This window comes from Variovorax sp. 10N420 (assembly GCF_056394705.1).
Map to the genome: position 1 here is coordinate 1 of NZ_JBFTIJ010000021.1, position 56715 is coordinate 56715.

52 protein-coding genes and 2 tRNA genes (1 of these 54 only partly in view) are annotated in these 56715 nt (G+C 63.1%); 29 read left to right on the forward strand and 25 right to left on the reverse strand.

Annotated elements, in window-relative coordinates:
- The 17 genes from AC1DEK_RS28635 to AC1DEK_RS28715 form a co-directional block, all read left to right on the forward strand.
- Positions 1-148: EF-Tu C-terminal domain-related protein (locus tag AC1DEK_RS28635; protein WP_478099174.1), on the forward strand; the 148-nt coding region annotated here is incomplete at its 5' end.
- A 14-nt stretch (positions 149-162) separates the two neighbouring features.
- Positions 163-238: transfer RNA gene (locus AC1DEK_RS28640), tRNA-Trp, on the forward strand.
- 100 nt (positions 239-338) lie between these two features.
- A complete protein-coding gene (secE, locus tag AC1DEK_RS28645) occupies positions 339-722 on the forward strand; it encodes a preprotein translocase subunit SecE (protein ID WP_478128712.1) in 384 nt (127 codons plus the stop codon).
- Positions 723-1319 carry a transcription termination/antitermination protein NusG gene (gene nusG / locus AC1DEK_RS28650; RefSeq protein WP_478128713.1) on the forward strand — a complete coding sequence of 199 codons (597 nt, stop codon included), beginning with the start codon at positions 723-725 and terminating at the stop codon, positions 1317-1319. It begins immediately after the preceding gene.
- Between the two features lie 147 nt (positions 1320-1466).
- On the forward strand, positions 1467-1898 hold the full coding sequence (rplK, locus tag AC1DEK_RS28655; protein WP_478128714.1) for a 50S ribosomal protein L11: 432 nt from the start codon (positions 1467-1469) through the stop codon (positions 1896-1898).
- Positions 1899-2597, forward strand: coding sequence for a 50S ribosomal protein L1 (rplA, locus tag AC1DEK_RS28660; RefSeq protein ID WP_478128715.1), 699 nt, complete (start codon positions 1899-1901; stop codon positions 2595-2597).
- Positions 2598-2845: 248 nt separating this feature from the next.
- Positions 2846-3376, forward strand: a complete 531-nt coding sequence (rplJ, locus tag AC1DEK_RS28665) for a 50S ribosomal protein L10 (RefSeq protein WP_478128716.1) — start codon at positions 2846-2848, stop codon at positions 3374-3376.
- Positions 3377-3419: 43 nt separating this feature from the next.
- Positions 3420-3794 (forward strand): 50S ribosomal protein L7/L12, encoded by a 375-nt coding sequence (gene rplL / locus AC1DEK_RS28670; RefSeq protein ID WP_478128717.1) that lies wholly within the window; start codon positions 3420-3422, stop codon positions 3792-3794.
- Between the two features lie 249 nt (positions 3795-4043).
- Positions 4044-8168 carry a DNA-directed RNA polymerase subunit beta gene (gene rpoB, locus AC1DEK_RS28675; RefSeq protein ID WP_478128718.1) on the forward strand — a complete coding sequence of 1375 codons (4125 nt, stop codon included), beginning with the start codon at positions 4044-4046 and terminating at the stop codon, positions 8166-8168.
- 20 nt (positions 8169-8188) lie between these two features.
- A complete protein-coding gene (gene rpoC, locus AC1DEK_RS28680; RefSeq protein WP_478128719.1) occupies positions 8189-12427 on the forward strand; it encodes a DNA-directed RNA polymerase subunit beta' in 4239 nt (1412 codons plus the stop codon).
- 95 nt (positions 12428-12522) lie between these two features.
- Positions 12523-13113: a LemA family protein gene (locus AC1DEK_RS28685; protein ID WP_478128720.1), complete on the forward strand. Its 591-nt coding sequence runs from the start codon at positions 12523-12525 to the stop codon at positions 13111-13113.
- Positions 13114-13166: 53 nt separating this feature from the next.
- Entirely contained in the window at positions 13167-14516 is a 1350-nt protein-coding gene (rsmB, locus tag AC1DEK_RS28690) for a 16S rRNA (cytosine(967)-C(5))-methyltransferase RsmB (RefSeq protein ID WP_478128721.1), read from the forward strand.
- Positions 14517-14613: 97 nt separating this feature from the next.
- Positions 14614-15126: a DUF4390 domain-containing protein gene (locus AC1DEK_RS28695; protein ID WP_478128722.1), complete on the forward strand. Its 513-nt coding sequence runs from the start codon at positions 14614-14616 to the stop codon at positions 15124-15126.
- A complete protein-coding gene (locus AC1DEK_RS28700) occupies positions 15123-17447 on the forward strand; it encodes a sensor histidine kinase (RefSeq protein ID WP_478128723.1) in 2325 nt (774 codons plus the stop codon). The genes AC1DEK_RS28695 and AC1DEK_RS28700 overlap by 4 nt, the downstream gene beginning before the upstream one ends.
- Positions 17448-17527: 80 nt before the next feature.
- Positions 17528-18223: a response regulator gene (locus AC1DEK_RS28705; RefSeq protein WP_478105071.1), complete on the forward strand. Its 696-nt coding sequence runs from the start codon at positions 17528-17530 to the stop codon at positions 18221-18223.
- A gap of 18 nt (positions 18224-18241) precedes the next feature.
- A tRNA-Phe gene (locus AC1DEK_RS28710) sits at positions 18242-18317 on the forward strand.
- A 312-nt stretch (positions 18318-18629) separates the two neighbouring features.
- Positions 18630-19421 carry a GntR family transcriptional regulator gene (locus AC1DEK_RS28715; protein ID WP_478128724.1) on the forward strand — a complete coding sequence of 264 codons (792 nt, stop codon included), beginning with the start codon at positions 18630-18632 and terminating at the stop codon, positions 19419-19421.
- Here AC1DEK_RS28715 and AC1DEK_RS28720 read toward each other — a convergent pair.
- The 4 genes from AC1DEK_RS28720 to AC1DEK_RS28735 are packed head-to-tail and all read right to left on the reverse strand — an operon-like array spanning position 19418 to position 24364.
- Positions 19418-21094: an FAD-dependent oxidoreductase gene (locus AC1DEK_RS28720; RefSeq protein WP_478128725.1), complete on the reverse strand. Its 1677-nt coding sequence runs from the start codon at positions 21092-21094 to the stop codon at positions 19418-19420. The genes AC1DEK_RS28715 and AC1DEK_RS28720 overlap by 4 nt on opposite strands.
- Entirely contained in the window at positions 21094-22491 is a 1398-nt protein-coding gene (locus AC1DEK_RS28725; protein WP_478128726.1) for an FAD-dependent oxidoreductase, read from the reverse strand. Before AC1DEK_RS28725 ends, AC1DEK_RS28720 begins: the two co-directional genes overlap by 1 nt.
- 7 nt (positions 22492-22498) lie before the next feature.
- Positions 22499-23506 carry a tripartite tricarboxylate transporter substrate binding protein gene (locus tag AC1DEK_RS28730; RefSeq protein WP_478128727.1) on the reverse strand — a complete coding sequence of 336 codons (1008 nt, stop codon included), beginning with the start codon at positions 23504-23506 and terminating at the stop codon, positions 22499-22501.
- A gap of 39 nt (positions 23507-23545) precedes the next feature.
- Complete coding sequence (locus AC1DEK_RS28735; RefSeq protein WP_478128728.1) at positions 23546-24364, reverse strand: shikimate dehydrogenase family protein; 819 nt, start codon at positions 24362-24364, stop codon at positions 23546-23548.
- Between the two features lie 338 nt (positions 24365-24702).
- Here AC1DEK_RS28735 and AC1DEK_RS28740 point away from each other — a divergent pair, with 338 nt between their 5' ends.
- From AC1DEK_RS28740 to AC1DEK_RS28755, 4 genes are all read left to right on the forward strand, one after another.
- Complete coding sequence (locus tag AC1DEK_RS28740) at positions 24703-25773, forward strand: glycosyltransferase (protein ID WP_478128729.1); 1071 nt, start codon at positions 24703-24705, stop codon at positions 25771-25773.
- A 165-nt stretch (positions 25774-25938) separates the two neighbouring features.
- The gene (locus AC1DEK_RS28745; RefSeq protein WP_478128730.1) at positions 25939-27141 is read left to right on the forward strand and encodes an ammonium transporter; all 1203 of its coding nucleotides are present in this window, start codon (positions 25939-25941) and stop codon (positions 27139-27141) included.
- 70 nt (positions 27142-27211) lie between these two features.
- A complete protein-coding gene (locus tag AC1DEK_RS28750) occupies positions 27212-27679 on the forward strand; it encodes a MarR family winged helix-turn-helix transcriptional regulator (protein WP_478128731.1) in 468 nt (155 codons plus the stop codon).
- Positions 27676-29211, forward strand: a complete 1536-nt coding sequence (locus AC1DEK_RS28755; RefSeq protein ID WP_478128732.1) for a DHA2 family efflux MFS transporter permease subunit — start codon at positions 27676-27678, stop codon at positions 29209-29211. Before AC1DEK_RS28750 ends, AC1DEK_RS28755 begins: the two co-directional genes overlap by 4 nt.
- 2 nt (positions 29212-29213) lie before the next feature.
- Here AC1DEK_RS28755 and AC1DEK_RS28760 read toward each other — a convergent pair whose 3' ends face one another.
- From AC1DEK_RS28760 to AC1DEK_RS28770, 3 genes are read right to left on the reverse strand one after another with little or no spacing between them, the layout of a single operon-like run.
- Positions 29214-30356: a phospholipase A gene (locus tag AC1DEK_RS28760; protein ID WP_478128733.1), complete on the reverse strand. Its 1143-nt coding sequence runs from the start codon at positions 30354-30356 to the stop codon at positions 29214-29216.
- On the reverse strand, positions 30353-30847 hold the full coding sequence (locus tag AC1DEK_RS28765) for a hypothetical protein (protein WP_478128734.1): 495 nt from the start codon (positions 30845-30847) through the stop codon (positions 30353-30355). Before AC1DEK_RS28765 ends, AC1DEK_RS28760 begins: the two co-directional genes overlap by 4 nt.
- Positions 30844-32943, reverse strand: coding sequence for an ATP-dependent helicase (locus tag AC1DEK_RS28770; RefSeq protein ID WP_478128735.1), 2100 nt, complete (start codon positions 32941-32943; stop codon positions 30844-30846). Before AC1DEK_RS28770 ends, AC1DEK_RS28765 begins: the two co-directional genes overlap by 4 nt.
- 124 nt (positions 32944-33067) lie before the next feature.
- Here AC1DEK_RS28770 and AC1DEK_RS28775 point away from each other — a divergent pair, with 124 nt between their 5' ends.
- On the forward strand, positions 33068-34078 hold the full coding sequence (locus AC1DEK_RS28775) for an AEC family transporter (protein WP_478128736.1): 1011 nt from the start codon (positions 33068-33070) through the stop codon (positions 34076-34078).
- A gap of 12 nt (positions 34079-34090) precedes the next feature.
- Here the strand turns inward: AC1DEK_RS28775 and AC1DEK_RS28780 are convergent, their stop codons facing one another.
- Complete coding sequence (locus AC1DEK_RS28780; RefSeq protein ID WP_478128737.1) at positions 34091-34816, reverse strand: hypothetical protein; 726 nt, start codon at positions 34814-34816, stop codon at positions 34091-34093.
- A 202-nt stretch (positions 34817-35018) separates the two neighbouring features.
- On the opposite strand from AC1DEK_RS28780, the gene AC1DEK_RS28785 reads away from it, so the two are divergent.
- Complete coding sequence (locus tag AC1DEK_RS28785) at positions 35019-35228, forward strand: hypothetical protein (protein ID WP_478128738.1); 210 nt, start codon at positions 35019-35021, stop codon at positions 35226-35228.
- Positions 35229-35252: 24 nt separating this feature from the next.
- Here AC1DEK_RS28785 and priA read toward each other — a convergent pair whose 3' ends face one another.
- From priA to AC1DEK_RS28810, 5 genes are all read right to left on the reverse strand, one after another.
- On the reverse strand, positions 35253-37376 hold the full coding sequence (gene priA / locus AC1DEK_RS28790; RefSeq protein ID WP_478128739.1) for a replication restart helicase PriA: 2124 nt from the start codon (positions 37374-37376) through the stop codon (positions 35253-35255).
- Between the two features lie 371 nt (positions 37377-37747).
- Positions 37748-38851 carry a uroporphyrinogen decarboxylase gene (hemE, locus tag AC1DEK_RS28795; RefSeq protein ID WP_478128740.1) on the reverse strand — a complete coding sequence of 368 codons (1104 nt, stop codon included), beginning with the start codon at positions 38849-38851 and terminating at the stop codon, positions 37748-37750.
- A 55-nt stretch (positions 38852-38906) separates the two neighbouring features.
- Positions 38907-39599: a thioredoxin family protein gene (locus AC1DEK_RS28800; RefSeq protein ID WP_478128741.1), complete on the reverse strand. Its 693-nt coding sequence runs from the start codon at positions 39597-39599 to the stop codon at positions 38907-38909.
- Between the two features lie 94 nt (positions 39600-39693).
- Positions 39694-41832 (reverse strand): protein-disulfide reductase DsbD family protein, encoded by a 2139-nt coding sequence (locus AC1DEK_RS28805; RefSeq protein WP_478128761.1) that lies wholly within the window; start codon positions 41830-41832, stop codon positions 39694-39696.
- A gap of 114 nt (positions 41833-41946) precedes the next feature.
- Entirely contained in the window at positions 41947-42690 is a 744-nt protein-coding gene (locus AC1DEK_RS28810) for an alanyl-tRNA editing protein (protein WP_478128742.1), read from the reverse strand.
- Positions 42691-42827: 137 nt separating this feature from the next.
- Here AC1DEK_RS28810 and AC1DEK_RS28815 point away from each other — a divergent pair, with 137 nt between their 5' ends.
- Both AC1DEK_RS28815 and AC1DEK_RS28820 read left to right on the forward strand, forming a co-directional pair.
- A complete protein-coding gene (locus AC1DEK_RS28815; RefSeq protein ID WP_478128762.1) occupies positions 42828-44183 on the forward strand; it encodes a PQQ-dependent sugar dehydrogenase in 1356 nt (451 codons plus the stop codon).
- A gap of 54 nt (positions 44184-44237) precedes the next feature.
- Positions 44238-45056, forward strand: coding sequence for a creatininase family protein (locus AC1DEK_RS28820; RefSeq protein ID WP_478128743.1), 819 nt, complete (start codon positions 44238-44240; stop codon positions 45054-45056).
- 36 nt (positions 45057-45092) lie between these two features.
- Here AC1DEK_RS28820 and AC1DEK_RS28825 read toward each other — a convergent pair whose 3' ends face one another.
- Positions 45093-45722, reverse strand: a complete 630-nt coding sequence (locus tag AC1DEK_RS28825; protein ID WP_478128744.1) for a YbhB/YbcL family Raf kinase inhibitor-like protein — start codon at positions 45720-45722, stop codon at positions 45093-45095.
- 101 nt (positions 45723-45823) lie between these two features.
- On the opposite strand from AC1DEK_RS28825, the gene AC1DEK_RS28830 reads away from it, so the two are divergent.
- From AC1DEK_RS28830 to cutA, 3 genes are read left to right on the forward strand one after another with little or no spacing between them, the layout of a single operon-like run.
- Positions 45824-46069 (forward strand): GlsB/YeaQ/YmgE family stress response membrane protein, encoded by a 246-nt coding sequence (locus AC1DEK_RS28830; protein ID WP_286571615.1) that lies wholly within the window; start codon positions 45824-45826, stop codon positions 46067-46069.
- 37 nt (positions 46070-46106) lie between these two features.
- Entirely contained in the window at positions 46107-46448 is a 342-nt protein-coding gene (locus AC1DEK_RS28835) for a hypothetical protein (protein ID WP_478128745.1), read from the forward strand.
- A gap of 37 nt (positions 46449-46485) precedes the next feature.
- Positions 46486-46818 carry a divalent-cation tolerance protein CutA gene (gene cutA, locus AC1DEK_RS28840; protein ID WP_478128746.1) on the forward strand — a complete coding sequence of 111 codons (333 nt, stop codon included), beginning with the start codon at positions 46486-46488 and terminating at the stop codon, positions 46816-46818.
- On the opposite strand, the gene AC1DEK_RS28845 is transcribed toward cutA, so the two are convergent.
- The 10 genes from AC1DEK_RS28845 to AC1DEK_RS28890 all read right to left on the reverse strand — a co-directional run bounded on the left by AC1DEK_RS28845 (position 46809) and on the right by AC1DEK_RS28890 (position 54928).
- Positions 46809-47483, reverse strand: a complete 675-nt coding sequence (locus tag AC1DEK_RS28845) for a histidine phosphatase family protein (RefSeq protein ID WP_478128747.1) — start codon at positions 47481-47483, stop codon at positions 46809-46811. The two genes, cutA and AC1DEK_RS28845, sit on opposite strands and share 10 nt — an antisense overlap.
- Positions 47484-47546: 63 nt before the next feature.
- The gene (locus AC1DEK_RS28850) at positions 47547-48188 is read right to left on the reverse strand and encodes a response regulator (RefSeq protein WP_478128748.1); all 642 of its coding nucleotides are present in this window, start codon (positions 48186-48188) and stop codon (positions 47547-47549) included.
- A 98-nt stretch (positions 48189-48286) separates the two neighbouring features.
- Positions 48287-49252: a threonine dehydratase gene (locus AC1DEK_RS28855; RefSeq protein WP_478128749.1), complete on the reverse strand. Its 966-nt coding sequence runs from the start codon at positions 49250-49252 to the stop codon at positions 48287-48289.
- Positions 49252-49884, reverse strand: coding sequence for a LysE family translocator (locus AC1DEK_RS28860; protein ID WP_478128750.1), 633 nt, complete (start codon positions 49882-49884; stop codon positions 49252-49254). The genes AC1DEK_RS28855 and AC1DEK_RS28860 overlap by 1 nt, the downstream gene beginning before the upstream one ends.
- 2 nt (positions 49885-49886) lie before the next feature.
- On the reverse strand, positions 49887-50573 hold the full coding sequence (locus tag AC1DEK_RS28865; protein WP_478128751.1) for a VOC family protein: 687 nt from the start codon (positions 50571-50573) through the stop codon (positions 49887-49889).
- 9 nt (positions 50574-50582) lie between these two features.
- The gene (locus AC1DEK_RS28870) at positions 50583-51485 is read right to left on the reverse strand and encodes a PhzF family phenazine biosynthesis protein (protein WP_478128753.1); all 903 of its coding nucleotides are present in this window, start codon (positions 51483-51485) and stop codon (positions 50583-50585) included.
- A gap of 5 nt (positions 51486-51490) precedes the next feature.
- Positions 51491-52132: a glutathione S-transferase family protein gene (locus AC1DEK_RS28875; RefSeq protein WP_478128754.1), complete on the reverse strand. Its 642-nt coding sequence runs from the start codon at positions 52130-52132 to the stop codon at positions 51491-51493.
- 22 nt (positions 52133-52154) lie between these two features.
- On the reverse strand, positions 52155-53369 hold the full coding sequence (locus AC1DEK_RS28880) for an aminotransferase-like domain-containing protein (RefSeq protein ID WP_478128755.1): 1215 nt from the start codon (positions 53367-53369) through the stop codon (positions 52155-52157).
- A gap of 27 nt (positions 53370-53396) precedes the next feature.
- Entirely contained in the window at positions 53397-54326 is a 930-nt protein-coding gene (locus AC1DEK_RS28885; protein ID WP_478128756.1) for a DMT family transporter, read from the reverse strand.
- On the reverse strand, positions 54323-54928 hold the full coding sequence (locus tag AC1DEK_RS28890) for a LysE family translocator (RefSeq protein ID WP_478128757.1): 606 nt from the start codon (positions 54926-54928) through the stop codon (positions 54323-54325). Before AC1DEK_RS28890 ends, AC1DEK_RS28885 begins: the two co-directional genes overlap by 4 nt.
- 101 nt (positions 54929-55029) lie before the next feature.
- Between AC1DEK_RS28890 and AC1DEK_RS28895 the strand changes: the two genes are divergently transcribed.
- On the forward strand, positions 55030-56454 hold the full coding sequence (locus AC1DEK_RS28895) for an aminotransferase-like domain-containing protein (protein ID WP_478128758.1): 1425 nt from the start codon (positions 55030-55032) through the stop codon (positions 56452-56454).
- Positions 56455-56471: 17 nt separating this feature from the next.
- On the opposite strand, the gene AC1DEK_RS28900 is transcribed toward AC1DEK_RS28895, so the two are convergent.
- Positions 56472-56715 carry the final stretch of a phospholipase D family protein gene (locus AC1DEK_RS28900; protein ID WP_478128759.1) on the reverse strand. It continues 1463 nt past the right edge of the window, so the window shows 244 of its 1707 coding nt (coding positions 1464-1707); the start codon falls outside the window, past its right edge — the gene reads right to left on this strand; the stop codon is at positions 56472-56474.

Sequence of the window (56715 nt, forward strand, 5' to 3'; positions counted from 1 at the left end):
CAAGGAAATGGTCATGCCGGGCGACAACGTGTCGATCACAGTGAAGCTGATCAACCCGATTGCCATGGAAGAGGGCCTGCGCTTCGCAATTCGCGAAGGTGGCCGCACCGTCGGCTCGGGCGTCGTGGCAAAGATCCTCGACATCTGATTTAAGGATCGCGAAGGGGTATAGCTCAATTGGCAGAGCGTCGGTCTCCAAAACCGAAGGTTGTAGGTTCGATTCCTACTGCCCCTGCCACCTGAGGGTGGCCTCTAAAAGCCCGTCATGCCCTGACGGGCTTCGGCGTCTCAGATGGCGCTTTGAATGAAGGCTGAAAGGCCCAGGAATATTGCCCAAGATGGCTTCTTCTCAAATCGAAACGGTTAGCACCAATGCGGACAAAGCCAAGCTGGCTATGGCCGTTGTCCTGGCCGTGGGCGCCATCGTGGCGTTCTACTTGCTGGCTCGACAGGGCGCGGTGGTGCAGTGGGTGGCTTTGCTCATCGGTCTTGCTGCCGCTGTGGGGGCTTTTGCGAGTTCCGAAAGCGGCCGCCAGCTGTGGGCCTTCGGTCGTGATGCGTGGCGAGAGGTCAAGAAGGTGGTCTGGCCGACGCGTAAGGAAGCGATCCAGATGACCGCCTATGTGTTTGCCTTTGTCGCAATCATGTCCATCTTCCTGTGGCTCACCGATAAGACTCTTGAATGGGTATTTTTCGATCTCATTCTGGGTTGGAGAAAATAAATGACTGACGATGTGGTCGAAGCTGCGCCGGAAGGTGTGCCTGTGCTGGCTCCAGCCGCCAATCCCGACTTCCGCTGGTATGTGGTTCATGCGTATTCAGGCATGGAGAAGGCGGTTGAGCGCAACATCACCGAGCGCATTGCGCGCGCCGGCATGCAGGACAAGTTCGGCCGAATCCTGGTTCCGACTGAGGAAGTAGTCGAAATCAAGAACGGTCAGAAGCGCACGACGGAACGACGCTTCTTTCCAGGCTACGTCTTGGTCGAAATGATCATGGACGATGAAAGTTGGCATCTGGTGAAGCACACCAACAAGGTCACCGGATTCGTTGGCGGCGCAAAGAATAGGCCTGCTCCGATTTCGCAGAAAGAAGTCGAAGACATCGTCAGCCAAATGCAGCAGGGCACTGAAAAGCCGCGTCACAAGGTTGAGTTCGTGGTGGGCGAATTCGTGCGCGTTAAGGAAGGCCCATTCACTGACTTCAATGGCACTGTCGAGGAAGTCAACTACGAGAAGAGCAAGGTACGCGTCTCGGTCATGATTTTTGGCCGTGCCACGCCAGTCGAGCTCGAGTTTGCGCAGGTCGAAAAAACCTAAGTGAAACAAGCGCGATCCGCACCGTGTGGCCGCGAGATTTTTGTTTCTTGCTTCTCCGGCTCGGCAAGAAACTTGGACAAAGAGTCGTTAACCCCGGGGAGCCAAGGCTAAAGAAGCCTAGGCGTTATCACCCGCAAGGAGAAAAGCATGGCGAAAAAAATCGTCGGCTTCATCAAGCTGCAAGTGCCAGCTGGTAAGGCCAATCCATCGCCGCCAATCGGACCCGCCTTGGGTCAGCGCGGCTTGAACATCATGGAGTTCTGCAAAGCATTCAATGCGCAGACCCAAAGTGTCGAGCCAGGCTTGCCGTTGCCCGTGGTCATCACGGCATTCGCGGACAAGAGCTTCACCTTCATCATCAAGACGCCTCCGGCCGTCACTTTGATCAAGAAGGCGATCAAGCTTGATAAGGGTTCTGCACGTCCTCATACCGACAAGGTCGGAAAAATCACTCGGGCACAGCTCGAAGAAATCGCCAAGACCAAGATGAAGGATCTGACTGCTGCCGATCTCGACGCCGCGGTTCGTACCATCGCCGGTTCGGCTCGCTCGATGGGCGTGAATGTGGAGGGCGTGTAAATGGCAAAGATCACCAAGAAGCAAAAGGCCCTCGAGGGTAAGGTCGATAGCGGCAAGCTGTATCCGCTCGCTGATGCGCTCGGTCTCGTGAAGGAAGCCGCCACGGCGAAGTTCGACGAGTCCATCGACGTTGCGGTGCAGCTCGGCATCGATGCGAAGAAGTCTGATCAAGTTGTGCGTGGCGCCGTGGTGATGCCCAACGGTACCGGCAAGACCAAGCGCGTGGCCGTGTTCGCCCAGGGCGCCAAAGCTGAAGAAGCCAAGGCCGCTGGCGCCGACATCGTCGGCATGGACGACCTGGCCGCGATGGTGAAGGCTGGCGACATGCCTTTCGACGTCGTGATCGCCGCGCCGGACGCGATGCGCGTGGTCGGCACGCTGGGCCAGATCCTCGGCCCGCGCGGCCTGATGCCGAACCCGAAGGTCGGCACGGTGACGCCCGACGTCGCGACCGCCGTCAAGAACGCCAAGGCTGGCCAGGTCCAGTTCCGCGTGGACAAGGCTGGGATCGTGCACGGCACGATCGGCCGCCGTTCGTTCGACAACGACAAGCTGCAGGGCAACTTGGCTGCGCTGATCGACGCCCTGGTCAAGGCCAAGCCGGCGACCAGCAAGGGTGTTTACCTGCGCAAGGTGGCGGTGTCTTCGACGATGGGTGTGGGTGTCCGGGTGGACACGCAGACTATCGCCCAGGGCTGATGTATTTGTTCGGCTGCCGATCTGCGGTGGCCGGACGATGTGGTGGGTCGGAGTCGCGTCAATCGCAACCCCGGGCCATCCAAGACCGCTGGCGTGCAGGGATGCCTGTACTTAATCGCTCCACTTCGTGTGGCGGCCAGCGCAGATGGCGATCCCGCTGCAATGGAGTTCATTTCCGGAACAGTTGGTCGCTGCGTGAAGCGCGTTCTGAGGCTCCAGCCGAGGGGCGCATTTAAAAGGAGTAGACCTTGAGTCTGAATCGCAGTGAGAAAGAAGCGGTCATCAGTGATGTGACCAGCCTCGCCGCAAAAGCTCAAACGCTCGTGATGGCGGAATACCGTGGAATCACGGTTGCCGATATGACCAAACTGCGCACCGACGCGCGCAGCAAGGGCGTGAGCCTCAGCGTGTTGAAAAACACTCTGGCACGCCGTGCTGTCGCCGGTAGCTCATTTGAGATCATCGGCGACCAGATGACCGGTCCGCTGATCTATGGCTTCTCCGAAGACGCTGTGGCCGCCGCGAAGGTGGTGGCCGATTTCGCGAAGACCAACGACAAGTTGGTCATTCGCGGCGGCGCCTTCGGCGGCAAGGCCTTGGACGTCGACGGCGTGAAGCAACTGGCAAACATTCCTTCGAAGGAAGTGTTGTTGGCGCAGTTGCTGGGCTTGATGCAATCCCCAATCTCGCGCACGGCCCGTGTTTTGGCCGCTCTCGCAGAGAAGCGCAGTGGTGGCGAAGCACAAGCCGAAGCACCGGCGGAGGCGCAGGCCGCTTGAGCCTTGCGTTTTGATAATTCAACCCAATTGTTAGGAAACAAAAATGGCATTCGATAAAGACGCATTTCTGACCGCGCTCGACGGCATGACGGTCTTGGAACTCAACGACCTGGTTAAGGCCATCGAAGAGAAGTTCGGCGTGAGCGCCGCGGCAATGTCCGCTCCTGCCGCTGGTGGCGGCGCCGCTGCTCCCGTTGCAGAAGAAAAGACCGAGTTCAACGTCATGCTCATGGAAGCAGGCGCGAATAAGGTTTCGGCGATCAAGGCAGTTCGCGAAATCACCGGCCTGGGCCTCAAGGAAGCCAAGGACCTGGTGGAGGCGGCTCCCAAGGCTGTCAAGGAAGGTCTGTCCAAGGCTGACGCCGAAGCCGCCAAGAAGAAGCTGGAAGACGCTGGTGCGAAGGTGGAACTGAAGTAATTCAGCTTCCCTTGAGGGCTGGAGTGTGCCGGAAGGCCCTCCAGCCTTTGCCGCTTTCAGAGCGCACCCAAAAGCCGCTGCGGTTGCACGGTTTTTGAGTGTTTTCTGACCCCGACTGCAGAAGACCCCTTGGTTCGGGTGATGTGCAACGCATCACTGTCCGCCAACGGCTGGTAGTGGCCAGCCGCCAAGCAGTGATGCGAAAGCATTGCTGACAAGTCGCTGAAGATCTCAAGCTCCGGAGCTCTCATGGCCCAAACGTCCACTTACAGTTACACCGAACGCAAGCGCATCCGAAAGAATTTCGGTAACCGCGACAGCGTCGTCGAAATCCCCTACTTGCTGCAGATGCAGAAAGACGCGTACACCGCTTTTCTGCAAGCCGGAGTGCCGCCCCAGAAACGCACTGTCGAAGGTTTGCAGGCTGCGTTCGACGCAGCGTTTCCAATCGTCTCGCACAACGGTTTCGTCGAGATGAAGTTCCTCGAGTACAACCTCGCGAAGCCTGCGTTTGATGTGCGCGAATGCCAAACCCGCGGCCTCACGTTTGCTTCGGCCGTTCGTGCCAAGGTCCAACTGATCATTTATGACCGTGAGTCGTCGACCTCACAGTCGAAGGTGGTCAAGGAAGTCAAGGAACAAGAGGTCTACATGGGCGAAGTGCCGCTCATGACGGACAAGGGCTCGTTCATCATCAACGGCACCGAGCGCGTCATCGTCTCTCAGTTGCACCGCTCTCCAGGCGTGTTCTTCGAGCACGACAAAGGCAAGACGCACAGTTCGGGCAAGCTGCTGTTCTCGGCTCGGGTGATTCCGTACCGTGGCTCCTGGCTCGACTTCGAGTTTGATCCGAAGGACATGCTGTACTTCCGCGTCGATCGTCGCCGCAAGATGCCAGTCACGATCCTCCTGAAGGCGATCGGCCTGAACCCGGAGTCGATCCTCGCGAACTTCTTCGTGAACGACAATTTCCGTCTGATGGACAGCGGCGCGCAGATGGAGTTCGTCTCCGAACGTCTCCGCGGCGAAGTCGCGCGCTTCGACATCACTGACAAGTCGGGCAAGGTCGTGGTCGCCAAGGACAAGCGGGTCACTGCTCGCCACACGCGTGAACTCGAGCAATCGGGCACCACGCACATCAGCGTGCCGGAAGACTTCCTGGTCGGTCGCGTCGTGGCCCGCAACATTGTGGACCCCGATTCTGGCGAAATCCTGGCGAAGGCCAACGACGAGTTGACCGAAGCGCTGCTCAAGAAGCTGCGCGCCGCCGGCGTGCAGGACGTGCAGGCGATCTACACGAACGAACTCGACCAAGGTGCCTACATTTCGCAAACGCTTCGTATCGACGAAACCGTCGATGAGTTCGCTGCGCGTGTGGCCATCTATCGCATGATGCGTCCCGGCGAACCGCCGACGGAAGATGCGGTGCAAGCCCTCTTCCAGCGCCTGTTCTACAACCCGGACACGTACGACCTGTCGCGCGTCGGCCGCATGAAATTCAATGCCAAGGTCGGCCGCGACGAATCGACGGGCCCGATGGTCCTGACCAACGAGGACATCCTCGCGGTCGTCAAGATCCTGGTGGACCTGCGCAACGGCCGTGGGGAAGTCGACGACATCGACCACCTTGGCAACCGCCGTGTTCGTTGCGTCGGCGAACTGGCCGAGAACCAGTACCGTACCGGCCTCGCCCGTATCGAGAAGGCTGTGAAAGAGCGTCTCGGCCAAGCGGAACAAGAACCGTTGATGCCGCACGACTTGATCAACAGCAAGCCGATTTCGGCAGCGCTGAAGGAATTCTTCGGTGCGTCCCAGCTGTCGCAATTCATGGACCAGACCAATCCGCTGTCCGAGATCACGCACAAGCGTCGCGTCTCGGCCCTCGGCCCGGGCGGTCTGACTCGTGAGCGCGCTGGCTTCGAAGTGCGCGACGTGCACGTGACGCACTATGGCCGCGTGTGCCCGATCGAAACGCCTGAGGGGCCGAACATCGGTCTGATCAACTCGCTGGCTCTTTACGCTCGCCTGAATGAGTACGGCTTCATCGAGACCCCGTATCGCCGCGTGGTGGATGGAAAGGTCACGAACGAGATCGACTACCTGTCCGCCATCGAAGAAGGCAAGTACGTCATCGCTCAGGCCAATGCCGCGCTCGACAAGGATGGCAAGCTGACGGGCGACCTGGTTTCAGCTCGCGAGACTGGCGAGTCGATCCTGGTGAGCGCCGAACGCGTCCAGTACATGGACGTGTCGCCCGCCCAGATCGTTTCGGTGGCTGCTTCGCTCGTGCCATTCCTCGAGCACGATGATGCGAATCGCGCGCTAATGGGCGCCAACATGCAGCGTCAGGCTGTGCCTGTGCTGCGCCCCGAAAAGCCTTTCGTCGGTACGGGCATCGAGCGCGTCTCGGCAGTCGATTCGGGCACCGTGGTGACCGCCACCCGCGGCGGAACCGTCGACTACGTCGACGCGACCCGCATCGTAGTGCGTGTGAACGACGCTGAAGCGGCGGCCGGCGAAGTCGGGGTGGACATCTACAACCTGATCAAGTACCAGCGCTCCAACCAGAACACCAACATCCATCAGCGGCCCATCGTCAAGCGCGGCGACAAGATCGCCAAGGGCGACGTCGTGGCTGACGGCGCGTCGACTGATCTTGGCGAACTGGCGCTTGGCCAGAACATGCTGATCGCCTTCATGCCCTGGAACGGCTACAACTTCGAGGACTCGATCCTGATCAGCGAGCGTGTGGTTGCCGAAGACCGCTACACCTCAATCCATATCGAGGAACTGGTGGTGATGGCCCGCGACACCAAATTGGGTGCAGAGGAAATCACGCGTGACATTCCGAACCTCGCCGAGCAGCAGCTCAATCGGCTGGACGAATCCGGGATCATTTACGTCGGCGCCGAGGTGCAGCCAGGTGACACGCTCGTCGGCAAGGTCACCCCCAAGGGTGAGACCACCCTCACGCCTGAGGAGAAGCTGCTCCGCGCGATCTTCGGCGAGAAGGCTTCCGACGTGAAGGACACCTCGCTGCGCGTTGACCAAGGCTCGCAGGGCACCGTCATCGACGTGCAAGTGTTCACGCGCGAAGGCATTACCCGCGACAAGCGCGCGCAGCAGATCATCGACGACGAGCTGAAGCGTTTCCGCCTCGACCTGAACGATCAACTGCGCATTGTTGAGGCCGACGCATTCGACCGCATCGAGAAGCTCCTGACGGGCAGGGTCGCCAACGGTGGCCCCAACAAGCTGGCCAAGGGCACAAAGCTCGACAAGGCCTATCTGTCGTCAATCGAAAGGTTCCACTGGTTCGACATTCGCCCGGCGGAAGACGAAGTCGCTGCGCAACTCGAGTCGATCAAGAACTCGCTCGAGCAGACGCGCCATAGCTTCGACCTCGCGTTCGAAGAAAAGCGCAAGAAGCTGACGCAAGGCGACGAATTGCCCGCGGGCGTGCTGAAGATGGTCAAGGTCTACTTGGCGGTCAAGCGCCGGCTGCAACCTGGCGACAAGATGGCTGGCCGTCACGGCAACAAGGGCGTCGTCTCGAAGATCGTTCCGGTCGAAGACATGCCCCACATGGCCGACGGTACGCCATGCGACATCTGCCTGAACCCGTTGGGCGTGCCTTCGCGCATGAACGTGGGTCAAGTGCTGGAAGTGCATCTGGGTTGGGCCGGCAAGGGCATCGGACAGCGTATCGGCGACATGCTGCAGGCTGAGGCCAAGGTGGCTGAACTGCGCAAGTTCATGGACCAGCTCTACAACGGTTCCGGTCGCAAGGAAGACCTCGGCAAGCTGAGCGATTCCGACGTGCTCGAAATGGCAGAAAACCTGTCGCAGGGCGTGCCTTTTGCGACGCCGGTGTTCGACGGTGCTTCGGAAGAAGAAATCCGCGGCATGTTGAAGCTTGCCTATCCCGAGGACATCGCCAAGCTCAAGGGCCTGACAGAGACCCGTACCCAAGCCTACCTGTACGACGGGCGTACCGGCGACCAGTTCGAGCGCCCTGTCACTGTTGGGTACATGCACTTCCTGAAGCTCCACCATTTGGTGGACGACAAGATGCACGCTCGCTCGACCGGCCCGTACTCGCTCGTCACGCAACAGCCGCTGGGCGGCAAGGCGCAGTTCGGCGGCCAGCGTTTCGGCGAAATGGAAGTGTGGGCGCTGGAAGCTTACGGCGCTGCCTACGTCCTGCAGGAAATGCTGACCGTGAAGTCCGATGACGTGCAAGGCCGTACGAAGGTGTACGAAAGCATCGTCAAGGGCGAGCACTCGATCGAAGCCGGCATGCCGGAGTCTTTCAACGTGCTGGTCAAGGAAATCCGTTCACTGGGGCTCGACATCGAGCTCGAGCGTTCTTAATTGAAAAGGGAAAGAGTCTTATGAAATCGCTACTCGACCTGTTCAAGCAATTCACTCCGGATGAGCATTTTGATGCCATCAAGATCGGCATGGCCTCGCCCGAGAAGATCCGCTCGTGGTCTTTCGGCGAAGTGAAGAAGCCCGAGACGATCAATTACCGGACCTTCAAGCCTGAGCGCGATGGCCTTTTTTGCGCGAAGATCTTCGGTCCGATCAAGGATTACGAGTGCCTGTGCGGCAAGTACAAGCGCCTGAAGCACCGCGGCGTGATCTGCGAGAAGTGCGGCGTTGAAGTCACCCAGACCAAGGTGCGGCGCGAGCGCATGGGTCACATCGACCTGGCCGCTCCCTGTGCTCACATCTGGTTCCTGAAGTCGTTGCCGTCGCGTCTGGGCTTGGTGCTGGACATGACCCTGCGCGACATCGAACGCGTGCTGTACTTCGAAGCTTACGTGATCACCGATCCTGGCATGACCCCGCTCAAGAAGTTCGGGATCATGTCCGAGGACGACTATGACGCGAAGCGCAAGGAATACGGCGACGAATTCATCGCCAAGATGGGCGCAGAAGGCATCAAGGATCTGCTGATGGGCATCGAACTCGACAGCGAGATCGAGAAGCTGCGCGGCGACCTGACGGGTTCCGAAGTCAAGGTCAAGAAGAACTCCAAGCGCCTCAAGGTGCTGGAAGCCTTCCGCAAGTCGGGCATCAAGCCCGAGTGGATGGTTCTCGACGTGCTGCCAGTGCTGCCTCCGGACCTGCGTCCGCTGGTGCCGCTGGACGGCGGCCGTTTTGCGACCTCCGACCTGAATGACCTCTATCGCCGGGTCATCAATCGCAACAGCCGCCTTCGCCGCCTTCTCGAACTGAAGGCGCCGGAGATCATCGCGCGCAACGAAAAGCGGATGCTCCAGGAAGCAGTTGATTCGCTTCTGGACAACGGCCGCCGCGGCAAGGCCATGACCGGTGCCAACAAGCGTGCACTCAAGTCGCTGGCCGACATGATCAAGGGCAAGAGCGGTCGCTTCCGCCAGAACTTGCTGGGCAAGCGCGTCGACTACTCGGGACGTTCGGTCATCGTGGTGGGGCCGACGCTCAAGCTGCATCAGTGCGGCTTGCCGAAGCTGATGGCGCTTGAGCTGTTCAAGCCCTTCATCTTCTCGCGCCTCGAAGCCATGGGCATTGCAACCACCATCAAGGCGGCGAAGAAGGAAGTGGAAAGCGGCACGCCAGTCGTGTGGGACATCCTTGAAGAAGTGATCAAGGAACACCCGGTGATGCTGAACCGCGCACCGACGCTGCACCGCCTGGGCATTCAAGCCTTCGAACCGATCCTGATCGAAGGCAAGGCAATCCAGCTGCATCCGCTGGTTTGCGCGGCCTTCAACGCCGACTTCGACGGTGACCAGATGGCCGTCCACGTCCCGCTGTCGGTGGAAGCGCAGATGGAAGCCCGCACGCTCATGCTGGCATCCAATAACGTGCTGTTCCCCGCCAACGGCGAACCGTCGATTGTGCCATCGCAAGACGTGGTGCTGGGTCTGTACTACACCACCCGCGATCGCATCAACGGCAAGGGCGAAGGCCTGATGTTCTCGGACATCGGCGAAGTCCAGCGCGCGCTCGACGCCAATGTGGTCGAGCTCACCGCGAAGGTCAGCGTGCGAATCACGGAATACACGAAGGACAAGGACACGGGCGAATTCACTCCATCGACCTCCCTCGTCGACACGACGGTCGGCCGCGCGTTGCTGTCCGAGATCCTGCCGAAGGGCTTGGCGTTCTCGAACATCAACAAGGCACTGAAGAAGAAGGAAATCTCCAAGCTCATCAATGCTTCGTTCCGGAAGTGCGGCCTGAAGGAGACCGTCGTGTTCGCCGACAAGCTGTTGCAGAACGGCTTCCGCTTGGCGACCAAGGCAGGCATCTCGATTGCAATCGACGACATGCTGGTGCCCGCCGAGAAGCACGGCATCATCGACCGCTCCGCCAAGGAAGTGAAGGAGATCGAGCAGCAATACGTGTCCGGTCTCGTCACGTCGGGTGAACGCTACAACAAGGTGGTCGACATTTGGGGCAAGGCCGGCGACGAGGTGTCGAAGGTCATGATGGCCAAGCTGTCGAAGGAGAAGGTCCTCGATCGCCATGGCAAGGAAGTGGAGCAGGAGTCCTTCAACTCCATCTACATGATGGCCGACTCGGGCGCGCGCGGTTCCGCAGCGCAAATTCGCCAGGTCGCAGGTATGCGGGGTCTGATGGCCAAGCCGGATGGCTCGATCATCGAAACGCCAATCACGGCCAACTTCCGTGAAGGCCTGAACGTGTTGGAGTACTTCATCTCCACTCACGGTGCCCGTAAGGGCCTGGCTGACACTGCGCTGAAGACCGCGAACTCCGGCTACCTGACACGTCGCCTGGTCGACGTCACCCAGGATCTGGTGGTCATCGAACAGGACTGCGGCACGCAAGACGGCGCAGTGATGCGCGCGATCGTCGAAGGGGGTGAGGTCATCGAATCCCTGCGCGAGCGCATCCTGGGTCGCACTGCAGCCGAGGACATCTTGCACCCGGAAACGCGTGCAGTGCTGGCGAAAGCAGGCGACATGCTCGACGAAGATGTGATCGAGGCGCTCGAAGCCGAAGGCGTTGACGAAGTCAAGGTTCGCACGGCGCTGACCTGCGCGACACGCTTCGGCTTGTGCGCAAAGTGCTATGGCCGCGACCTGGGCCGCGGTGGCCTGGTGAACAACGGCGAAGCGGTCGGCGTGATTGCTGCCCAGTCGATCGGCGAGCCCGGCACTCAGCTGACCATGCGCACCTTCCATATCGGTGGTGCGGCATCGCGTGCGGCTGTTGCCTCGAGTGTCGAAGCGAAGTCCAACGGCGTGATCGGCTTCAATGCCACCATGCGCTACGTGACCAACAGCAAGAGCGAGCTGGTCGTGATTGCGCGTTCGGGCGAGATCGTCATCCATGACGAGCATGGCCGTGAGCGCGAGCGTCACAAGGTGCCGTACGGTGCCACGCTGGCCGTGAAGGCCGATCAGCAGATCAAGGCGGGCCACGTACTGGCCAACTGGGATCCGCTGACGCGCCCCATCATCACGGAATTCGCCGGTACGTCGAAGTTCGAGAACGTCGAGGAAGGACTCACGGTCGCCAAGCAGGTGGACGAAGTCACCGGCCTGTCGACACTGGTGGTGATCGATCCGAAGCGTCGCGGTGCGGCCAAGGTCGTGCGCCCGCAGGTGAAGTTGATCGATGCGTCCGGCGCCGAGGTCAAGATCCCCGGCACCGATCACTCGGTGACCATCGGCTTCCCGATTGGCGCCCTGGTGCAGGTGCGCGACGGCCAGGACGTGGGCCCCGGCGAAGTGCTGGCGCGTATTCCGGTCGAAGGCCAGAAAACTCGTGACATCACCGGCGGTCTGCCGCGGGTGGCCGAGCTGTTCGAGGCGCGTTCGCCGAAGGACAAGGGCATGCTGGCGGAGATGACTGGTACGGTGTCGTTCGGCAAGGAGACCAAGGGCAAGGTACGCCTGCAGATCACCGACCCGGAAGGCAAGGTCTGGGAAGAACTCGTGCCGAAGGAAAAGAACATCCTCGTGCACGAAGGCCAAGTCGTGAACAAGGGCGAGTCCATCGTCGATGGCCCGGCAGACCCGCAGGACATCCTGCGCCTGCTAGGCTCCGAAGAGCTGGCGCGCTACATCGTCGACGAGGTGCAGGACGTGTATCGCTTGCAGGGCGTGAAGATCAACGACAAGCACATTGAGGTGATCGTTCGCCAGATGCTGCGTCGCGTCGTGGTCGAGAACCCCGGCGATACCAACTACATCGCCGGTGAACAGGTCGAACGTAGCGAGATGCTCAACACCAACGACGCCCTGCGCGCCGACGGCAAGATCCCCGCGACGTTCACCAACCTGCTGCTCGGTATCACGAAGGCATCGCTCTCGACCGACAGCTTCATCAGCGCGGCATCGTTCCAGGAAACAACGCGCGTGCTGACGGAAGCCGCGATCATGGGCAAGCGCGACGAACTGCGCGGTCTGAAAGAAAACGTCATCGTTGGCCGCCTGATCCCCGCAGGCACCGGCATGGCTTACCACCAGGCACGCAAGGTGAAGGACGCGATGGACGAAGCCGAACGTCGCGCGATCGCTGAGGCCGAAGCAGCCGAGTTGTCCGGTTCGGCAGCCGCCGCGGACGAAGCCACCACGACGGCCGACGCCAGCGAAGGCGCCGCAACCGAATAGTTGGTTAGCATCGCCGGACATGACCGGTAGCAAACGCCCCCTTTCCGCTCGCGGATCGGGGGCTTTTCTTTTTCTTCAACGCCATGCTTGACTAGATGAACGGCCTGCCCGACTCTCTGCCGTACTGGATTGGCGGCGCCCTCGCGCTGTTCTGGTTCGTCGGCGCCTACAACCGGCTCATGCGGCTACGCTCAGCGGCATTGAATGCATACGCGATTCTTGACGCGGCGCTGGCTCGTCAGCTCGAGTTCGTCCTCGCCCGCTCCGCCCAGGATGAAGAGCCCTCCGCAGTGCAGGCGGCTCCGGGTGCGTCGCTGCAAGCTGCCGCCAATCAGCTCTCGACCCTTATGACGACCACTCGCCTTCGTCCTTTGGACCCGGCAAGTGTTGCCGCAATGAGCACCGCGATGCACGTGATGGTCAGCGCATGGCAGCGCTTGTATCCGGACGCCGTGGTCAGTTTCGAAGCCGACGGCACGTTGTCGCGACCGGCCACACTGGAGGGCAAAGATGAGTCTTCCGAAGGCTCCGTCCCCATTGCTTGGCCGGAACCCTCGGCGGCTGCCGAAATGGCTCGCAGCCAGTTCAATCTTGCGGTCGGCAGGTACAACGCCGCCATTACCCAGTTTCCAGCTCTCCTGGTGGCGTGGATCATGCAGCTCAAAGCCGCAGCCCCGCTGCGCTGATCACCTGCTGCGGCTGACGCATTGCCCATTAGCCCAATTACCATTGACCTCATTTGCCAGATCTTTCAGATTCCAACTTCGCATCGCCGCCGCTCTGGCGCCAGCTCCAGCTTGCCTCGTCGGCCTTGGCTTCGATCCGCGCCGGCGTTTCCGGCTCTGCCGCCTTTGAAGGAGTAGAGCCCGCCCTGCGGCCAGGCGTGCAGGCGCTCGGATTTCAGGTGCTGCGGTGGCTCGGCCGTGCCGAAGCGCTACGCCGGCACCTGGCGAAGCGAACGCCTCCGCCGGCCGCGGACGCGCTGCTTTGCACCGCGCTCGCGCTGGCGTGGGATCCCGAGCGGTCACCCTATGAACCCTTCACGCTGGTTGACCAGGCGGTCGAGGCCGCCAAGCGCAATCCAGGCACCAGGGCCCAGGCAAGCTTCATCAATGCCTGTCTTCGACGGTTCTTGCGCGAGCGCGAAGAATTGGTGGCGGCTACCGAACACGAGCCCGTGGCGCAATGGAATCATCCGCGCTGGTGGATCGAGCGGCTGAAGCGAGATCACCCCCGCGAATGGCAACGCGTCTTGGCCGCGGACAACGCGCAAGCGCCCATGACACTGCGCGTCAACTTGCTGAAGACGGATGTGGCGACATATCTGCACGCGCTGGAGGCAGCAGACCTGCCCGGGATGCCTGTTGGTGCCAGCGGTATCCAGCTGGTACGCGCCCGACCGGTCCAGCAGCTGCCCGGCTTTCTCGACGGCGCGTGCTCAGTACAGGATGCCGCAGCGCAGATCGCTGCGCCACTTCTTCTGGACGGCCTCGAGAAAGGGTCGGCGCCATTGCGCGTGCTGGACGCGTGTGCCGCGCCCGGCGGCAAGACTGCGCATCTGCTTGAGCTGGGCGCGTCGGCCAGGATTGACGTCACCGCGCTCGAGGTGGACGCGGGCCGCAGCCGCCGAATCGACCAAACCCTCTCGCGTCTGGGAATGAGCGCGAAAGTTGTCATTGCTGACGCCTCTCGTCCTGCGGAATGGTGGGACGGTTTACCGTTCGATGCCGTTCTGCTCGATGCGCCGTGCACTGCTTCAGGCATCGTCCGGCGGCACCCTGACGTGCGCTGGCTGCGGCGGGAAAGCGATATTGGCCAGCTCGCGCTCCAGCAGGCGATGCTGTTGGCCGCCCTTTGGCCGCTGGTGCGGGCGGGAGGCCGATTGCTGTATTGCACCTGTTCGGTGTTTCGCGAAGAAGGCTCGCACCAAATTGAGGCGTTCCTTGCGCACAACACCGACGCCCGTTTACTGCCTTCGCCCGGGCATTTGCTCCCCCAAAGCGGGGTGAATGCGCGTGGCGTCCCGGACAATCCGTTGGGTGATCACGACGGTTTCTTCTACGCCCTGCTCGAGAGGCTGCAGCGCTGACAAACATTCCGCGACCTGGCTGGCCGTGCTGCTGGCGTTCGTCTGGGTGTTGGCCTGGTTTCCGGGAGCGGTCGCAGCAGAGACACATGGCGCCTCCGTGACCCAGATGCGGCTCGAGGAGGCCGATGACGGCGTGTATCTCACCGCTCAAGTGCAGTTTGAACTGTCACCTCTGGTCGAAGAGGTCCTGGACAAGGGTATCGCGATCTATTTCGTGGCAGAGGCGGAACTCTACCGGGAACGCTGGTACTGGACGGATCTCAAAGTGGCACAAGCTTCCCGATACATGCGGCTGGCCTATCAGCCGCTCAGCCGTCGATGGCGCCTCAACGTGTCACCCGTACCTATCACCAACGCAGGTTTCGGCGTTTCGTTGAACCAGAACTTCGAGACTCTCGCGGAAGCCCTCGAGGGCGTGCGCCGAGTCGGCCGCATGCGCTTGGGCGACATTTCCGAGATCGGTGACGGGCCGAGTCATCCGGTCATGTTCCGATTTCGCCTGGACACTTCGCAGCTGCCGCGTCCATTCCAGATTGGCGCTTTCGGCCAGTCGGACTGGGATATCTCCGTTGAAAAGACCACGCGGCTCCCGCTGGAGAAGGCCCGGTGAGCACCGAACCGCGCAGCGGCTCCCGGTCTCCGGCGGCACGTCGCTCTCGCGCTGTCCGATGGGCCATCGGCGTCGGTGCCGCGATGGTGACCGCCATCGGCCTCGTGTTGATGTTCCTGCTGGCGCAAGCCACCAACAACCGCGCGTTCTACGAGCGCAATTACGCGCGGCTTTTCTACATCAACGTGGTTGTGGCGGTGGTGTTGATCCTCGTCATCGGCTGGGTGGCGTTCAGGCTTCTCAGCCGTTTGCGGCAGGGCAAGTTCGGCAGTCGGCTGCTGATCAAGCTCGCCGCCATCTTTGCGCTGGTCGGCGTCGTGCCGGGCATGCTCGTCTACGTGGTGTCCTATCAGTTCGTCGCGCGCTCGATCGAGAGCTGGTTCGACGTCAAGGTGGAGGGCGCTCTTGATGCAGGCCTGAACCTCGGCCGCGCCACCCTGGACTCGCTGTCAGACGACCTGATGAGCAAGACAAAGACGGCCAGCGCGCAGCTCGCCAACGTCTCGGACGCAGGCGCCGGGCTGGTGCTCGAACGCATCCGCGACCAGCTGGGAGCCACCGACGTTGTGCTCTGGACCGGCAATGGCCAATTGGTCGCTGGTGCAGGCGCGTCGCGCTTTCAGCTGAATCCCGAGCGGCCTACGCAGCAGCAATTGCGGCAGGTGCGCGCCGATCGCGCCGTCGCGCACATCGAAGGGCTTGACGAAGCACCGGCGCCAGGCGCGGCAGCGCCACCGCCTGCGAGCGTGCGGGCCATTGCTCTGGTGCAAAGACAGGGCTTCGAATTCAACACGGAGCCACGCTTCCTGCAGGTCACGCAGCCTCTTCCCCCGGCAGTCGTCGCGAACGCTTTGGCGGTGCAAGAGGCCAACCGTGAGTACCAGGAACGGGCGCTCGCCCGTGAAGGCCTGCGCCGGATGTACATCGGCACGCTCACGCTCACGCTCTTTCTCGCGGTGTTCGGCGCGGTGCTGTTGGCCGTGCTCTTTGGCAATCAGCTTGCGCGGCCCCTTCTCGTCTTGGCCGACGGCGTGCGCCAAGTGGCCGGGGGGGATCTTCGTCCCACTGCCGTACTGCAGGGCAAGGATGAACTCGGGGGGCTGACTCGTTCGTTCGCCGTCATGACCCAGCAACTGGCCGATGCGAGGGGGGCGGTCGAAAAAACGATGGGCGAACTGGATGCCGCCCGCTCGAATCTGCAAACAATTCTGGATAACCTGACGTCGGGTGTGATCGTGCTTCATGCCGACGGAGTCATCGTCTCCACCAATCCGGGCGCCACGCGCGTGCTGCGGGTGCCACTGGCAGCTTACGAAGGCCAGCACTTGTCCGAAGTGCCGGGCTTGTCCGAATTCGCTCAAAGCGTGCAGCAGCAGTTCGACGACTTCGACGTGGAACGGCTTCAGCATGGTCTCGATCATTGGCAGCACGCGTTCGAGCTTCACGCGCAAGGCGATGCGATGTCGGAAGACGCCATCAACATTGTGGCGCGCGGAGCGGAATTGCCAGAGGCAACGAGGTTGCTGGTGTTCGACGACATCTCGGAAATCGTGTCGGCACAACGTGCGCAAGCCTGGGGCGAGGTGGCGCGACGACTGGCGCACGAGATCAAGAATCCGCTCACCCCCATCCAACTTTCGGCGGAGCGCCTCGAGATGAAGCTCTCCGGCAAGGTCGCGGCTCCTGAGCAGGCGATTCTCACAAAGTCGGTCAAGACCATCGTCGACCAGGTCGATGCGATGAAGCGGCTGGTCAACGAGTTCCGGGACTACGCGCGCCTTCCGGCAGCCGACCTGAAGGCAGTCGACCTCAATGCACTGGTGGCGGACGTACTGCATCTCTATCCGTCCGAGAGCTCTTCGGTCCCCCTGCACCCTGAACTGGATGATCGTTGTCCGCCCATTCGTGCGGACGCACAGCAGATCCGGCAGGTCATTCACAACCTGTTGCAAAACGCCCAGGATGCTGCCGAGGTCAACGCCGCGCGGACGGGGCACAAGGGCGAGGTCGTCGTCCGCACTCGGCTTAGCGAATCCGGCCAGAGAGTACGCTTGACCGTACAGGACAACGGCGCGGGTTTTGCCGAGCACATCCTCAAGCGCGCCTTCGAGCCCTACGTCACGACCAAGTCCAAGGGCACGGGCCTCGGTCTGGCAGTCGTCAAGAAAATCGCCGACGAACACGGAGCGCGCATCGAACTTTCCAATCGTATGGTCGATGGGGCTGTGGTTGGCGCGCAAGTCTCGTTATCATTCGCGCTTGCGGGAGGACCGCAGGGAGCGGTTGCTCACACCGAGGACTTGAAGTCATCCGTCACCTGAGCGCACATGACGGCTCGGTCGGAAGGGCAGCGAGACGACTCCCCTAACTACACAAACATCGGCGCACATCTCAAGCACACATGGCAAACATCCTCGTGGTCGACGACGAGCTGGGTATCCGAGACCTGCTCTTCGAAATTCTCAATGACGAAGGCCACAACGTGGAACTCGCGGAGAACGCAGCCGAGGCGCGTGCAGCGCGTCAGCGCGCGCGTCCCGATCTCGTTCTCCTCGACATCTGGATGCCTGACACCGACGGCGTGACGCTGTTGAAGGAGTGGTCCGCCGCCGGCCTTCTGAGCATGCCTGTCGTCATGATGAGCGGGCACGCCACGATCGATACGGCAGTCGATGCCACTCGGATCGGCGCATTCGCGTTCCTCGAGAAGCCCATCACTCTGCAGAAACTGCTCAAGGCAGTGGAGCAGGGCTTGGCCCGTGAAAACGCCCGCCGCGCGGCTGCCAGCGTCGTGCCGCCGGCGAGCAGTTTCTCTGCCGTCGTCACAACCATAGGTGACAGCGCTCTGGTACCCGCCGCACCTCAGTTGTCACCGGCCGAATTGGGCCCGCAAGCCACGCAGAGCTTCGATCTCGATCGACCGCTGCGCGACGCACGTGACGGTTTCGAAAAGGCCTACTTCGAGTTCCATCTCGCGATGGAGAACGGCTCTATGACTCGCGTGGCAGAAAAGACAGGTCTTGAGCGAACCCATCTATACAGAAAGCTGAAGCAACTCGGTGTCGACCTGTCGAGAGGCCGCCGCAGCACTGTATAATCGCCGGCTGCACACCATGGCCCGGTAGCTCAGTTGGTAGAGCAGCGGATTGAAAATCCGCGTGTCGGTGGTTCGATTCCGCCCCAGGCCACCAGTCATCGTCCCTTGCAACTCAACAGGTTAGCAAGAGGCACACAGAAAACGGCCTCCCAAAAGAGGCCGCTTTTTTTTGGCAATTTTTTTTTCAATTGCCAACAAAGCACCTGCCAAAGGCAGCACAGGCTATCGAACAGGACTGTATGGCTAACGCTAAGTCCATCGCGCCTCGGTGAGGCAGGAGAAACTGCTACCCGCCGGTTGCGTCGCGGCGCGGGACTTCCTCGCGTCTGCCGTAGCGGACGGGGCCGTCAGCCGGAGCGCGAAGTCCTGATCCGGCATCCATGACTGCCGGCCTATGATCGCCACCATGGCATCCATCGAGAAGCGTTCTACCAACACATCGGCCCAGGCAGCGGGCCAACCCTCGCTCGTGGATCCGCCCGTGCGGACGATCGTGGAAGGGGAATCGGAAGACTTGTTGTCCGATCGGTTGGCCCGACAGATCCGTATCGGCATCCTTCGAGGAGACAACCCCGCTGGCTCGCGTCTGAACCTCGATGAGATGAAAGGCAGATACGACGTGAGCTTGAGCCCCCTGCGGGAGGCGCTCTCCCGGCTCACGGCGGAAGGCTTCGTGCGCTTCGAGGCCAAGCGTGGGTTCCGCGTCAGCGAAATGTCGCGCGCCAACCTCGGGGAGATAGTCACCATCAGAAAGCTCTGCGAGCCTGTCGCGATTCGGGAATCGGTCTTGCATGGCGACGACGACTGGGAAGAGCGCGTGGCGGCGGCTGCGCACATGCTCGGCAAGCGCGTTGCGGCAAAACCTGGGCCGACTTCGGCGGCCGAATGGGAAAGCGCCCATCGCAAATTCCATCTGGCTGTGCTCTCCGGCTGCGGCATGCCCATGCTCATGCACTTTTGCAGCACGCTCATGGACTTGCAAGACCGCTATCGCCTGCAGCTCACGAAGGATGGGGCCTATTCGCGCCGTGCCGAGGGCGAGCATCTGGCCCTGCTGGACGCGTGCCTGGGTCGCAACGCCAAGCTGGCGGAGAAGCTTGCGCTCGAACACATCGACCGCACGCATCAGCAACTGATCGCCGTGATGGGCGGCGCGCCTGCGCCGGCGGCAAAGACGCGGACCCGGGCGAGGCCCTAGCGGTTCGCCATGTGGCGCGCGGCGCGCCACGCGAAGGTCATTCCGGGACCCAGCGTCGCTCCCGGACCTGGATAGGCTCCTCGCATCATGGACGCCATGTCGTTGCCGCAGGCATAGAGGCCCGGCACCGGTTGCCCTCCAGCGTCCAGGACGCGTGCGTCTTCGTCTGCTCGGAGGCCCACGCTCGTGCCCAAATCGGCGACATGAATCTCGACCGCATGCAACGAGCGCGTGTCGAGCACGCGCATGCACGGATTCGGCCCGTGGAGCGGATCGCCGTTGTGCCGGTTGAGCGCCGACTCGCCACGATGAAAGTCAAGATCCACGCCGCGCGCGGCGAGTTCGTTGTATCTGGTCAGCGTGCGCTCGAGGGCGCCGGCTTCGAGATGGAGGCGCTCTGCGAGTTGGGCTGGCGAATCGGCCTGCGTAAGGTAGCCGGCCTGCACAAACCGCCGCAGCGACTTCAGGCCTGGGCGAGCCATGCCGATGCCATAGCTGCTGACAAATGCGGCGTCAGCAATCAGGAAAAATCGCTTGCTGCCCGTGCGGCGATTCGATTCGAGCATCCCTTCGCAGAAGTGGTGGTAGGCGTCGGCTTCATTGGCGAAGCGGTTGCCGGTCGCGTCCACTGCGAGAAGCCCGGGCTTGGCCCGGTCCAGCATGATGTGCGGGAACGTCGCCACGCTGCCATCCGCGCGCTTCATCGTCGAGACGGGCATCCAGAACGCGGGCGGTACATGATCGTCCTCCACCGCGCCGCCGAGTGAAAGTCCCAGGTCGATGCCCCCGCCGGCGTCGCCTGCGTGTGCGACGCTGTGGTCGCGGGCAAGGGCGGGCAACCAGCGCTGCCGCATCGCTACGTTGCCCGAGAAGCCTCCGGTCGCCAGCACCACGGCTTTTCCGATCCGAACCCGCTGTTCACCCTGCGGGCCGGCCATTACGCAGTCGAATCCCGATGCTGTCCGCGCCATGCGCGCGACCCGAGTGTCGAATGCGATCTTGACGTTGGAGTGCAGCAGGCTGCTGAAGAGTTGGGCGACAAGCGCATTGCCCATGACCAGCCGGGTGCCGCGAGGCCGCGTGAGCCGGTCCCTCGCATGGCGCGCGACCAGTTGCGCGGCGCCGAGAAAAGCGCGCGGCTCTCGCATGGCGTTCAGAAGGATCGGGATGTCGGCCTTGGCGACCATCATTCCACCCAGCACCATGAACTCCGGCAGGGGCGGGCGCACACGTGCAAAGTCGCGACCGAGACGCCGCCCGTCGAACGTGGACGGCGCGAACGCCCGACCGCCGAGCGTGGCGCCGGGCAAAGCCTGAAGATAGTCTGGATGCCGTGCCACGGGATCAAGGCGCACCGCTGTCTCTTCGCGCAGGAACCGCAGAAGCTCGGGCGCCGACTCGAGCAACGCTTCGATCTTCGCGCTGTCGGCCCCCGGCCCGATGCTGGCCTCCAGGTAGGCACGCGCCGTTCCGCGGCAATTGTCATCGGCGTCTTGGGGCGAGGCGCAGGGAATCCACAGCGTGCCCGCCGAGGTCGCGCTCGTGCCGCCCACCTGGTTGGTCGATTCGACCAGCAGCACGCTGAGGCCGCGGGACGAGGCAGACAGCGCGGCCGTCATGCCGGCTGCGCCTGCGCCGACAACCAGGACGTCGAAGTCTGGCGCCTGAGCCATCAGGCTTCGCTCTGGAGGATGGCGCCTTGCTCGCGCAGGCGGCGTTGCAACTCGGGAATGGAGACCTCGCGGACGTCGCCGCCCCAGTGCCCATCGGCCGAACACATCGCGGCAGCAGCCCCTGCCGCCTGGCCCATCGCCATGCAGGTCCCCATCACACGCGCCGAGCTTTGCGCCTCGCGCGTGGCGGACAGGCAGCGGCCGACCACGAAGAGGTTGCGCACACCCTTCGCAATGGCGACGGACAGGGGCAGGTCGTAGGAGCCGCCGTCCTTGATGGTCTGGCGGCGATGAGACGACACCGCGAACAGGTCGATCTCATGGCCGCCCTTGGCCACCACGTCATCGCGCTTGCGTGCGCCCAGCACGTCTTCCTCGTCGAGGATGTAGTCCCCCACAATGCGACGCGTCTCGCGCACACCGATCTTGCCAGCGACGCCCGAGAAGTGCGCGTCCTCGAAGCCGGGCACGCGCTCCTTGAGGAAGCGCATCGATTGCTGGATCTGGCCGAAGAAGGTGGGCACTGCTGCACTCAGGTGGCGCGTGTCGGTGGCGTCCACATTGCCGATCTGCGTGCAGTTGATGCTGACTTCCCGGCGCGCCGTGGAGACCGGCACGACGGCGACGATCGATGTGGGAAACATCTCTCCGGCTTCCACTGCGCGCTTGAGAATGCCGCGCTCCCCGAGAAGGACCACTTTCGGCTGGCCCTGCTTCCAGAGTCCTTCGGCGCATTGTTCGCGCGACATCCCCATGCCGGGAAACTCCGCGAGTCCGTATTCTTCGGGATGGGTCCGGACATTCTCCAGCAGGCGAGGCGTGTCCACGCCGGTCATGCGAAAGATCAGGGAGGGCGGCTGAAAGAAGCGGCCATCCTTGCCGAGTTCGGTCTTGCCGCCGGCGGCGTCCACCAGATCCGCGTCGCCACTGGCGTCGATGATGACCTTGGCACGCACCAGGTGGCGACCGGATTTGTTCTGGACGAAGACACCACGCACATCCCCGCCGGCCGATAGAACGCCTGTCGCCAGCGTGTAGAGCATGACTTCGACACCAGCCTTGCCCAAGAGGCCGACCACCGCGAACTTCATCAGTTCCGGGTCGAAGCACACCAGATGCAGCGAGCGGTAGTCGAACACCGGGCCGATGTAGCCGCCAAGCTCCTCGACTTCGCGCAGCAGATCGCGCGCAATGCCGCCCACGATCCACTCACCGCGCGTGGAAATCATCCCCAGCATGGAAATGCCGCTGACGAGTTCTCCACCGACCATGGGCGATGCCTCGACGAGCAGTGTCTTCGCGCCATTGCGTGCGGCGCTGATCGCCGCCGCGATGCCCGCGCTGCCGCCGCCGATGACCAGAACGTCGCATTCGATTTCACGGGTGATATCAAGCATGGGCATCTCAGACGGTAATCTTCTTGGCGATGACGATGTCGCCCCATCGCTTGACCTCGGAGCGCAGCAGCGTCATGAATGCATCTCGCGAGCCCGCAATGGGTGTTGAGCCCAGGCCGGTCATGCGCGCGACGACGGCCGGATCGCCGAGCGCCTTGTTGAGCGCGGCGTTGAGCTTGTCCAGTATCGCTACGGGCGTGCCCGCCGGGGCGAGCAGCCCATACCATCCCTGGGCGTCGAGGCCGGGCATCGCCGTCTCTGCCAAGGTGGGCACGTCGGGCAATTGCGGCGAGCGCTGCCGGCTGCTGACCGCGAGGGCGCGCAGCTTCCCGCTCTGGACTTGCGGGAGCGCCGTCTGCACCAGGTCCATGACGAACTCGATCTGACCCCCCATCAGGTCGATGATGGCGGGACCCGTGCCGCGATAGGGCACATGGGTGAAGTTTGCGCCGGTGTTCGATGCGACGAGCTCCGGCAACAGATGCGTCAACGTGCCTGCGCCGCCCGATCCGTACGGGATGGGTTTGGACTTGGCTGCGGCGATGACGTCGGCGAACGTCTTATAGGGGGAATCCGAGCGCACGACCGCGACAAGCGGCGTCGCCGCGACGCCGCCGACTGCGGCGAAATCCGCGATCGCGTCAAAGGGCAAGGGCTTCATCATCGTGGCGTTGATGGCGTGCCCGTTGGAGGCCATGAGCAATGTGTACCCGTCTTTGGGCGCCCTCGCGACCAACGCTGCGGCGATGGTGCCGCCGGCACCTGCCCGGTTGTCGATGATGACGCTCTGCTTGAGCTGCGCCGCAAGCAGCGGGGCCGAGATCCGGGCGAGCGAATCGGCGATGCCGCCGGCCGCGAATCCCACGACGATCGTGACGGGTCGCGAAGGATAGGCCTGTTCGGCGCCGGCGAGCGGGGCGAGGCCGGCAAGGCCCGCGGCAGCCAGGAACGCCCGCCTTCGCGGAAACCATTCGCGCTCGGACGTGTTGGAAAGTTCAGGGGCGATGGTTGTCATGCGATGTCTCCAATATGCTTGAGATGGGGCGGTTCCGCATCAGCGAAAGAAATCGAGCAGCTTCTGAAGCTGGCCCTCCAGCACCTGCTTGCCCGGATGGATTTCGCAGCCCAAGCTGCGCGCGGCAAGCAGGAGCGGCGTGAGTTCCGGGGTCATGACGACCTCGGCGACAACATGCGAGCTACGCAGCAACCCGGGGTCGATAGGAAGACGCGGGTCGCCGGCCATTCCGACAGGGCTGGCGTTGACGACCAGCTGAAACCCAGAGGTCGATGTAGCCCTTCCGGCATCGAAGCGCGTGCCCGCTGGGCCGAGTTCGCAGAGACGCGATGCAAGCCGTTGCGCGCGCGAGACATCGATGTCGGAGACGGACACGCGTGCGGCGCCCGCTTCCGAGAGCGCGAGCGCAATGGCAGAGCCGACGCCACCTGCGCCCAGTACCAGTGCCGAGCAACCGGCAATCTCGAAGCCCCGCGCACCGAGACCGGACACGAAGCCGTAGCCATCGAAGAGATCGCCACAGGCCTTGCCGTTGCGAAAGCGAATGGCGTTCACGGCGCCGGCGACGCGCGCGGCCACCGAAAGCTCGTCCATCCAGGACGCCAGCGCAATCTTGTGCGGAACCGTGACGATCCATCCGCGCAGATTGCCGAGCTGTTGGGCGCCTTCGAAGACTTTCCGGAGGTCATCGGGCCTGACTCGAGCTGGCAAAACGAGGACGTTGTCGCCCGCTGCCATGTAGTGCGGATTCATAAGTTGAGGCGCCTTCACCTGATCGATGGGGTGCCCGACGATCCATACGAACTGGGTCTGTGCGTCGACAGGGCAGACCTCATGGTGATTCTGTTGATTCGCCATAATTAATCGATGCTATCACTATCATCGATGATTCGCAAAGCATCGGTGGATTCATTGATGCGGAGCCTCGTGCATGGCGCGTATCAGGGTGCCTGGCGCTGGGAGCGCGTCACGCCCGAACTTCGCAAGGCCGGATACCCCAGCCTTTGGCATTGAAAGACCTGAGGGAATCGCCTGGGTCCAGGCCGCGCCCGGTGTTCCAGGCCGTTTCTACATGTATCGAATCATGGCTCGCCGATGAATTGGCTGACACGGCACCGCCTTGGTGTCCGACGTTTGCCTTACGTCCCGCACCCTAGGTTAGCGGGCGATGAACCGCATGCGGGTCACCTACATCTATGGAAATTCTCGTTGTCGTCGGTACCCTGTCAGGCTTGGGGGGCATCGAAGTGTGTGTCCGGTCCCTGGCGGAGGAAGCGCAGGCGCACGGCGACCGCGTTCGCGTGCTCGCGTTGTGTCCCAGTGTTCGAGATCCCAAATGGCATGAAGGGATCGCCTATACGGAAGTCGAAAACGGTTCGACCTCGTTGAAGACCCAGATGCTGCGGGGCCTGCCGGCCTTTGTTCGTACCTGCAAGACGCAGCTGCCGGACGCTGTCGTCGTCATCTACAGCTCCACGCTTCTGCTCGTCAAATTGGGGCTGTGGCTTGCGCGCCTCAAACGTCCGGTTTTGGCGTGGCTGCATTTTTCAACGGTCCATCGGCAGCGAACCGACCTTCTCAGGTTTGCAGACGGGCACCTCTGCATCAGTCCGCAAATCGCCGATGCAACCAAGCTTGTGCCAGGTGTTCGACCCGAAGCTGTGCACCTCGTCTACAACGGCACGCGTATGGAATCGGTTGTGCCGATTCCCCGGTCAGAGCAGGGTCCGTTGCGCCTGCTGCACGTCGGGCGGCTCATGCGCGGCGACCAAAAGTGCACTGACGACCTCTTGCGCGCGCTCGCTCGGGTGCAAGCGGACTGGCGACTGGACCTGATCGGCTCGGGCAGTCCGGAAACGGAGTTGGCGGAGCTTCAATCCCTGGCTGAGGAGTTGGGCATCGCGGATCGACTGAATTGGCTCGGCCGCCAAGAGGAGCCCTGGCATTCCATCCAAGAGGCGGATGCCCTCGTCCTCTGCTCGTCCTATGAAGGCTTTCCGTTGGTCTTGATCGAGGCGATGGCGCGCGGCATTCCGTGCATCAGCAGCGATTGCCCGTCCGGGCCGAGCGACATCATCCGTCCCGGCGAGAACGGATGGCTGTTTGCCGTGGGCGATGTGGAGGCATTGAGCGATCTCATACAGCGGGTCGCCAGCGACCGCTCCTTGCTCCCTACTGCCGATGCGGTTCGCGACTCAGTGCAGAACTTCAGCAGCCCGAGGGTGTTCCAGCGGATCAGGGACGCGATCGAACGTACAGCGGTCTGAACGTTCGCCCCGATAGATCGGGCCGATTCGGTGCGACGTGCAGTGATTTGGACCATTCGGCACCATCTTTGCGCGCTGTAGGCACCACTTTTGCTTGCGGAAGCGGCGCATTTGCCAATAGAGGCAAAGCGCACCACTTCAACGCCAAAACTCCCGCAAGCTTTCATGGACGCACTAACACAGGGCGCGAACGCGCTGTTCCTCCTCTTGGGCGCAGTCATGGTCCTCGCCATGCATGCCGGATTCGCATTTCTTGAACTCGGCACAGTCCGCAAGAAGAATCAGGTCAACGCGCTCGTGAAGATCCTCGTGGACTTCTCCGTCTCCACGGTTGTCTATTTCCTGGTCGGATATGGGGTGGCATACGGCACGCATTTCTTTGTGGGCGCCGAGGAACTCGCCGCGAAGAGCGGCTTCGAGTTGGTGCGATTCTTCTTCCTCCTGACCTTCGCTGCTGCGATCCCCGCGATCATTTCGGGAGGCATTGCGGAGCGTGCCAAGTTCTGGCCGCAGTTGATCGCCACGGCGGTGATCGTCGGATTTGTCTACCCTCTGTACGAGGGCATTGCCTGGAACAAGGCGTTCGGCATCCAGGCCTGGATCGCTTCGGTGACCGGGAGCGAGTTCCACGATTTCGCCGGATCCGTGGTCGTCCATGCGGTCGGGGGGTGGCTGGCGCTGCCCGCGGTACTCCTGCTTGGGGCACGCCGCAACCGGTATCGCGGCGACGGCTCGCTGAGCGCTCATCCGCCGTCGAGCATTCCTTTCCTGGCCTTGGGCGCGTGGGTCCTTTGCATCGGCTGGTTCGGCTTCAACGTGATGAGCGCGCAGACGCTCGACAGGATTTCAGGACTCGTGGCGGTGAATTCGTTGATGGCCATGGTCGGAGGCACGCTGGTGGCGCTGGCACTGGGCAAGAACGACCCAGGGTTCGTCTACAACGGCCCTTTGGCCGGCCTGGTGGCCGTTTGTGCGGGCTCCGACCTCATGCACCCTTTGGGGGCATTGGTCGTCGGCGGCGTGGCGGGCGCAATCTTCGTGGTGATGTTCACGCTCACGCAAAACAAGTGGCGTATCGACGATGTCCTTGGCGTCTGGCCCCTTCATGGCCTTTGCGGAACCTGGGGCGGTCTCGCGGCAGGCATCTTCGGCAGCAAGGCGCTCGGCGGTATCGGCGGTGTGAGCCTGATGGCCCAGTTGATCGGCGTCGCGATCGGTGTGGCTTGGGCTGCGCTGGCAGGCGCGGCGGTGTACGGCACGCTCAAGGCGACCTTGGGCTTGCGGTTGTCGCAGGAAGAGGAATACGACGGCGCGGATCTGTCGATCCATCACATCACGGCGACTCCCGAACGCGAACCGACCTGGTAGGCGCGGTCGCACGCCCGGCCCTGTCGGTCGCAGGCCAGAATTCATAAGCATATTTATAATCACGGCGCTTATGAAAAGAGACTTCTCCCAGCGCTTCGGCTTCCTGGTCAACGATGTCGCCAAGCGCTATGGTGAACAATTCGACCGGCTGTCGCGTGAGCGCATCGGCCTCTCTCGTGCGCAATGCCGTCTGCTTGGGGTGCTGGCCATGCATGACGATGAGCGACCGCTTTCGCAGGTCGAACTGGCGCAGCGCCTGGATCTGAGCGCCATGGCCGTCGGCGGGCTGTGCGACAGGCTGGAAGCGGCGGGGTGGGTCTATCGGCAGGCAAGCGCCAATGACCGACGCATGAATGAAGTTCGCCTGGCCCCCAGCGCGGAGAAGGCGCTCGACGCAGCGCTGACCATCGGCGACGGCTTGCATGCGCGGGCGCTCGCGCACATGACGCCGGCAGAGCGTGCTCAGCTTCTCATCCTGCTCGGGAAGGCGCGCGATGGGCTGATCGCGCTCGACGCGGCCGCAGGGACCGGCAAATGACCGCACCGAGTCTTCAGAATGCTGTCGCGCACCGGGGGCTGATCACGGTCTCGATCATGCTTGCCACCATCATGCAGGCGCTCGACACGACCATTGCCAATGTCGCGCTGCCTCATATGCAGGGGAGCCTGCAAGCGTCGCAGGATCAGATCACCTGGGTGCTCACGTCATACATCGTGGCAGCGGCCATTGCTTTGCCGCTCACGGGTTGGCTCTGCGGCCACTGGGGCCGGCGCAAGGTTTTCATCGTCTCGATCGTGGGCTTCACGATCGCCTCCGCCATGTGCGGAATTGCGACCTCGCTGGTCGAGATCGTTGCCGCGCGACTGCTGCAAGGCGTGTTCGGCGCGGCGCTGGTGCCGCTGTCGCAAGCCGTCTTGCTGGACATCAACCCTCGCGAGAAGGTCGGCCAGGCGATGGCGATCTGGGGCGCCGGCATCATGGTCGGGCCGATTCTCGGCCCGCTCCTGGGCGGTTGGCTGACCGAGAACATCGATTGGCGCTGGGTTTTCTTCATCAACTTGCCGGTCGGCATCTTCGCGCTGTGGGGCATCGTGCGCTATCTGCCGGAAAGCCGTCCACAGGGCGAGCGCCTCGACCTGTTCGGCTTCATCACGCTGAGCATCGCGATCGGCATGCTGCAGCTCTTTCTTGACCGCGGAGAGCAGATGGACTGGTTCGATTCCTGGGAGATCCGGCTCGAAGCCGTGACTGCGCTGGTTGCTTTTGCGTTCTTCGTGGTCCACACGTGGACCGTCCAGGGAGTTTCCTTCTTCGATCGCGACCTGCTCAAGGACCGCAACTTCGTGACGGGCCTGCTGTTCGCCTTCATCGTGGGGATGATCCTGTACGGCACGATGGCGCTGCTGCCGAGCTTTCTGCAGGGGCTGATGGACTACCCGGTGATCTACACCGGCCAAGTCACCGCGCCGCGGGGCATCGGAACCATGATCGCGATGATTGCCGTGGGTCGGCTGGTGCAGCGCGTCGACGTGCGGGCGATCATGGCGGTGGGCTTCAGCCTGACAGCGTTCTCGCTCTGGCAGATGACCAGCATGACCCTTCAGATGGACAGCACGCTGATCATTACTTCAGGGTTCATCCAGGGCCTGGGAATCGGATTCACGTTCGTGCCGCTGTCCACGGCGACCTTCGCGACGTTGGCGCCGCGGTTGCGCAACCAGGGCACGCCCATCTTCAGCCTGCTGCGCAACATCGGCAGCAGCGTCGGTATCTCGATCGTCCAGGCGCTACTGACGGAAGGCTCCAGCAAGGCTCACGCGACCTTGGCGGCGACGGTCGGGCCCGGCAATCACGCTTTGGCAAACCTGCCGCAGATGTTGAATCCTGCCACTTCCACCGGATTGGCCATGCTGAACAGCGAGGTCACGCGGCAAGGTGTGCTGATCGGCTACCTGGACGACTTCGGGATCATGATGGTCGTCACCCTGGCGGCGATTCCACTGCTGCTGCTTATTCGCAGTCCGCGTCGCGCGGCCGCAAGCGCTGCGGCAGTCGAAGTGCCGCACTAGCCTCAGAAATCGACCAGCGCCAATCCGACGCTGAACACCGTGCGCTTGCGGTTGTAGTCGACCAGCGTGTCGCCATAGCCATAGAAGAGCTGCGTCTGAAAGCGCAGGTTGCTCTTCACCGGATCGCCGATCGCCTTCAACCATTCGAGCTTGATGCCGCCCTTGCCGCCATGAACCGACACCCCGAGTTGGTTGAGGCGGTCGACCTGCCAGCCGACCCTGAGGTCGGCGTTGCCAAGGTACTTGGTGATGTCGGGGTTGTCGTCGTCGGCTGCGTTTTCCTTGATTCGCTTCCACACGCGTCCCGTGATCACGAATTGGTCTCCCAACTCCGCACCCGCCATCAGGTAGACGCGGTTCCAGCTTCTTGAGTACGGCAGGTCCTGGCCGTTCGATTGGTGCACCAGTCCCAGGCCTGTATAGCGCAGGCGCCAGCCGCCGGGGAGTTGGTAATCGGACGGGTAGGTGTACATCACCTCCGGTTCATGATCGGTGGTGCGGAAGGGGCGCGAAAGCTCTTCGTTGAACACCTGCCAGGTCGATGCCTGCGAATAAGCAAACCAGAGAGCGTCCTTCTTGACCGGATCATCCCCCGTGAGCAAGCCTTGCGCGAGCTTGGTGCGCAAGGACAGGCCGATGCGCATGTCCTGTGCTTGGTAAGGCCTGTCGACGCCCGTGTGGTTCGGTGCCGGCGAAGTCGCGGTTTCCGGAGCCTGGGCCGCCGCGCCGATGCCCACGCTGAGAGGTCTGTAGCCGCGGAAGCCGAAGGTGCCGCAATTGCTGCCTGCCTCCAGTTCCCAGAATCGCGACAGGGGAGAGTACTGGCGATCGCGGCAGCCATCCTCGCTGGTGAGGGTGATCACGCGCGTGGCGGGCACGGTGGCATCCACGGGCGGCAGCGTTTCCGCGAGCACCGGAGGTGCGGGTGGCACTGCAGCGGCCGGCAACGTCTGCTGCTGCGCCCATCGATCGAAACAGGCGAGTCGAGCTTCGCTGTTGGCCGGCCCCGAGAGCCCTTGGCAGGCCTGCCATGTCAGTTCGGATTGAGCCAACGGGCTCGGTGGCTTGTCCACGGCCTCTGCCATGGCGCCCGTCGCACCGAACCCGCAGAAGAGTGCACCGATATAGAGAAAACGTGAATTCATCGTTCAGTCCCGGCGTTGCCGATCTTGGTCAACGTGAAAGGGTGATTGCTGTCGTCGGCGGCGTTGCGCCAGATGCCCCGCCATTGGCTGCCGCAAGAGCCGGGTCCCAGTTCACCGAGCCAGACTCCGCTGATGGCCTTGCCGTCCTGCGACTCGTCGAGGCTTAGCATGCCTTGGTCGTCGATGTCGCCCGCGAGTTGGGCCACGGTGGCGGCAGTTCCTTCGCCGCGCGTGATGGTGCCCCGCACACCTGCATAGTCGGGATGCTTGGCAAGCTGCACCTTGGCAATGCCAGCGATGCCTTCGAAGCGCGCTTCCCATTCACCAAAGAGCGCGTCGAGCGGCATCTCCGATCCGCTGGCGGGGCAGTTCGCGATCTGTTCAGCCGAACGCGCCGGCGCCGGCCCTGCCGACCTGGCGGGGTCCTGAACAGCAACGCACCCCGAAAAGAGGCAGCAAACTGCCATCCAGACCCAGATCGTTCGCTTCATGGCGCGGATGCGGCAGCCGCGGCGGCTGCTGCGTTGTCCTGAACTTTCCTCGCGAATTCCGCGCGCAATGCCTTGAGCTTTTCCCGCGGGTCTTCCTTGGCCGTCGTCTTGTCGAGCGCCATCTCGGCAATGAAGCGGCTCGGCTGCGCGGCGACCATCTCGCGGCCCTGCTTGCGTCGCTTGGTCCAGCTCACTGCGAGACTGCGCTGTGCGCGCGTGATGCCCACATACATGAGGCGCCGTTCTTCCTGCAGGCGCTCCAGCGTGCTTTCGCTGATCTTTTCCTGACGGCCGCCATCGTCGTCGAGCTTGAAGGGCAGCAACCCTTCCGTGACGCCGATCAGCATCACATGGGGCCATTCCAATCCCTTGGATGCGTGCAGCGTCGAGAGGGTGACCACGTTCTGGTCCTTCTCGCGTTCGCTGATCGTCGACAGCAGCGAGATCGTCTGCGCGACTTCGAGCAGGCTCTTGCGCTCGCTCTCGACGGTCGCTCCGGAAGCGTCGTCGATCTGCCCGCCGCAGCGCTGGGACATCCAGTCGCAGAACTCCAGCACGTTGGTCCAACGGCTCGCAGCGGCTTGTTCACTTTCCTCGCCGTCGTAGAGGTGCTTCTCGTAGTCGATTTCCTTGAGCCACTCGGCAAGGAATGCACGCGAGTCCTCGGCGCCCATCGTGCGACGCGCCTTGTACTCCAGGTCATTGATGTAGCGGCCGAACTCGTGAAGACCTTCCAGCGCGCGCTTGGGCATGACGCTCGGCAGCGAAGGGCTGAACAACGCCTCGAAAAGGCTCAGCTTGTACTGGCTGGCGAAGGTGCCGAGACTCGCGAGCGTCGTGTGTCCGATGCCGCGCTTGGGCGTGGTCACGGCGCGCAGGAAGGCCGGATCATCGTCGTTGTTGACCCATAGGCGAAACCAGCCGCACAGATCCTTGATTTCGGCTCGATCGAAAAAGCTTTGCCCGCCTGAGACCTTGTAAGGAATCTGCGCCTTGCGCAGCGCCTGCTCGATCACCCTGGCCTGATGGTTTGCACGATAGAGGATCGCGAAGTCGCGAAACTCCTTGTGCTGCTGCCCCTGCGTGATGGCGTCGCCGGCTCGCAGGCTCTGGATGCGTGCGACGGCGCGCTCGGCTTCGTGCGCCTCGCTGTCCGCATCGACGACACGAACCGGCTCGCCTTCGCCGAGTTCGCTGAACAGCGTCTTGGGAAAGAGTTTGGGATTCGGGCCGATGACATTGTTGGCCGCTCGCAGGATCGCGCTCGTGCTGCGGTAGTTCTGCTCGAGCTTGATCACCTTGAGCTTGGGATAGTCGATCGGCAGCTTCTTCAGGTTGTCGAGCGTGGCGCCTCGCCAGCCGTAGATCGACTGGTCATCGTCGCCCACGGCGGTGAAGCGCCCGCGCTCGCCCGCCAGCGCCTTGAGGACTTCGTACTGCGTGGCGTTGGTGTCCTGGTATTCGTCGACCAGAATGTGGCCGAGCGCAGCTTGCCACTTTGCGCGCACCTCATCGAACTGCTGCAGCAACTTGAGCGGCATGCCAATCAAGTCATCGAAATCGACGCTCTGGTAGGCGACGAGCCGCTCTTCGTAGCGCGCCATGATGCGGGCCGTGATGCGCTCGTTGTCGTCGGTTGCTTGCGCTTCGGCCTGCGCGGCGTTCAAGCCCATGTTCTTCCATTTGCTGATGGTCCACTGCCAGATGCGTGCCGTGGCCGCATCGGTGGTGCCGCCCGCATCCTTGAGGATCTTCGTCACGTCGTCGCTGTCGAGGATGCTGAAGGCCGGCTTCAGGCCCAGCACCGCGCCGTCCTCGCGCATCATGCGTACGCCGAGCGCGTGGAAGGTGCAGACCATCACGTGTTTCGCTTCGCGTCCGATCAGGCTCTTTGCACGTTCGCGCATCTCCGCGGCGGCCTTGTTGGTGAAGGTGATGGCCGCGATGCGCTTGGGCTCCAGTCCCGCCTGGATCAGCCGCGCAATCTTGTGGGTAATGACGCGCGTCTTGCCGGAACCCGCACCCGCGAGGACCAGACAAGGCCCGTGCATATAGTTGACCGCTTCTTGCTGCGCGAGATTGAGACCGGAAGACATGGAGGCGAGAGATCGGGAAGCGCAAAGCGCGCAATGATACGGGCGGCCCGTTTCGCTCGCGGCGAGCAGATGTGGTAGACCGACGCAGCTTTTTGCGTTAAGTCGTGCCAGGGACAATTGCCCGGTGCTCCAGATCTTCCTCGTCACCGTTCCCTTCTTTGCCTTGATAGCCGCCGGCTATGCCGCCACCCGCGGCGGAGCCCTGCCGCTGGCAGCCATTCCAGGCCTGAACGTCTTCGTTCTTTACTTTGCGCTGCCGTGCATGTTGTTTCGCTTCGGCGCGAGCGCACCCGTCGGGCAGCTGCTCGATGCGGGCGTCGCGCTGGTGTGGGGTCTCAGCGCACTGCTGGTCGTGGGCGCCGCCGTTGCCGTGAGCCGCAATGAGCGCATTGGATGGAACGATGCGGCTTTTGGCGCGCTGGTGGCCGCTTTTCCGAACACGGGCTTCATGGGGGTTCCGCTGCTGGTGGCGCTCCTGGGTGCGGAGGCCGCGACGCCAACGATCATCAGCATTGCGTTCGACATGATCGTGACCTCGTCGCTGTGCATCGCCCTGTCGCGCCTCGAGGCGGCCGATGAGCACGGCGGCGGCAAGGCCTTGCGGCAGGCACTGCGTGGCGTTCTGCAGAATCCGCTGCCGTGGGCGATTCTGCTCGGCGTGCTGGCGTCGGCGACGCACGCCATCCTGCCGGGCCCGTTGGACCGCACCATCGCAATGCTGGCCGACGCCGCATCGCCCGTGGCCTTGTTCACCATTGGCGCGGTGCTCGCGCGTGCTTCGCTGCTGGCGCGCGAACACCAGGCCAGCGCCGCAGTTGCGCGGGCCATGGGCAGCGCACGGGCATCGCCGCGCCCCGCGCCATTGCGCGACGTCTTGCCAATCATCGCGATCAAGCTCGTCGCGCATCCGCTCCTGGTCTACGGCATCGCGCGCGGCGCCATGGCGCTAGGCGTGCCTTTGGAGCGGCCGGCACTGGTCGCGATCGTGCTCGTGGCGGCGCTCCCAAGCGCCAGCAATGTTTCGATGCTCGCCGAGCGATTCGGCGCCGACAACGACCGCATCGCCCGGATCATTCTCTGGACGACGGTTGCAGCCTTCTTTACCTTCCCTCTTGCGGCGGGCTTGATCCACTGAGGCGGGTTCGACTCACGGCGTCAGGACGCCCAGCTTGTACGGGTCGGCATCGGGGAGCAACTCGCATCGGGACATGTCACGCCCCTGCGTGCCGTCGCAATAGAAGCTGTTGTATACGCGGCCGAACAATGTGGGCGTGGAGACGAAGAGCACGCCCTGATTCGGTTGCCAGCGCTCCCTTGGCGCGACGGCCGGGCTGGACGCGGACGCTGAGATGGCCGTGGCGGTGCCAGTGGCAACGCTTGCTGTGCTCGCACCGGCCGGGTCCTGCCCCGCTGCAGGAGCGCCGGGCGCGGGGCCGATGAATTCGGCAAGAGTTCGGTAACTGTCTTCTCCATCCCAGCGGCCTGTGAGGTCCGCCGGGCGCGGGCGAGCGGAAACCGGTATGAGCAAGCCATTGACCTGGAACCCGCGCCCGAAGCGATGCTCCCGGCCGGCCAGGAAGGCATAAGCGCACGCCGCCTGACACTGGCCGCGGACCTCCGTATTGACGCCTTTGGCCCGGATAGTGCGCGCATAGTCGCTGGCGATTTCGGGGGTGCCGCCCAGGGAGTTCTCGAAGACGACGGTTCGCACCTTGCCGCTGGCGAGATGCTCCTCGAACAACTTGATCGCGCTGCCGTCGAGCATTCCGCTGACCAGCAGCCGGTCGCCTTCCAATTCCAGATCGGCCGCTTGCGCCCCCCAGACCAGACATGCGAGCGACAGTCCCCACAGTACTCCGAACGGCGATTTCACGATTCCACCCCTTGCAGGACTCGAAATAAGTCCGCCATCTACATAGATTTGACATCGCCCCTGCGCATCGTCAAGCCCCGTTGGGAGTATTTCTTTGACCGCACATTGGAGGCAGCCAGAGGTAGTGCGAAATATTGCCTGTGGATAGTTCTTAGGTTCTCAAAGTCGCTGCTAAAGTGAGTTCCTGATCGGGAGAGTTGACATGACAACTTTGATGAGAGGGGTGCTTTCCTTGGTTTGCCTGGCCGTCGTCACCTGGCTGTGGCACGTGGGTGCCCTCGGTACGGGTGTGGCGCTCGCCATTTACCTGCTCGCTGCGGTGTTGTTGGCGTGGCCAGGGGCGGCAAATCGAAGACGGCGTTCCAGTTTGCAGTACGTGGAAATGGGCAAGGAGCCGGTCGGCTTGCTGTAGGCCCGAGCGATTTTGCGGGGGCGATCAGATGCTGTGCGGGTCGACGTCGACCAGCCAGCGGATCACCCCCTTGCCTTCGGGCGTCCGCCGCAGCTCATGCAACAGCGGTTGCCAGGCTGCGAGCAATCGTTGCAAGGCTGCCCGGGATTGGCTTTCGACCAGCATCTGCGCTCTCTCCACATTGGCAACGCGCTGAATCGCGAGCGGAACCGGCGGGTAGCGCGTGACCCATTCCGACCCAGCGAGGCTTTCAGCCGCGGAACTCGCTGAAGCGAGAAACGCCTGCGCAACCTCTTGCGATCGAGCGTCCGCGCGCAAAAGCGCCTGGAACGCGAACGGCGGCATGCCGGCGGCGGCGCGGTCTTCGAGTTCGCGCTGAGCAAAGGCGGGGTAGTCATGGCGCCGCAAGGCCGCAAAAAGCGGATGCTGCGGATGGTGCGTCTGAATCCACATTTCGGCGGTCGCACCTTGCGACATCAAGTACGCCGCGTCACGGCCCGCCCGTCCCGCAGATTGCATGAGCAGACTGAACAACCTCTCCGGCGCTCGAAAGTCGCTCGAAAACAGCGCCCCATCCGGATTGACGGCCGCCACCAGCGTGATTCGCCTGAAGTCGTGCCCCTTGGCGATCATCTGCGTGCCCACGAGCACATCGACTTCGCCTGCATGCACTGCCGCCAGCTGCGATTCGAGGGCGCCCTGCTTGCGAGTGCTGTCGGCATCGATGCGGGCGATTCGCACTGCGCTTCCATCCGGTCGCTGGACGGGCGCGAAAAGCTCGCCCAAGTGTTCTTCAAGCCGTTCGGTGCCGCGGCCGACTGGCGCGATATCGGGATTGCCGCAGGCTGGACACGTGCGCGGCACGCGTTCGGCAAAACCGCAGTGGTGGCAGCGCAGCGTGCGATCGATCTTGTGGAACACCCGATAAGCGCTGCAGTGTGGACATTCGCTTTTCCAACCGCAGTCGCCGCATGCCAGTACGGGTGCGTAGCCGCGCCGGTTGAGGAACACCATGCTTTGCTCGCCTCGCGCAATGCGCTGGCCGATGGCATCGAGCAGGGCGACCGACAAGACCGTCCTGGGCGGCTGAAGGTTCATATCGACCAGTCGCACTGTGGGGAGCAAGCTGGTGCCGATGCGCGAAGGCATTGCCAGCCGCGCATAGCGGCCGCCTGCATCTTCTCCTGACGGCGGCCGGCTTTGGTGCCAGGTTTCGAGTGAGGGGGTGGCGGAGCCGAGGATCACCTTCGCGTTTTCGCGATGACCGCGCCACACCCCCAGATCGCGTGCGGAATAGCGAGCGCCCTCCTGCTGCTTGTAGCTGGGGTCGTGCTCTTCGTCGACGACGATGAGTCGCAGCGTGGGCATGGAGGCGAACACCGCCATCCGGGTCCCGAGCACGATACGAGCCGCGCCGCTGTGAGCGGCGAGCCAACTCGCAAGACGCTGCGGATTCGTCATGCCGCTGTGCAGCGAGACGACCGCATCCGCGCCGAAGCGGCTTGCGAACCGCTCCTTGAAGCGGGCCTCCAACTGTGGGGTCAGGTTGATCTCGGGCACCATCACCAGCGCCTGTGCTTCGGGTTCGCGGTCGAGGAGCGCCGCTACGGCGCGAAGATAGACCTCGGTCTTTCCGCTTCCAGTGCTACCGAAAAGCAAGAACGGCCCGGGTTCGGCCTCGAAGCGCGCCAAGGCCGCGGTTTGCTCGTCACTGAGGATCACGGAAACAGGAGCGAAAGCGTCGGCATTCGAGGGCGCTGACGTGCTCTTTCGCTTCAGGCGCCGAGCCAATTGCACGCTCGACAAGTCGCGAAGCTGCGGTGGCAAGGCGGCCAGCGCGATTTCACCCAGGGAACGCTGGTAATAGCGAGCCGCAAAGGCCACCAGATCTCGCCAGGCATCGCCGAGCGGCGCGAGCGCATCAAGGACCGCGCCGATGGACTTCAATTCCACGCCCGGTGCTCCGGATTCGGCAGCCTCGGCAGCCTCCGCATGCGTCGCCCAAGCCACGCCAAGCACCTCACGGCGTCCCAATGGCACCCGCACCAAAGCGCCCGGCGTCACCGGCGCGCCACTTGCGTAACTAAGGACATCCCCTAGTGCGCTATGGGCAGGAGTCTGAACTGCGACGTCGACGCGCCAGTTCAACCGCGATCTCCGCTGCGCTTGTTTGTTAAAGGTACCTTGAACAAAACGACCTAAGTTGTTGATTTTGATGCGCTTTGCGGTTCATCCAGATTTTCTGTGGATAACTTTGTTGATATCGGGTCTGGATTCAACGGCAGCCCTTGAAAATCAAGGCTTCCGTTGGAATGCTCGCAAAAACCGCAAAGTTCAATCCCCTTATGAATCAATGACTTAGCTGCGCTATCCCTTTAGGAGCATCGGCATCGGACCTCAGATATTTTTTGCGCACCGCAACAGGTGTTTTGTGCATAAGTCAGTCGGCCCTTACGCTTTTTGCCCCCTTGACAAAGCGCTGATCGCTCGTCTTGTGTTTACAACTGATAACAATCGTCTCAGGCGCGAAGTGCCCGCGACTGCGCGTGAACAGCATCGACGAGCACCGCGACCTGGTCCGGCGGGGTGAACTGGCTAATACCGTGGCCAAGGTTGAAGATGTGGGTCGGACCTGTGCTTTGGATGTCAGTGTGCGGCCGCCCAAAGCTTTGCAGGACCTTCGCCACTTCAGCCTCGATCTGCCGGGGCGGCGCGAACAACACGTTGGGATCGATGTTTCCTTGCAGCACCTTGCCACCGGTGCCTTCGCCGACCAGCGCTCGTGCCTTGCCTAGATTGGTCGTCCAGTCGAGGCCCAATACTTCGCAATCCAGCGCGCGCATGTCTGTCAGCCACGGGCCGCCGCCTTTGGTGAATACGATCCGCGGCACGGGTTCGCCGTCAGGGCCATTGCGTTGAACCTGCGATAGAACGCGCGCCGTATACGCGAGGCTGAATTCCTGGAATGCGCCGTCAGCCAACACGCCACCCCAACTGTCGAACACCATCACGGCCTGGGCACCGGCCGCAATTTGGGCATTCAGATAAGCGGCCACCGCATCCGCGTTCACGGAGAGCAGCTTGTGCATGAGGTCGGGGCGGCTGTAGAGCAGCGTCTTGGCCTGCCTATAGTCGCTCGAACCCGCGCCTTCAATCATGTAGCAGGCCAGGGTCCAGGGACTGCCTGAAAACCCGATCAGCGGTACGCGGCCGTCAAGGGCCTTTCGAATCGATGCGACCGCGTCGAACACATAGCGCAGCTTGGCCATGTCCGGCACTTCGAGGGCCGAAATTGCCGCCTCGTCTCGCACGGGTCGTGCGAAGCGCGGCCCTTCGCCCACTTCGAACGAAAGCCCGAGTCCCATGGCGTCGGGAACAGTGAGGATGTCGGAAAACAGGATGGCAGCGTCGAGCGGGTAGCGCTCGAGCGGCTGGAGTGTGACTTCCGTCGCGTGGTCGACATTGGTCGCCAGGCCCATGAAGCTGCCGGCCTTTGCACGGGTGGCAACGTACTCTGGCAGGTAGCGCCCAGCTTGGCGCATCAGCCAGACAGGCGTGTGGTCAGTGGCCTGGCGCCAGCAGGCGCGCAGGAAAGTGTCGTTCTTCAAGGGGGCAAAAGGCATCCCGCGATTGTCGCAGGGGCTTGGCCGCAGCCTTCGGCGACCCGGGTCTTGTGACTCAGGTCTTGTACTTGATCGAACAGCCGTAGGGCCGCGTCGTCGCGGCACTGATCGCCTTGCCGTCGAAAGCCTCGCCGAGCGCCTGGTTCACGTAGTTGGCAGCTGTCTTGATGTCTTCGGGGCGCGCCGAAGCGATGCTGTCGATGCCGCCGGCATATACGAGCGTGCCTTTCGGGTCGATGATGAAGATGTGCGGCGTCGTCCGTGCACCGTAGGCTCGACCGATCACACCGTCTTCGTCCATCAGCACGGCGGTCGGCGCACCCGACTGTTCGTGCATCCAGGCTTCCAGTTCGGGGGCCTTCAGGTAGTCGCTGGCAGCGCGTTCGGTCGAGTTGATGGCCAGCCAGACGACACCCTTGCCCGTTGCCGATTTCTGGGTGGCTGGCATGTTGCCGCTGCCGTAGTGCTTGCGCACGAACGGGCAGCCGGGGTTGGTCCATTCGAGCACCACGTACTTGCCGGTGAAGTCTGAGAGGCGATGCTGGTTGCCGGCAGTGTCGACGGCAATGAAATCGGGAGCCGGCTGGCCGACAGCGGGGACAGCCATGGCTTGGGCGTTCATGAGGAAAGTGGCGCCGAGCGCGACGGCAGCCGTCATGACGGCGCGCCGTGAAGCCCGGGTCAGGGCCGCCCTGGCTTGGCGTGCGGCGCGAAAGGAACGGGATTCGGAAGATGACGACGGTGACATGGTCAGCTTTGACCTCCAATGAGAAATACGCAACAACCACCACAGCTTAGAACGGATTCTTCAAGCGCATGTGACAACCCGTATTGCTGCAGGGTCAAAGCGCCGCCAGCGCCGCGCGCACCTCATTCTTGCTCAGGATTTCGGTCAGCACGATGGGCGCCTTGCCCGGCGCCTGAAGCACATAGACGGGCACGCCACTGCGCCCCAATGCCGTCAGGGCGGCGGTAATGGACGGATCGCGGCGCGTCCAGTCGGCGCGGAGCAACGCGACGTTCCTGGCGGCGAAGTCCGCCAGCACGGCATCATCCGAAAGAGTGCTTCTCTTGTTGTATTGGCAGGTCACGCACCAGGCGGCGGTGAAGTCCACAAACACCGGCTGTCCGCCCGCGTTCAACGCCGCAACCCGCTGAGCGGACCAAGGCTGCCAGCGTTCGACGGCAGCAGCTTCGCTCTGGAGCGGCTCCGTCGTCTTGACGACGTTCCCGCCGATCGCGACCGCCAGTACCGCTGTCACCGCAAGGGCGAGCCCTGTCATGGCGACGCGCGTGCGGCCACCCAGCGTCAGTGCCCACGCAATCGCGGCCAGGCAGATCAGCAGGCCGAGCAGCGCGCCCGCGCCGTCGATGCCGCTTTGCTGGCCCAGGACCCAGACCAGCCACGCCACCGTGGCGAACATCGGGAAGGCGAGCAGGCGGCGCAGCGTGTCCATCCAGGGCCCCGGCTTCGGCAACAGGCGGGCGATTGCAGGCACGAATCCAGCGACGAGATAGGGCAGCGCCAGCCCAAAGCCGAGCACCCCGAACATCAGCAAGGCCTCGACGGCCGGCAATCCGATCGCGAAGCCCAGCGACGCGCCCATGAAAGGTGCAGTGCAAGGCGAGGCGATCACGACTGCGAGCACCCCCGAAAGAAAGTCGTTGGCCACTGGATGCCGCGCCTGCACAGCGCCCAGGGAGGGCGATGCAAAGTTTCCGAATTCGAACAGTCCGGCGAGATTGAGCCCGATGAGCGTGAACAGCGCCGCCAGTGCCGCGACGACCGCAGGCGACTGCAACTGGAATCCCCAACCCAGCTGGGTTCCCGCAGCCCGCAAGGCCAGCATCGCGCCGCCGAGCGCGAGGCAGGACAGGATGACGCCGCCTGCATAGGCGAGCGCAGCCACGCGGTGGCCGCGCTGGTCTTCCGCTCGCCGGGTAAAACTGAGCACTTTGATGGCCAGCACCGGAAACACGCAGGGCATGAGATTCAGGAGCAAGCCTCCTAAAAGGGCGCCAAGCAGCGCGACCCAGAGCGTGCCGGAAGGGCGGCTCACTGGGGCGTTGCCACTTCCGCTGCTGTTGGCGTCGAGCGCTGCCTGAAGCGCTGGTGTCACCTGTGCTTTGGCCGCGACGGTAGGCCAATTGCCGCTGACGGGAGCTTCGGTTCTCCACGCAAATGGCTTGCCGGGCTGCCGATCGCCTTCGGAGAGTGCGACCACGACGGGCATCACCGCGGGGCTGGCGCTGCGTTGCTCGGCGAGCGGCACGGTCGCAGTCCAGGTCGCGCCGTCCCACGATTGATTCCAGTCCTTTCCGAGTATCGCGGCGGTGTGAATCACCTCGCCCGTTTCGGGGAAAAACTCGAGCGTCTTTCCGTGCGCCGGATCAGGCAGGCCTTCGACGCGAACCTCGAGCTTGTCGCCAGCGATGGAAATTTGGCCGGCTTTCGCGAGAGGCACGGGCTGCGCAGCCCATGCCGATTCGAATTCGCCTGCATGAAGTGCTGTCGAGCTTTGCAGCGGCAGCTTGAGCCGGAACTCGCCCTCTTCGGGGATGCATTCCTTGCGGCATACGAGCCAGGATGCCTTGAGCCGCACATCGAGTTCGCCGGCGCCGGTGAGCGCCGTGGCCGGTTTGAAGTCGGGCGCTACCGTGAGTTGCACGGGGAGCAACACTGTCCCCTCGTAGCCGTAGTTGGCGAGATTGCCGATGGGGATCTTTCTTGGCACTGGCCAAGCGATGTCGCCGCTCGACACGCCAGGTGGCAGTGACCACGTGAGCTCGGTCGGAAGGCCGGAATCACCAGCGTTTTTCCAGTACGTATGCCATTCAGGCTGATGCGTGATCTGCAACCCGACCCAGACGGGCGCCCCCGGCGAAACGCCGACCGGCGCATTCGCAATCAGTTCGGCGCGCACGTGCGGTGTCGTGACCACCGAGCCCACCTTGGAGCTCAACTGCGCGGCCGCCGGCATGCAGGTTGTGAGCGCGGAAAGCGCCGCAAAAGCGAAACCCGCGATGCGTAGAGAGGATAAAAATTCCATGCCGTCAGTCCGAGCGGGTGTTCAGGGCGAAGTTCCAGTGCGAAATCAGGATGCCCATCCAAGCACCACGCGCCGGCTGTTGGCGCTCTTCTTCTCGATCTTCGTCACGACGACCGAGCCGATCTCGCGCGTGTTCGCCACGTGCGTTCCGCCACAGGGCTGAAAGTCGATCTGCTCGGATTCGCCGATGCGGATGGTGCGAACGGTTCCGGAACCGCGCGGCGGCTGAACGCTCATGCTCTTGACCAGCGCCGGGTTGGCGTCCAGTTCGTCATCCGTGATGGCGCCCACTGCGAGAGGATGGCCGGCAGCAACAAGCCTTGCGAGACCGGCGGTGAGCGTCTCCTTGTCAAGCGGCTCCGTCATGTGGAAATCGAGGCGAGCGTACTCGGGGGTGATGGAGCAGCCGTTGACCGGCTGAGGAACCAAATGGCAAAGCAGATGCGTGGCGGTGTGAAAGCGCATCAGCTTGTGGCGGCGCTCCCAGTCAATGTGCGCGGCTACGGGTTCGCCGGGCTTCAGGGTATCGAGAATCGCGGACTGTTCGGGCGCCGGCACGTGCAGGATGTCCGTGGTGGGCCTGCCCTCGACATCCTTGGCCTTGCGTGTATCGGCAATGGCCAACCGGCGGCCACTGCTGAGTTCGAGCCATCCGCTGTCGCCCGCCTGGCCGCCACCCTGCGGATAGAACACGGTACGGTCGAGCACGACGCCACCTTCCTCGATCCTCAGGATGCGGGCTTCACAATCGCGCAGATACGCGTCGGCGCGAAAAAGATCGTCGGTCATTGCGCGATGGTAGCGGTGCGGGCGCGGCGGGGTGTGCCCACGCTCGAAAGCGCCCGTCGCCGACAGTCGGACGCGGCGAATGCCTCAAGATGCATGGTTACAGATTGAGATTGGACGGACCTCGACCCATGAAGACCATGCTCCGCATTCATGCCCGCTCCGCGATCGCCCCGCTGGCCCTGCCGCTGGTTATTGCGATCTCGTTGAGCGCTTGTGGCGAGGCCGCGAAACTGCCGCCGGACGCCGGCATCGGCGCAACGCCCGAATTGCCTCCGCCCACGAGCACGCTGATCCCCACGCTCAACATCGCGCCTGCCATCGGCTGGACGGACACTGCCGGCCCGACGGCTCCCGAAGGGTTTGCGGTGACACCGCTTGCCCGGGGGCTCGACCATCCGCGGATGGTCTACACATTGCCAAACGGCGATGTCCTCGTCGTCGAAAGCAACAAGCCGCCCCCGCCGGAAGGCAGCCATGACGGCGGCGACGGCCTGATGGCGCGCATCAGGGCAAAGGTCCAGGAGATCGTCCAGAACCGCGCCGGGGCGGGCGTGCCGAGTGCCAACCGCATCACGCTCCTGCGGGATTCCAACGGCGACGGGGTGGCCGATGTGCGGCAGGTGTTCATGGAGAACCTCAACTCGCCTTTTGGCGTGGTCCTGGTCGGCAACGAGTTGTTCATCGCGAACGCCGATGCGCTGGTGAAGGTTCCGTACGCCGAAGGCCAGACGACCGTCACGGCGACTCCGACGCTGGTGACCGATCTGCCCGCGGGCATCAATCATCACTGGACCAAGGACGTTGTCGCGAACAGTGACGGGTCCAAGCTCTACGTGACGGTCGGCTCGAACAGCAATGCCGGTGAAAACGGTCTTGCGGCCGAAGAAGGACGAGCCGCGGTGTGGGAGGTCGATCCGAAGACCGGGCAGAAGCGCCTCTTTGCCGGCGGCCTGCGCAATCCCGCCGCGGCGGCCTGGGAGCCCGAATCGAAGAGTCTCTGGGTGGTCGTCAACGAGCGTGATGAGCTTGGCAGCGATCTCGTGCCCGACTATCTCACTTCGGTGAAGGAGGGCGCGTTCTATGGCTGGCCGTGGAGCTACTACGGTGGGCATGTCGACAATCGCGTCGTCCCGCAGCGACCGGACATGGTCGCCAAGGCGATCGCACCTGACTACGCCCTTGGCTCGCACCGGGCGCCGCTCGGCGTCGTCTTTTCGAGCCCGCGAGGGATGCCGGCGCAGTTCGCCAATGGCGTATTCATCGGCGAACACGGTTCATGGAACCGCAAGCCGCTCGCGGGCTACAAGGTGGTGTTCGTGCCCTTCGTCGGCGGTCGCCCGAGCGGTCCCCCGGTCGACTTTCTCACCGGCTTCTTGAATGCCGACCAAAAGGCGCAGGGTCGGCCCGTCGGCGTTGCACTGGACAAGAGCGGCGCGCTTCTGGTCGCCGATGACGTGGGCAATACGGTTTGGCGGGTGGCGAAGAAGAAGTAGAAGCAGAAGCAGAAGCAGAAGTGGAACCCCTCGCAGGGCACTAAGATTGCCCGGATGAAAGCTCCCCCCAGCCGCTACTGGTCTCGATTCACGACGCGCGACTTTCGCGCGCTCGATCCGGCGACCACCGTTGCAGTGCTCCCGTTGGGCGCCACGGAGCAGCACGGTCCGCATTTGCCGCTCAGCGTGGATTCGACGCTTGTGGATGGCATCGTCGAGGCTGCCCTTCCGCTGCTGCCGCCCGATCTGCCGGTGCTGTTCCTGCCGACCCAGCATGTTGGCCTGAGCCCCGAGCACGCACGCTTCCCGGGCACCCTCACTTTGTCTTCGGAAACGCTGATCCGTTTATGGAGCGAGATTGGCGCCTGCGTTGCGCGTGCCGGCGTCAGAAAGCTGGTGCTCTTCAACGCCCATGGCGGGCACGTCGGTGCGATGGACATCGTGGCGCGCGAACTTCGTGCGGCGCACGGTCTTATCGTCTACAGCGCGAGCTGGTTCAACCTCCCGCTCGGAGAGGCTGCCACTCAGTTCAGCGACGATGAGCATCGGTTCGGCGTCCATGCCGGCGAGATGGAGACCTCGATGATGCTGGCCCTGTCTCCCGGTCAGGTCGACATGGAGGCCGCTCGCGATTTCGGCTCGACTTCGCGACAGCGGGCCGTCGACTATTCGGTCCTTGGCAACGGGCGGAGCGCCAAACTCGGCTGGGCGATGGAAGACTACAACCCAGAAGGCGCCGCTGGCAATGCCGCGGCGGCGACCGCCGAAAAAGGCCGCGCGCTGGTCGAAGCGAGCGCTGCGCAACTGGCCGCCCTGCTGGCGGAAGTGGCGCGTTTGCCGCTGACCACAGCAAACACCGGGCCATTGCCCTGAAGCGTTCGAAAAGCGGATCCGCGGTCCCACGGATCTTCAGCCGGCCGGCAAGGGCCCCGTCGGCGCGAGATCCTTGATCTTGATCGAACCGTCGGGCCGCTCGCAGGTGCCGATCAGGAGACCGCTCGCGATGGCATGCTCTTTCAGCGCGTCGAAAACTTCATCGCGGCCAGGGGTCGCCGAAAAGTCATGCGGGGCGCCCAGCGCGAAGATCTGGAAAGCGTAGCGATGCACGCCGTGACCGGGCGGCGGATCGGGCGGAAGCCAACTCGCCTGAAGATACGAATTGAGGCCCGCACGAAACACCTTTCCTTCTTCGTCGTCGCGCGAAAGCGCACCCTCGGGCAAATTACCATCGCCCGGCGGGAAATTGACTGCGATCGCATGAACCAGCGGGTGCGGCGTCGGAGAGTCCGCGTCTTCCACCAGCAGGACCAGCGAGGTCGAGCCGGTCGGCACGTCGGTCCAGTGCAGCGGTGGCGACTCGCCCTCGCCATCGGCCGTATAGCGCGAAGGCAGGGGGGCGTGGTCGGCAAAGGCCAAGCTGGCGACCTTGATCGAAGCCATCCCTTGGCGCAAACCGAGCGTGTTAAACGCTATCTGGTCGAGACCGGCCCGGACGTCGTGCAGCGCGTGGCCGATCACATCGGGGAGTTTTTCGAGCATGCTGCCTGTATAGCGCGGTCCGACCCATGCGTGTGTAGGACGCCAGGGGGCTCGGGCGCTATCATGAAAACCCCACCGCGACTCTTCGCCGAAGGAACCCTATGAGCATCGTTTGGACCATTCTGATTGGCTTCGTCGCGGGCCTTGTGGCACGCGCCATCAAACCCGGAGATGACTCCGCAGGCTTTATCGTTACCACGCTGATCGGTATTGCGGGTTCGCTGATAGCGACCTACGTGGGTCAGGCCATGGGCTGGTACACGGCGGGTCAGGGCGCGGGATTCATCGCTTCGGTGGTCGGCGCGATCGTGCTGTTGGTCCTTTACGGCCTGATCAAGCGGAAGTGAGTTCGCGCGGCGGCGACACCGCCTCTGGGTGCAGGACATGCCGGTTCGGAAAACACGAAGTCGCCATCACCACCATGTGTACGTGGTGGAACTCGGCGATCAGGTGTGGAATGCCGCGCGCTTTCGCCGCGTGAATCCCGACTACAAGCTGGGCATGCCCTTTGTCTATGTCGGGATGACCGGTCTTGATCCGGACGTGCGCTTTGACAAGCACAAGGCCGGCATCCAGGCCAATGGCTTTGTCCGTGATCATGGCCTTCGGCTTTTGCCGGCGCTCTATGCGATGTACAACCCGATGCCCTACGAGGCGGCCAGGGACATGGAAGTGGAACTCGGCATCGCGCTGCGCCAGGCCGGCTACGGCGTCTGGCAAGGGTAGGTTCTGGACAGGTTCCGAATGGAGAAGTGAGAAGGACATGAACTCCGCCTTTTGCATTGTGACCACCAGCCTCGGCACCGAAGACGAGGCTGAAACGCTCGCGGCCGAGATCGTCGAGCAGCGGCTGGCCGCCTGCGTGCAGGTGCAGCGGGTGCGAAGCCTGTACAGATGGCAGGACACGTTGCATCGCGAGCCCGAGTGGGTGCTGCACATCAAGACGCTCGAGGCACGTTATGCGGCGCTGGAGTCCTTCATCCTCGAGCGCCACAGCTATGAGACGCCCGAGATCATTCGCATGCCGGTTGCCGGCGGATCGGCAGGCTATCTCAGCTGGGTTGAAGGGGGCTGTGTCCCACCCGTTCAGGAGTAGGTCACCCAGTCTTCGTACGCCGGGCCATCAAGGTGCGGCAGCGTGTTGTAGGTCACGAGCATGTGACGCTTCGGCGTAAAGGCAAACTCCGTCACCGCCGTGTTTCGCATGCGCAGGTTCAGCTCGATCGTCGTGGCGGGGCTGGTAGCCAGCACATGGCCCACCGCGGTGCTGATGGGGCCGCCGCTCGACACCACCAGCACCTTCGCGCCGTGGTGCTTGTCTCGAACATGGTCCAGAGCGCTCGTCACGCCCGCGAGGAAATCGACGTAGGTCGGCATGCCGGTTGGCTCTGTCCTACCCTGCATCCAGCTGTCTAGCCCTTGGCGCAGCAGGCGGAAATGGTGCCGGTACATCTCCGGCGTGTCGGCTCGCTCCAGCTTGTCCGGGTGAATGGTCGCAATCAGCGCTTCGCTGTCGTATTCATTCAGTCCCGGCCAGGGAAGGACGTCGTCGCGCTTCAACCCCAAACCTTCGGCGATGCCTTCCCAGGTCTGCCGATGGCGCTTCAAGGTGCCCGTGATGACGGCATCGAACTGCATGCCGCGCTCGCGCCAGTATTCGCCGAGGCGCACCGACTGCTTCTTGCCGAGCGCGCTGAGATTGTCGTAGTCCGCTGCGCCGAAGCTGGCCTGTCCGTGGCGCACGAGATAGAGAGTTCCCATGGCTCGATTTTGACCAGTGGTTCGGAAACTTCAGGTCGCGGCGGCGACGGGAAAGCTGAATACTCAGGAGATCAGGTTGTGTTCGCGCGCAAAGACGTAGATCTCCAGATCGCTCTTGAGACCCAGCTTTGCCATCGCATCGGACTTTTGGCGGCTGACGGTCTTGATGCTGCGCGAAAGACGTTCCGCAATCGCGGACACGGTCAATCCCGAAGCGAAAAGTCGAAGGACTTCGCCTTCGCGCGGCGACAGGCGCGCGAAGGCGCCGACTTCGGTGTCGAACTGGCTTTGCTGAAGGTTGTGCTTGAAAGTGGTGCTGATGTAGTCGCGACCTTGACCCACCGCCTGAATCGCGATCGCGATCTCGTTCATGCCCGAGGCCTTGTCGATCAGGCCGCGCACACCGCTGGCGAGGATGGCGCCGAGCACGCCGACGTTGCTCATCATGGTGAGCACGATGACCGGCATGTCGGGGTACAGGCGGCGGATGCGCTGGACGAGGGCGAGGCCGTCTGCTTCTTCTCCGCCCGGCATCGAAAAATCGGTGATCAGCAAGTCAGCGGGTGTCTCGGCCAGCACGGCGATCAGCGCTTGCGGCGAATCGGCTTCGGCGACGACGGAGATGTCCAAGGCGTCTTTCAACACCATACGCACGCCGGCTCTGATGATTGGATGATCGTCAGCGACGATGACGCGCTTGTTCATGGCAATCCCATGTCGGTTGCTGAAGGGAGCGGGATTGTAGTCTTCGTCTACCACTTACATACGACAAACGAACAGCGGGGTTGCGTGTGCTTTTGGGATCAGGATCCGGTGATCACACCCGCGAACATATCGGCGTCGACATTGCCGCCGGACAGCGCAATGCCGACCGTCTTTCCCTGCCAACGGGAGCGCTGTTGGATTGCGGCCGCAAGCGCGGCGGCACCCGCGCCCTCGGCCACATTGTGTGTGTCAGTAAAAAGAATTCGCATCGCCTCGGCGATTTCGCCGTCGGCGACAGAGACGATGTCGTCGGCCTCGCGCCTGAGCACCTCCAGCGCTTCGGGGACAGGTGTTCGACAAGCCATGCCATCGGCCAGGCGGGTGCTGACGGGTGCCTCGACCACCGTTCCGGCTCGAAATGAGTCGAGATATGCGGTGGCGTGCGACGAGACGACGCCGATCAGCCGAGTAGACACGCCGCAATGTGCGCGGGCAGCCGCTGCGCCCGCAAAGCCGGAACCCAGGCCGATCGGCACGAACAGGACATCCGGCGGAGCAGGCGCCAGGGCCTCGAAGAACTCGATCCAGCCGGTTGCCACGCCGCGCACCAATTCGCGATGAAACGAAGGGACGCGATGCAATCCGTCGCGTTCGGCCAACACGGCGGCGTGCTCGCTTGCCGTCTGGAACTCGTCGCCATGCTCGACCAGGGTCACGCCCAGCGCCCGCATGGCTGCATTTTTTTCGAGCGAGTTGCCATGGGGCACCACGATGGTGGCGGCGATACCGTGGCGTCGAGCGCCAAAGCCGACCGATTGGCCGTGGTTGCCACGCGTGGCACTGACGACATGCCGAATCCGAGGTTGATCGCGTGCCAGCGTCTCGAAATAGGTGAGTCCGCCGCGGAGCTTGAAAGCGCCGATCGGCGTGTGGTTCTCGTGCTTGGTCCAAACCGTGCATCCCAGGCGTTGCGCGAGCAACGGCCATGCGTACTGCGGCGTGGGCGGCATCGCCGAGTGGACGGTGCTCAACGCGGATTCGATCTCTTCGCGGCTGAATCTCATCACTTGCGATCCATTAGGGCGATGCGAACGGCGAGCGCGCCGAGCACGCTGCCCATGACGTACCGCTGCGCGAGGAGCCAAGCTTTGCTCCTCGACAGAAAGCCCGTGATGCTTGCCGCGCCCAAGACCAGCAGCATATTGATCCCGCCGCTGACGAGGATTTGAACCGCGCCGAGCGCCAGGCTCTGCAACAGTACCGAGCCGCGGTCGGGATGCAGGAACTGCGGGAAAAAGGAGAGATAGAACATGGCCACCTTGGGGTTGAGCAGGTTGGTCAGGAAGCCCATGCTGAAAAGCTTGGCCGGCCTGTCGTGCGGCAGCAGTCGTGCTTCGAACGGCGCGGTGCCATTGGGCTTCACGGTTTGCCAGGCCAGCCATAGGAGATAGGCGGCGCCGGCGAGACGGATGGCGTCGAATGCGAAGGGAACGGCGATCAACAGCGCCGTGAGGCCGAGCGCTGCTGCCATCAGGTGCATGACGAATCCGAGCAGCACGCCGGCGAGCGAAATCAAGCCGGCGGCACGGCCCTGGCACAGCGCGCGCGAGACGCAATAGATCATGTTGGGCCCGGGCGTCAGCACCAGTATGAGCGCGGCGAGGCTGAACCAGGCGAATTCGGAGGCGGTCAACATGATCAGATTCCTCGGGAGTGGAGCGCGACGGTGCCGCGCGGCGTGTCGAACACAGCGTGAAGATCGGGTGCGCCGTTCGCCAGAGATACGCCCGTCAGGCCGATCGCGCGGAGCGCAGAGGCGAGGTCCGTCGAACGCGGATGTGCAATGCTCAGCGAACGCAGGGCAACTCGCGAATCGCTCATGCTGTCGCTCGGATGCACGGGGCCCCACTGAATCAATGTCGGCAATGCACCGTAGAACAGTCGCTGACCGTCATCGCGTACCGTGATTTGCCACGACAGGCGACCGGCTGGCGTATCGCGCGATGCCTCGATCACGCGGCCACGATCGAGCCGCTCTTGGCTCAGCATCTGGACTGCGGCATGAACGTCCGCGACTTCTGCGACGAAGTGCACCAGTCGTGGGCCTTCGCGCTCTAGCGTCGCTTGCAGTGCGGCATCGTCCAAGTCGAACCACCGCTGTCTCATTGGGTTCCGCTGCGATGCTGCGGCGGGATCGATCGCAATGACTTCAAGATACAGGCGCGGCGAATCTGCCGCGCCGATCTTCATCAGACGGTTGTGCGTGCCCATCAGAGAGTGCGCGCCGCCAGGACCGGGTAGCACACCGAATGTGGCCTCGCACCACTGCACCCCCTGGTCCAGGGTCGCCGCGGCAATCACCAGATGGTCCAGTCGCGCTTTCATCGCGCTAGCCTAGAGCGTGACGATTCCGTCGATGCAGGTGACCGAGTCGCCGCCCACCCAGACCTGGCCGTCACTGTCGCGCATGACGTGGACGCGTCCATCGCGGCCCAGCACTTGCCCTTGGGTCGCCACGTAGCGTTCCGGGAGATGGCCGTCGGCGATCAGCCATTGCGCGAGGCTGGCGTTGAAGCTTCCGGTGACCGGGTCTTCTTCGACGCCGACCGGCGCTGCAAATCCTCGTACTTCGATGCCCGGGGCCGATTCGTCCGAGCGCACGAATGCTCGCGCTTCGCGATTCGAGCGCGTGATTAGCTGGGGTGATTCAGCTGCAGACAATCCGGCGACACCGACCTTGTAGCCGAGTTCGAACAAGGCGCGATGGTCGGGCTTGAGCGCAAGCACCGTGTCAGCGTCGGCCAGCAGCAGGCCCAGCCAGACAGTGCCGTTGTCCAGCAACTGCGCCGAGACGATCTGTGGAGCGCGGATGCCCAGCGCTGCCGCCACTTTCGCCAGCATCGTCGGACTGGGTGCGCTGCGCCGCAAAGGCGGTGCGGCGAAGGTCAGGCGATCGCCCTCCCTGTGCATCGGCACCAGGCCGCTTTCGCATTGCTGGACGATGCGGTTGCCCGCCTTGGGCTTTCCGCCGGCCTGCAGCCACGCGTGGCAACTGCCGAGCGTCGGATGGCCCGCGAAGAGCAGTTCGCCACCAGGAGTGAAGATGCGCACGCGGTAGTCGGCCGCCGGATCGGTGGGGGGCAGCAGGAATGTGGTCTCGGACAGGTGTGTCCAGGCCGCAAAGCGTTGCATCGTCACGTCGTCGAGCCCGGTCCCGTCGAGCACCACCGCCAGGGGGTTGCCGAAGTAGGGCGTCGAGGTGAAGACGTCGACTTGTTTGAACGGGCGAGTTTTCATCTGTGTCATTCAAGTGGAAGGTCGAGCACGCCGCGCGCACCCGTCCGACTGCGCAGGTCTGCAAACCAGCGCTCCACATTCGGCCACGAGGGGTGCGCATATTCGGTTTGCGGCAGCCCTAACCAGCGATGCGCTTCGCAACCGACCGGGATGTCGGCCATCGAGAACTGGTCTCCAAGCATGAAAGCACGCGTCGAAAGATGGGCGTCCAGCAAAGCGAATAACGGCTCCGTCGCGCGAACTGAATATTCGATCACTTCGGGCTGTCGCTGCGATGCCGGGGTGCGTATCCATTGCTTGAACGCGCCGCCGCTGACCGCATTCAAGGTGGTTTGCTGCCAATCCATCCACCGTTCGGCATCGAAACGTTGAGCGAGGGCTTCCGGGTAGAGCTTTCCTGTCGAATGCTTGGCGCAGAGATAGCGCACGATCACGTTCGACTCCCAGAGTACGACCCGGTCCTCGCCTTCGCCGTCGTCGATCGCCGGCACCATGGCATTCGGATTCAGCTGCAGGTATTCCGGCGTTTGGACGACACCGAATTTTCCACCTGCCTCGGTGCGCTGGAAGTCGAGCCCGAGTTCCTGTGCGCACCAAACTACCTTGCGTACGTTGATGGAGCTGATGCGCCCCCAGATGTTGAGCATGTCGGACTACCTTGGTGCGATCTCAGGTGGGGCTGGCGGCTAACTGGCGCTGAACTTCGGCCGCGGCACTGTGCGCAAGCTGCTCGCGAACCGCATCTGCCAAGGCGGCAATGGCCGTGTCGATTTCGTCGACGCTTGCAGTGACGAAGGAGAGACGCATCGTGCGCGGATCGCCTTCGCCAGCGTAGAAGGGGAGGCCTGGAACAAACGCGACGCCGCGTTCGACCGCTCTGGGCAGGAGCTCGACGCTGTTCATGCCTTGGGGCAGGCGCAGCCACAGGAACATGCCGCCCGCAGGCTTGTTGAATTCGACCTGCAGGCCCTTCATTTCGCGAGTGAGCGCTGCGAGCATCGCATCGCGCTGGCGCTTGTACAGCGCGCGGATGGTCGGCACGTGGCGGCTCAGGAAGCCCTCGCGCATCACTTCGGAGACCATTCGCTGGTTGAAGCTCGGCGTGTGCAGATCGGCCGCCTGCTTGGCCTGCAGCAACTTCGGATAGATCGACTTGGGTGCCACCATGAAGCCCAGGCGCAGGCCGGGCGCAAGCACTTTCGAGAAGGAGCCAAGATAGACGCACCCCTCGGGGTTGCGAGCGGTGAGCGGCAGCGGCGGCGCTTCGTCGAACCAGAGTTCACCATAGGGGTTGTCTTCGACGATGGGCAGGCCTGCCTTTGCCGCCGCGGCCGATACCGCTGCACGCCGCTCTTCAGTCATCGTGCGACCGGTCGGATTCTGGAAATTGGGCAGCAGGTAAACGAACCGCGCGTCATTCGATTTGGCAACCATGTCGTCGACGACCACTCCCTCGTTGTCGCTCGCGACGCTGATGGGGAGGGGCTCCATGGGCGAGAAAGCTTGCAGCGCGCCGAGATAGGTCGGCGTTTCGACCAGCACGTGGCTGCCGGGATCCAGCAGCACTTTGGCGATCAGATCAAGACCTTGTTGCGAGCCGGTCGTGATCAGCACCTGTGCAGGGTCCACGTTCCACGGAAGCATTTCCGCGACTGTTTCGCGCAACGGACCGTAGCCTTCACTGGCAGCGTATTGGAGGGCCGCCTGGCCATCCTTGTGCAGAACTTCGGCGCAGGCTTCGGCGAATTCGCTGATGGGGAAGGTCTTGGGCGAGGGCAGGCCCCCGGCAAGGCTGATGATGCCTGGGCGTTCGGTCACCTTGAGGATTTCGCGAATCACTGAAGGATTCATCTTTTCGGCGCGTGCGGCGAGTTTCCAGTTCATGTCATGACTCCGTGAATGTATGAATCGTTATCGCGAAGCGGTGGCGAGAGCGGCACGGGCCCGCGGTTGCGAAAGCTTCTTCCCCGCAACCACGGTGGCGACCACCGCGGCGGCAAAGCCGAGCGTAACGATATCGAGCGGCTCGCCCAACAGGGGAATGGCGGCGAGGATGGAAAGAAAAGGTTGCAGCAGTTGCGTCTGGCTCACGCGCAAGGCGCCGCCCATTGCCAGGCCGCGGTACCAGGCGAAGAAGCCGACCCACATCGAGAACACTCCGACGTAGACGAAGCCGACCCAGGCGGACCCGGCAATCGGTTGCTGTGGCCAAAGCAACAGCGTTCCCGGCAGCGTCACAGGCAATGCAAGTACGCAGACCCAGCAGATGACACGTTCAGCGCCCAGTGCAGGCGTGGCTTGCGCGCCGTATATGTAGCCGAGAGAGGCCGCAAACACAGCTCCAACCAAGAGCACGTCGGCCCATTCGAAGCCGAAGCTCGCGCCTTGGCTGTTCGCGCGCAGCAGCGAAAAAACCAGCACCAGCGCACTGCCTGCGATGGCGCAAAGCCAGAAGCCCAGCCTCGCACGCTGATGCAGCACCCAGGCAGCGCACGCGGCTGTCACGAGCGGCAATAGTGCCGTGACCACGGCGGCATGGCTCGCAGTGACCACACGCAGCGCATAGGCCAGAAGCAGCGGGTAACCGATCGCATTGCCCAGCACGGCCATGACCAGCGCTTTCCATTGATGCGGCCGCGGCAGGGGAGCGCGCGTGCCGAGCAGGAAGATGGCCGAAAGAACGCCGGCGAGGGCCGCGCGACCCAGCGTCACGAACCAGGGCGAGAGTTGCGGCGCCGCTTGCGTGCCTGTGGCGAGCCGTGTCATGGGCAGCGTCACGGCAAAGAAGGCGACACCGAGCACGCCGAGCCACATGCCAAGCGTCTCGTCCTTGATCTTCATACGCCGACCATCCAGCACGCTGTGAGCACAAGTACGGCCGCCATGGCGCGGTTGAACCAGAGCAGCCGGCGGCCGTGCGCCAGCCAGTGGCGGAGCAACGCGCCGGCCACTGCATAGCTGAAGTTGCTGGCGAAGGCGTAGATGAGCATCACGGGCGCAACGATTGCGAAACGGTGCAACGCATCAGCGTGGCCCGCGATCCAGCCAGCAACCAGCGTCAATGCCAGAAGCCACGCTTTGATGTTGAGGAACTGAAGCAGAACGCCCTGCTTGAAGCCGACGTCGAGTTGCTCGCTATTTCCGTTTGCCTGCGCAAGCGTGGCGCTTCCACTGAGCTTCCATGCGAGCCACAGGAGATAGAGGATGCCGAAGGCCTTGATGACCAGCCGCAAGGATGGGGCCGCCACCACAAGGGCCCCGATGCCTGCTGCGCAAAGCAGCAGCAACAGCGTCCATCCGACAGGGACGGCGATCACGAATCGCATGGCATGCGGCAAGCCTCTGTTGGCAGCCAGAGCCGTGGACAGAGTGGTGTTTGGCCCTGGCGAAAAACTCATCGCCGTGGCCAGTACCAGCAGCGTGGTGAATTCTTGCCAGTTCATAGGCCACAGTCTAAACTCATGACCATTACAGTTCCTATACAGTTTCTCAAACAATGAAGGCAGTCTGTATTGGTCTGATGATCAACACAGAACCGAATCGCATGCTGACACGAACGTCCACACAGTCGCTCACAGGGCAGCTCGCCGATCGCTTTGCCGAACGTATCCGGGACCGCCTGCTCGCCCCGGGGGCGCGCTTGCCTTCTGTCCGTGAATGTGCGCGGCAGCAGGGCGTCAGTGCGCACACGGTGGTTGCAGCCTACGACCAGCTTCTTGCTCAGGGGTTGGTCGAGGCGCGGCGTCAAAAAGGCTTCTATGTGCGTGATTCTGCTGCGCCCGCCGGAAACGCGCCTGCCCGCATGACCTTTGCCGCGCAGCCACCGCAGGCGCAGACGGTCGCAGCAGACGCCAGCATGTTGATCCGCGGCATGTTTTACCGGCCCAGCGACAAGCCACAGCCCGGCATGGGTGTGTTTCCGCCCGATTGGCTGGAATCGACCTTCATGCCTGCGGCCGTGCGTCGCGTGACGAACACCAAGTCGCTGCAAGAGTTTTCGCTGCAGTACGGCGAGCCAGCGGGCGACAGTGGGCTCCGGCGAAGCCTGGCCACCAAGCTTGCGCGCATCAACGTACCGGCGGGTCCCGAGCAGATCGTGACCTCGGTGGGCGCTACGCATGCGCTGGACATCGTGAGCCGGACATTGCTGCGGCCCGGAGATCCGGTGATGGTCGAGGAACCCGGGTGGGCGCTCGAGTTCGCGCGGCTCCAAGCGCTCGGCATGCGAATCCTGCCCGTCCCGCGCCATGCCGACGGCCCGGACCTGGACGTGATGGAGCGCTATTGCAACGCGGGCGAAGGTCACCGTCCCAAGCTCTTCGTGAGTGTCAGCGTGCTGCACAACCCGACCGGGTACAGCCTGTCGCCCGGCAGCGCCCACCGCGTCCTCCAGTTGGCCAACAAGCACGACTTTCACATCGTCGAAGACGACACATACAGCCACCTCGCGCCCGAGTACGCGACCCGTCTTTGCGCGCTCGACGGCTTGCAGCGCACCATCTATGTCAGCGGATTTGCAAAGATCCTCGCGCCCAACTGGCGCATCGGTTTTCTGGCGGCTTCACCGGAGATGGTCGGGCGACTTCTGGAGACGAAGCTGATCGCGACTTTGACCACGCCGTCGTTGTTGGAGCGAGCATTGGCCTGGTGCATCGATCAAGGTCAATTGCGCCGGCACGCAGAGCGAATTCGACTGCGCCTCGATGGCGCGCGCGGGCGCACAGTCAAGCTGGCCCTGGGTGCGGGATGCACGCTGGCTTCCGAACCTGCTGGACTTTTCGGCTGGCTCGACACGGGCGTCGACACGGATGTACTGACGCAACGCATGCTCGACGAGGGCTATCTGATCGCGCCAGGCTCGCTATTTCATGCAAGACGACCTCCGACCACGCTGATGCGCATCAACTTCGCAACGGGGCAGGATGCTGCATTCTGGCGAGTATTCACCCGTGTGCGGGATCAGGTCTAGGCGCCGAGACGCGCCTCTCAAAGCAGTTTGTCGGGGGCGAGTGGACCCAGCAGTTTGAGCAGCAAACGCAGACTGGCACTGGTGTCGGGCTCGGACATGGCGTCCGCCACCCCGCTGCCTGCCGGCGCCCGCCAAACCAGATGGCCATCGCGTTGCTCAACGTGCCATGCACCCTCTCGAAAGGCCTTCTCGATATTGTCGGTCGCTATCCGTGAAAGCTCATTGCTTCGAATCAGCAATGCGATTTCCGTGTTCTGAAGT

What these genes read in the sequence shown, in the direction of transcription:
- secE (WP_478128712.1), top strand. Translation starts at nt 339, where the DNA reads ATGGCTTCTTCTCAAATCGAAACGGTTAGCACCAATGCGGACAAAGCC.
- nusG (WP_478128713.1), top strand. Translation starts at nt 723, where the DNA reads ATGACTGACGATGTGGTCGAAGCTGCGCCGGAAGGTGTGCCTGTGCTG.
- rplK (WP_478128714.1), top strand. Translation starts at nt 1,467, where the DNA reads ATGGCGAAAAAAATCGTCGGCTTCATCAAGCTGCAAGTGCCAGCTGGT.
- rplA (WP_478128715.1), top strand. Translation starts at nt 1,899, where the DNA reads ATGGCAAAGATCACCAAGAAGCAAAAGGCCCTCGAGGGTAAGGTCGAT.
- rplL (WP_478128717.1), top strand. Translation starts at nt 3,420, where the DNA reads ATGGCATTCGATAAAGACGCATTTCTGACCGCGCTCGACGGCATGACG.
- rpoB (WP_478128718.1), top strand. Translation starts at nt 4,044, where the DNA reads ATGGCCCAAACGTCCACTTACAGTTACACCGAACGCAAGCGCATCCGA.
- rpoC (WP_478128719.1), top strand. Translation starts at nt 8,189, where the DNA reads ATGAAATCGCTACTCGACCTGTTCAAGCAATTCACTCCGGATGAGCAT.
- AC1DEK_RS28685 (WP_478128720.1), top strand. Translation starts at nt 12,523, where the DNA reads ATGAACGGCCTGCCCGACTCTCTGCCGTACTGGATTGGCGGCGCCCTC.
- AC1DEK_RS28705 (WP_478105071.1), top strand. Translation starts at nt 17,528, where the DNA reads ATGGCAAACATCCTCGTGGTCGACGACGAGCTGGGTATCCGAGACCTG.
- AC1DEK_RS28715 (WP_478128724.1), top strand. Translation starts at nt 18,630, where the DNA reads ATGGCATCCATCGAGAAGCGTTCTACCAACACATCGGCCCAGGCAGCG.
- AC1DEK_RS28720 (WP_478128725.1), bottom strand. Translation starts at nt 21,094, where the DNA reads ATGGCTCAGGCGCCAGACTTCGACGTCCTGGTTGTCGGCGCAGGCGCA.
- AC1DEK_RS28725 (WP_478128726.1), bottom strand. Translation starts at nt 22,491, where the DNA reads ATGCTTGATATCACCCGTGAAATCGAATGCGACGTTCTGGTCATCGGC.
- AC1DEK_RS28730 (WP_478128727.1), bottom strand. Translation starts at nt 23,506, where the DNA reads ATGACAACCATCGCCCCTGAACTTTCCAACACGTCCGAGCGCGAATGG.
- AC1DEK_RS28735 (WP_478128728.1), bottom strand. Translation starts at nt 24,364, where the DNA reads ATGGCGAATCAACAGAATCACCATGAGGTCTGCCCTGTCGACGCACAG.
- AC1DEK_RS28740 (WP_478128729.1), top strand. Translation starts at nt 24,703, where the DNA reads ATGGAAATTCTCGTTGTCGTCGGTACCCTGTCAGGCTTGGGGGGCATC.
- AC1DEK_RS28745 (WP_478128730.1), top strand. Translation starts at nt 25,939, where the DNA reads ATGGACGCACTAACACAGGGCGCGAACGCGCTGTTCCTCCTCTTGGGC.
- AC1DEK_RS28750 (WP_478128731.1), top strand. Translation starts at nt 27,212, where the DNA reads ATGAAAAGAGACTTCTCCCAGCGCTTCGGCTTCCTGGTCAACGATGTC.
- AC1DEK_RS28755 (WP_478128732.1), top strand. Translation starts at nt 27,676, where the DNA reads ATGACCGCACCGAGTCTTCAGAATGCTGTCGCGCACCGGGGGCTGATC.
- AC1DEK_RS28760 (WP_478128733.1), bottom strand. Translation starts at nt 30,356, where the DNA reads ATGAATTCACGTTTTCTCTATATCGGTGCACTCTTCTGCGGGTTCGGT.
- AC1DEK_RS28765 (WP_478128734.1), bottom strand. Translation starts at nt 30,847, where the DNA reads ATGAAGCGAACGATCTGGGTCTGGATGGCAGTTTGCTGCCTCTTTTCG.
- AC1DEK_RS28770 (WP_478128735.1), bottom strand. Translation starts at nt 32,943, where the DNA reads ATGTCTTCCGGTCTCAATCTCGCGCAGCAAGAAGCGGTCAACTATATG.
- AC1DEK_RS28785 (WP_478128738.1), top strand. Translation starts at nt 35,019, where the DNA reads ATGACAACTTTGATGAGAGGGGTGCTTTCCTTGGTTTGCCTGGCCGTC.
- hemE (WP_478128740.1), bottom strand. Translation starts at nt 38,851, where the DNA reads ATGCCTTTTGCCCCCTTGAAGAACGACACTTTCCTGCGCGCCTGCTGG.
- AC1DEK_RS28800 (WP_478128741.1), bottom strand. Translation starts at nt 39,599, where the DNA reads ATGTCACCGTCGTCATCTTCCGAATCCCGTTCCTTTCGCGCCGCACGC.
- AC1DEK_RS28805 (WP_478128761.1), bottom strand. Translation starts at nt 41,832, where the DNA reads ATGCCGGCGGCCGCGCAGTTGAGCTCCAAGGTGGGCTCGGTGGTCACG.
- AC1DEK_RS28810 (WP_478128742.1), bottom strand. Translation starts at nt 42,690, where the DNA reads ATGACCGACGATCTTTTTCGCGCCGACGCGTATCTGCGCGATTGTGAA.
- AC1DEK_RS28815 (WP_478128762.1), top strand. Translation starts at nt 42,828, where the DNA reads ATGCTCCGCATTCATGCCCGCTCCGCGATCGCCCCGCTGGCCCTGCCG.
- AC1DEK_RS28820 (WP_478128743.1), top strand. Translation starts at nt 44,238, where the DNA reads ATGAAAGCTCCCCCCAGCCGCTACTGGTCTCGATTCACGACGCGCGAC.
- AC1DEK_RS28825 (WP_478128744.1), bottom strand. Translation starts at nt 45,722, where the DNA reads ATGCTCGAAAAACTCCCCGATGTGATCGGCCACGCGCTGCACGACGTC.
- AC1DEK_RS28830 (WP_286571615.1), top strand. Translation starts at nt 45,824, where the DNA reads ATGAGCATCGTTTGGACCATTCTGATTGGCTTCGTCGCGGGCCTTGTG.
- AC1DEK_RS28835 (WP_478128745.1), top strand. Translation starts at nt 46,107, where the DNA reads ATGCCGGTTCGGAAAACACGAAGTCGCCATCACCACCATGTGTACGTG.
- cutA (WP_478128746.1), top strand. Translation starts at nt 46,486, where the DNA reads ATGAACTCCGCCTTTTGCATTGTGACCACCAGCCTCGGCACCGAAGAC.
- AC1DEK_RS28845 (WP_478128747.1), bottom strand. Translation starts at nt 47,483, where the DNA reads ATGGGAACTCTCTATCTCGTGCGCCACGGACAGGCCAGCTTCGGCGCA.
- AC1DEK_RS28850 (WP_478128748.1), bottom strand. Translation starts at nt 48,188, where the DNA reads ATGAACAAGCGCGTCATCGTCGCTGACGATCATCCAATCATCAGAGCC.
- AC1DEK_RS28855 (WP_478128749.1), bottom strand. Translation starts at nt 49,252, where the DNA reads ATGAGATTCAGCCGCGAAGAGATCGAATCCGCGTTGAGCACCGTCCAC.
- AC1DEK_RS28860 (WP_478128750.1), bottom strand. Translation starts at nt 49,884, where the DNA reads ATGTTGACCGCCTCCGAATTCGCCTGGTTCAGCCTCGCCGCGCTCATA.
- AC1DEK_RS28865 (WP_478128751.1), bottom strand. Translation starts at nt 50,573, where the DNA reads ATGAAAGCGCGACTGGACCATCTGGTGATTGCCGCGGCGACCCTGGAC.
- AC1DEK_RS28870 (WP_478128753.1), bottom strand. Translation starts at nt 51,485, where the DNA reads ATGAAAACTCGCCCGTTCAAACAAGTCGACGTCTTCACCTCGACGCCC.
- AC1DEK_RS28875 (WP_478128754.1), bottom strand. Translation starts at nt 52,132, where the DNA reads ATGCTCAACATCTGGGGGCGCATCAGCTCCATCAACGTACGCAAGGTA.
- AC1DEK_RS28880 (WP_478128755.1), bottom strand. Translation starts at nt 53,369, where the DNA reads ATGAACTGGAAACTCGCCGCACGCGCCGAAAAGATGAATCCTTCAGTG.
- AC1DEK_RS28885 (WP_478128756.1), bottom strand. Translation starts at nt 54,326, where the DNA reads ATGAAGATCAAGGACGAGACGCTTGGCATGTGGCTCGGCGTGCTCGGT.
- AC1DEK_RS28890 (WP_478128757.1), bottom strand. Translation starts at nt 54,928, where the DNA reads ATGAACTGGCAAGAATTCACCACGCTGCTGGTACTGGCCACGGCGATG.
- AC1DEK_RS28895 (WP_478128758.1), top strand. Translation starts at nt 55,030, where the DNA reads ATGCTGACACGAACGTCCACACAGTCGCTCACAGGGCAGCTCGCCGAT.